Origin of the sequence: Dietzia natronolimnaea (assembly GCF_002289575.1) — a bacterium.
GTDB lineage: Bacteria > Actinomycetota > Actinomycetes > Mycobacteriales > Mycobacteriaceae > Dietzia > Dietzia natronolimnaea_A.
The window spans coordinates 1-45,636 of the sequence record NZ_NTGA01000031.1; the positions used below are offsets into that span (position 1 = coordinate 1).

The window sequence follows — 45,636 nt, forward strand, 5'->3', positions numbered from 1 at the left end:
CACGGCAGATCGCTGCGGTATCGGGTCCGTCAGCGGTGGGTGTCGACTCGTTCGATCCGGCCGCCCAGGGACCGCACCTTCTCGAGAAAGTCGGGGTAGCCGCGGTCGATGTGGAACACCTCGCAGACCTCCGTCACGGCGTCTCCACACATCCCTGCGAGGACCAGGCCCGCGCCGGCGCGGATGTCACTGGCCCACACGGTGGCGGAGTCGAGTCGTTCACGCCCTCGGATCTTGGCGTGGTGACCATCGGTCTCGGCATCCACCCCCATCCGCACCATTTCCTCGACAAAGCGAAAGCGTGCCTCGAAAAGGTTCTCGGTGATCACGGACGCGCCGTCCGCCACTGAGGCCAGCGCGATCGCCATCGGCTGGAGATCGGTGGGGAAACCGGGGAACGGCAGGGTCCGGACATCCCGCGCCCGGGGGCGACCCTCCTGCGTGACCCGCACCCAGTCCGATCCGGTCGAGACCTGTGCCCCCGCACCGCGGAGGTTCTCCAGTACCACGTGGATGAACATGGGATCGATGCCGGTGACGGTCACGTCTCCCCGTGTCATCACGGCCCCCATCGCCCAGGTGGCGGCGACGATCCGGTCCCCGATCACCCGGTGGCTGACCGGGCTCAACGACTCCACGCCCTCGATGGTGATGGTGCTCGTCCCGGCCCCGCTGATCCGGGCACCCATCTTCGACAGCAGGTCACAGATGTCGACGATCTCCGGCTCACGGGCGGCGTTGACCAGGGTCGAGGTCCCCCTCGCCAGGACCGCACCGAACAGGAACGTCTCGGTGGCACCGACGGACGGGAACGCCAGGGTGTACCTGGCCCCCGTGAGTTCGGTGGCCTCGGCGAACAGTCGGCCGTGATCCATCCTCGTGGTGGCGCCCAGCTTCTCGAGCGCCTCGCGGTGCCAGTTGAGCGGCCGATCGCCGATCGCATCACCCCCCGGCATCGCCAGTTCGGCCCGGTGGTAGCGACCGACCAGTGGACCCAGGATGCAGACGGACGCCCTGAGCCTCTGGGCGGCCCGGTCATCGGATACGTGCCCCAGATCCGCAGGTGTGTCGATCGTGACCGTGCCGCCCGAGATCTCGACGGTGCACCCGAGATGGCGCAACACGTCCGCCATCGCGGGCACGTCGGAGATGTCCGGGCAATTGGTCAGCGTGGTGCGCCCCTCAGCCATCAGCGCGACCGCCATCAGCTTGAGCACGCTGTTCTTCGCTCCGGAGACAGAGACCTCACCGGCCAGTCTGGTTCCGCCGGTGACGAGGAAGCTCTCCTCGCGGGACGTGGGGTTGCCGCTCACGGTGTCCACCTTAGGCGAGATCCGGGAGCGATCAGCGCAGCCCGGGTCTGCCCGGGGACGACGCGACCACTCCGGCCGGACCTGGCGACCGTTCAGCCGGGACCGGGAGTCGGCGCGCGAGTAGGTTGGCGTCATGGCTGTGCATCTGACCAAGATCTATACCCGGACCGGCGACGACGGCACCACGGGGCTGTCCGATTTCTCCCGGGTGAGCAAGAACGACGCCCGACTCCACGCCTATGCCGAGTGCGACGAGGCCAATGCCGCCCTCGGGGTAGCCCTGACCTGCGGCGATCTCGACGTCCGGGTCGCGCACGTACTCCGGGTCGTGCAGAACGACCTCTTCGACGCCGGGGCCGATCTCGCCACCCCGGTGGTGGAGGCCCCCGAGTACCCCCCGCTGCGGATCGAGCAGTCCTACATCGACCGACTCGAGGGCTGGATCGACGAGTTCAACGCCGACCTTCCCGACCTGACCTCGTTCATCCTGCCCGGTGGCACCCCCGGCGCCGCGTACTTGCACGTCGCCCGGACGGTGGCAAGGCGCGCCGAGCGAGCGGCCTGGGCCGCTGCGGACGCCCATCCCGAGACCACGTCCGTATTGCCGGCGAGGTACCTCAACCGACTGTCGGACCTGCTGTTCGTGCTGGGAAGGGTGGCCAATCCAGAGGGTGACGTCCTTTGGGTCCCCGGAGGCGAGCGCGGCTGACGGAGCCGAGTTCAGGAGGACGCCGAGTGCAGGAAGTCGCCGAGTTCGAGAACACGCCGGGTCAGACGAGCCGGAGCCCCGGACGGGCACACCGACCGTCGATCAGGGCAGGACGCCCATCCTCCGCGCCGCGTTGACCGCCTCGAACCGGGTGTGCGCGTCGAGCTTGCGCATCACCGAGCGCAGGTAGCTCTTCACTGTCTCCGCGCCGATTCCCATGTCGGCGGCCGTCTCGATGTTGGTCTTCCCCTGCGCGACGCAGGCGAGGACGTCGAGTTCGCGGCGGGACAAACGAGCCGTCGGCATCTCCGGCGGCGGGGAGACCATCTCGGCGCAGATCCGTTCGAGCTCGGCCCGTACGTCCGGATCCTCGGTCCGCGAGGCCAGCATCCTCAGTCGCGCGTGGGTGTCGCGCATCCGCTCGTTGGACAGGACGTCATCCCAGCGCCCCTCCCCCGCACCCGGCCCCATGGGGGAGGCGCCACGGGCGGCGAGCGCGTCGTTGACCGCGATCTCCTGCTCGAGCGCACGCGCTGTGACCGCCATCTGGTTGAGGACCTTCTCGCCGAACCGGACCGAGGAGTGAACGCCGGCGTAGAGGACCGCTCGCACGTCCTTGCCCACCACGACCGGGATGGCCGCCATCGAGCGCAGCCCCTCGGACAGAACCGGGAGGTCGTACTCGTGGGTGATCACCCCGGCCCGCGGGTAGTCGGCCACCCCGACCGGCTTGCCGGTGGCCATGACCCGACCGCCGACGCCGGCGCCGTAGTGGACGGTGAGGTCCTTCATCGCCGAGGTGCGCATTCCGAGGGACTCGGACAGCACGAGGGTGTGGCCTTCGCCGACGACCCCGCCGATCGTCACCGGGATCCCGGTGGCCTCCCGCAGGGCCGAGATCGCGCTGCGCACGGATGCCAGATCGCGCCGTCGACGCTGCGCATCGCCCGCAGCACTCCCGGCTGCACCACGGCCGGCGTTCTCCTCGTCCATGAGGTCTCCTCCCACGTCCGTGACATACCCCCACCGCGAGTAGGGGACGACCCCCCGCAAGTGCCACACATCACCATCGTCAGCGTCACTATACGCACGTGGCCGGGCTGATGCCGACCCCAGGCGGACGCCACCGACCGACAACCCCGGGGGTGCCGTGACCGGCTTCCCAACCGGAGTGCACTCAGGGAGTGAAAGCTGGATCGAATGCCTCGGGATCCTCGGGATCCGCCAGCATCGCGGCCGCTCCTGTGAGTGGTGCGGCACGCTGTTCGTCGTAGATCCACTCCTCGACGTCACTGGAGTCCGGGTCTCCCACCAGGTACGGGTGCAGGCCCAGATCGGCGTCCGCGTCGACCGCCTCCCCCGGGGCGAGCACCGCGTCGCCGAGGAACGCGCCCACCTCGTCGTCGTCGAGATCGACGCCGATCATCACCACGCCCTCGGCGCCCTGTCCGCCCGCCCGGAGCTCGAGTCTGCGCCCCACCAGGGCCACCTCATACCGTCGCTGACCATCGGCGGTGGACAGTGTCACCGTTCCCTTGGCGCGGTAGACGCCGGCCGGCGGCGAGGCGAGCGCGGCGAGGAACCGTCGGGGATGCAGGGGCCCGGCCGGGGTCACGGTGAGGGCCCGGTAGCCGTCGTGGAGGTGCGAGTGGTCGTGGAGATGCGAGTGGTCGTGGGTCCGGGCCCCGCCGTCCACAGGTCCCGTGCCGTCCGCCGACCCCGGGTTCCCCGCCGCCCCGGTGGCGACGGGCCGATCCGGTTCCATCCCCAGAAGCAGACCCGTCGGCACGGCCGCCCGGACCGCGGGCAGCACGGCGACCCGGGGGGCGTGCCGGCGGATCGTCTCGCGGACCCGGTCGAAGTGCCCGCGGTCCACGAGGTCGCACTTGTTGACCACCACGAGATCAGCCTCCGCCAGATGCGCCGCCAACCTCGGGTGCCGTGCCATGGCGTCGTCGAGTCCCTCGGCGTCGACCACCTGGACCATCCCCGCGTGCCGCACGACCTCGCGCGGCACCTCGTGGACCATCCGTGACAGGACCGCCGGCTCGGCCAGACCGCTGGCCTCGATCACCGCCAGGTCGAGCCCGTGGTCGGGTCCGGCCAGCCGGGCCAGAGCGTCGCCCAGTTCGCTCGCGTCGACCTCGCAGCAGACGCACCCGTTGGCCAACGAGATCATGGAGTCCACACGCCCGGCGACCGAGGTGGCGTCGACGTCGATCTCGCCGAAGTCGTTGACGATCGCGGCGATCCGCAGCTCCGGCGCGCCGGACAGCAGGTGGTTGAGCAGCGTGGTCTTGCCGGCACCGAGGTAACCGGTGAGGACCACCACGGGCAGGGGCTCACCGGGGCCGCGGCGCGCGTCCGCGCTCCCGCCACCGACCCCGGCGAGGTGCCCGTGCGTGGGCTGCTCGCTCAGCGACGCCACTCGGGCTTCCGCTTCTCGGCGAACGCCGACATGCCCTCGGTCTGGTCGTCGGTGGCGAAGAGCGCGTAGAAGGCGTTCTGTTCGGCGAGCAGACCCTCCTCGAGCGTGGTCTCGAAGGACCGGTTGACGGCCTGCTTCGCCGCGATGGCGGTGGTCTTGCTCATCGAGGCGATCTTCGCGGCGACCTTCATTGTCTCGTCGAGCAGCTCCGCGGCCGGGACGACGCGGGTGACCAGGCCGGAGCGCTCGGCCTCGTCGGCGTCCATCTGCCGGCCGGTGAGGCACAGGTCCATGGCCTTGGCCTTGCCCACCGCGCGGGTGAGCCGCTGCGAGCCGCCCATTCCGGGGATCACGCCCAGGGTGATCTCCGGCTGACCGAACTTCGCGTTGTCACCCGCGATGATCATGTCGCACATCATGGCCAGCTCGCAGCCTCCACCGAGGGCGAACCCGGACACGGCCGCGATGATCGGCGTGCGAGCGGCGGTGAGTCGCTTCCAGTCGCCGAAGAACCGTTCGAGGTAGATCCCGGGGTAGCTCTTGTCCTTCATTTCCTTGATGTCGGCGCCGGCCGCGAAGGCCTTCTCCGACCCGGTGATGACGATGCAACCGACGCCGGGGTCGGAGTCGAGACGCTCGACGGCCTCGACGACCTCCTTCTCCATGCCACTGCTCAGGGCGTTGAGCGCCTTGGGTCGGTTGAGCGTGATGACCGCCACGCGGTCGTCGCGCTCCACCAGGATGTTCTCGAACTGCTTCTCCGTCACGGTCATCGCGTGCTCCAGTCTGCGTCAGGGGATACTTGGACTTCCTTGTAAAAGCTCCGGGGCCGATGCTAGCCGGTCATCTGGCGAGCGGTCCCCCGTTCCACAGCCCCGACCGTACGGCCTCGCCGTGCTCGACCGTCGCGGTCCTCGCCTCCGGCACCAGCGGCTCGTACCGCACCAGCGAACCCCAGTCCCGCGACCAGTCGTGCTCCAGATAGGTGGGGACGGTCTCGCCGGCCAGGAGCAGCTCGATGAACCCGAGCGGCCCGCCGCCGTCCCAGGCCTGCCAGGTGTTGGTCGAACTCACCGCGAGGTCGCGATCCGGCAACACCCGGTACTCGGGCAGCTCGTGGACGCCGGCGAACTCCTCGAACGGGCGCAGGCAGGGGACGTGGAACGCCACCGCCCAGTCGGGCAGCACCGGTCGCGAGTCCCCGACCAGCTGCTGCATGGTCACCAGTTCCGGCATCCGCGGAGGGGTGACCGCGATCCATCGCGACGGATCCGGGTCGAGGTCGCGCGCCACGAGCCGGATGGCCGTGGCGTCGGAGGGCAGCATGTCGACCGGGACCCGGAGGTTGCGCCAGGACGGCGCCGGGCCGATGTCGATGGGCAGGACGGACCCGGCCGCCACGAACTGCTCGGCGGCGGGGTCGCCGGTGCCGGTGGCGGGGGCGGGTGCGGTGGCGAACTCCACGCGGATCGCGTCCGGCGCGAACGAGCCCGCCACGGCGATCGTGATGAGCGGGTTCTCCTCGTCCCTTTCGGGGTCCCTCGCGGGGAGCCGGTACCAGTCCGTGGTGGTCTCGGCGTTGAACTGCGGGCCGGTCTGGTAGCTGCCGAGCACGGGCACGCGGGCGGGGTCGAGGCCGAAGGGCAGGGCGGCGTGACTGCCGTTGATGCCCTCGCCCGCGCGCACTCCGCCCTCGGTTCCGGCGGTGGTGGCGGTGGCGTCGGAGTCCTCACCGGTGCCCGGGGTGTCGGTGTCGACGGCCTGGGTGGCGGTGAGGTCGGTGGGAATGCCGTCGGGGACGAACTCCACCGGCAGCGCGCCCGCCTCGAGCTGGTCGCGGGGGTCACCGACCGGGACGAGCAGTCCCGCATTGGCGTCGGGCTCGGCCAGCACCATGTCCGCGATGCCGCACGGCTTCCCGGACAGCACCCGGAGGTTCTGGAGGCCGACCGAGTAGGCGGGGTACTGGTTGCGGACCGCCGCGGCCATGGAGGCCACGATGACGACGACGACGAGGGTCGCCGCGAGCCCCAGTGGCGCGTGCGAGACCTCGCGCAGCAGCCGGACCACGGGGCCGCCGACGGCATCGGCCGACCCGGGCCCATCGTGCCGCGCGAACGGCTCCCGGTAGTGCAGGACCAGCGCGATCACGAGCGAGATGAGCATCAAACCGAGGAACACCGAGGAGAACGTGATGCCCGCGATCGACGGCTGGACGCCGCCCCACGGGATCCCGTAGATCGAGATGTACCACCAGCCGTTGGTCGAGGTGAAACTCAACGCCAGGACGAAGAACACCGCGGCCAGGAAGAGCATCCGGTTGCGCAGCGACCGTGTGGCCGCCGGGAGGACGGCCATGGTCACCAGGGCCGCCAGCGCGGCGCCGATCGTGGCGAACGCTCCGAAGTGGTGGGTCCACTTGGTGGGGTTGAGAGCCATGAACGCGATGGACATGGCGGCCAGGCCGACGATCCGTCGGGCCGGCCCCACCGCGACACCGGGGATCCGGCCCTTGCGGAACAGGATCGCGGCGCAGGTGATCAGCGACAGGAACATCGCCAGGACCGCGAACCGTCGGGCCAGTGACCCGTCCGGGGTCGGGTTCATGAGCCACTCGTACCGCCACACCTCCTCGAACCAGCGCCCGGTGGGGCCGACGTCCCCGAGCAACGCCGAGGACTGCAGCGTGGTGACCAGGGGCTGGTCGAGGAAGATCAGGTGGAGCACGCCGAGTCCGGCGGCCAACAGCGGCGCCACAGTCGGGATCCAGCCGTCGCGCCTCGCCCGCCGGATCACCAGTAGCAACAGCGGGCGGGAGGCCGCGATGATCGCCGCGATGCAGAACGTGCCCGTGGGTGCGGCCGAGAGCGTGAGTCCACCGATAATGAAGCCGGTCGCCGCGGGCAGCAGCCTGCCGGTGGCCAGAGCCCGCTCCAGCGAAACCCAGGTGGCCAGGACTCCGAAGGCGACGATCGGCTCCGGGCGCAGACCGTTGTTGTAGGTGAGCCAGAACGCGAGGAACACCGCGGCGGTACTCCACCGGACGGCCGCCGCGCGGCGGGCGGCGATGCCCAGTCGCGGGATCACCTCGCGGGTGAGCAGGACCCAGGACGCGATGCCCAGCAGCAGTGCCGGAAGGCGCAGCCACATGCTGCCCACCGTCAGGGAACTGATCGCCGTGTAAAGGTAGTACGGCATCCCGAACGGGGCGTACGGGGCGCCGTAGTAGCGGAACACCTCCGGCATGTAGCCACTCGAGACCGCGGCACGCGCCTCGGTGAGGATGTACCCGTCATCCGCCGTGTTGGCCCCGATGACGTGCCAGACGAGCAACGTGGCCACGACCACCAGTTCCAGGGGCCGCGGCTTCCACCAGCCGCGCGGGAGCACGCGTCGACCGACACGCCCGTCCCGCAGGTCGAGTCGGTGCAGGGCGACCAGCGCCACGATGATGGCGAGGATCCCCCCCACGATCGCGATCTGCTTGATGACGGTCGCCTGGGTGGTGTAGCGGGAGTCGACGGTGATGTCGACGGACATGCCCTCGGGGGCCGGCCCCTGGAGGTCCGTGAACACCCCGACCACCTGGGGCCGGAGATCCTGGTCTATCCGCCCTCCGGCCTCACGGCCGTCCGACTCGAGACCGACGAACTCCGCGGCGATCGACCCGGAGTCGGCCACGACGCGGATCACCGAGCACGCCCCGGCCGAGGCGACGGCCTCGGTGGGGGCTGACGCGACCAGCACGTTCCGGCTGCGCACCTCGACAGTGGGGCCGGCCACGGTGACCATGAGTGCGCGGGCACCGGCGTTCTCACCCGCCTCCCGCGGCGCGGTGGACACGAGCACCCCGTCCTCACGACCCTGGTCCCGCAACTCCCCGACCGCCGAGCACGGGACCTCGGCCACCAGGTCGAGCGGGTAGTACGCCACGAGCGGCGCCGTCACCGGGTCCAGTGTCCCGGCCTCCGGCCAGCTGATCGTCGAGGTTGTCTGGGTGACCGGGAGCAACGGGACGATGAGAGCGAGGAGGATCCCGAGCAGACCGCTGACCGCGGCGACGATCCCCCACCGGGGTCCTGTGCGGGACCTGTCCGGGGCGTCACGGACCTCGGCGGCAGTCGATGGCATGACGTCCACGCTATAACGAGGAACGGACGTTCCCCGAAACGACGAACGCGCCGGAGGGAAACCCTCCGACGCGCTGTACTCGCTGTGGCCAGAGTCGGGATCGAACCGACGACCTTCCGCTTTTCAGGCGGACGCTCGTACCAACTGAGCTACCTGGCCATAAGACCACCGGCGCATCCGGTGAACACCGAATGCGCCGGTTGTCTCCTGCGACCCTGACGGGACTCGAACCCGCGACCTCCGCCGTGACAGGGCGGCGCGCTAACCAACTGCGCCACAGGGCCGTGCGTTTCGCACGAGACAGAACAGTAATCGACGCTGCCCCCCGGACGCAAATCAGTAGCTCGGCGACGGTCCCGGTGCAGGTCGGCGGGGGGAACTGACCCACGAACGACAGAAGTCCCGGCCACCGACGAACGGTGACCGGGACTTCTCTGCCGAGTACCCCCTACGGGATTCGAACCCGCGCTGCCGGCGTGAAAGGCCGGTGTCCTAGGCCGCTAAACGAAGGGGGCCTGAGCCACGTCCGGGATCGCCGGGCCGCAGCGCAATCGAGTTTAGGGCACGGCCCATCGGACGTCGAAACCAGCCGGGAAAGAGCTGTGCCAGAGCCGCTCCCCGAGGCGCTGCCCAAGGCGCTGCCTGCCGACGCGGACGAGGACGGTATCGTGACCGTCGCCCCTATAGCTCAGTTGGTAGAGCTACGGACTTTTAATCCGCAGGTCGTCGGTTCGAGCCCGACTGGGGGCACCACGAGCCGCCGGCGCGCGATGCAGGACTGACCGCGCCCCCGGCGCTGCATTGGACCTGCCCGCGCCGCACTGGGACACTCGTACCCATGTCCGCACCCACCGCCACCGGCGCGCCCGCCCTGCGCATCGGCCCCCTCGAGCTCGCCTCTCCGGTCGTCCTGGCGCCGATGGCGGGCGTCACCAACGTCGCCTTCCGCACCCTGTGCCGCGAGCTCGAACGTGAGCAGCAGGGCTCGGTGTCCGGGCTCTACGTCTGTGAGATGGTCACGGCCCGGGCGCTCGTCGAACGCCAGCCCGGGACCCTGCACATGGCCACGTTCGCGCCGGACGAGTCCCCCCGCAGCCTGCAGCTCTACACGGTGGACGCCGCGTACACCTACGCCGCCGCCAAGATGATCGTCGACGAGGACCTGGCGGACCACATCGACATCAACTTCGGCTGCCCGGTCCCCAAGGTCACCCGGCGAGGGGGCGGATCGGCGATCCCGTACAAGCGACGGCTGTTCCGCTCCATCGTCGCCGCGGCGGTCCGTGCGACCGAGGGGACCGACATCCCGGTCACGGTGAAGATGCGGGTGGGGATCGACGACGAGCATCACACGCATCTCGACGCCGGCCGCATCGCCGTCGACGAGGGCGCCAGGGCCGTCGCCCTGCACGCGCGCACCGCCGCCCAGCGGTATTCGGGCACGGCGGACTGGTCCCAGATCTCCCGCCTGGTCGAGCACATCGGCGCGGTCTCCGATGTGCCCGTGCTGGGCAACGGCGACATCTTCTCCGCCGATGATGCCGTTCGGATGAGAGAACAGACCGGGTGCGCGGGCGTCGTGATCGGCAGGGGGTGCCTGGGCCGACCGTGGCTGTTCTCGGAACTCGCCGCCACCCTGGACGGAAGGCAGGCCCCGACCCCGCCCACGCTGGGCGAGGTCGCCCGGATCATGTATCGGCACGGCCAACTGCTCGCCGAGCACCACGGCGAGGACAAAGGGATGCGCGACATCCGCAAGCACGTGGCCTGGTACCTGCGGGGGTTCCCGGCCGGCTCCGGCAAGCGGGTCGCCCTGTCGGCCGTCCGCACCCTGGACGATCTCGCGGAGATGCTCGCGGACCTGCCCGCGGACGAGCCGTTCCCCGCCGACGGATACGGCCCCCGGGGTCGACAGGGATCACCCTCCCGTGTCCTGCTACCCGAGGGCTGGCTGGACGATCCGGAGGACGACGCGGTGGCGCTCGCCGGCGCGGACGCCGAGAACTCGGGCGGCTGAACCACACCCCGTCAGACCGGGGCGACGGCGGCGTGCCCGCCTGTTCATATGCCGTTCATCGCCGTGATCGATTGTGCGGTTGACATGCCCGTATGCTGGTTCTCATGCGTCTCGTCTACTCCGAAGAACTCGCGGATCTGGCCACCTCGATGGCCCGGATGTGCTCCCTCGCCACCGACGACATGGAGCTTGCGACCCACGCCCTCCTCCAGGCCGACCTCACGGCCGCCGAGAGGGTTCTCCAGTCCTCGACGGAGATGGCCCGGTTGGCGACCGAGAACGAGGAGCGCGGGTTCGCGCTCCTCGCACTCCAGGCCCCTGTAGCTCGCGATCTCCGGCAGGTGGTCACCTCCATCCAGCTGGTCCAGGACCTCACCCGCATGGGCACGCTGGCGGGTCACGTCGCCAAGATCGTGCGCCGCAGGCACCCGGAGAGCGTCCTCCCCGAGCCCGTCAACGGGTACTTCGCCGAGATGGGCCGGGTCGCGGTCTCCCTCGGCCGGTCGGCCACCGAGGTGCTGCTCAACCGGGACGCGGAGCAGGCGGCGACGCTGGCCCAACAGGATGACGCCGTCGACGACCTCCGCCGCCATCTGTTCACCCTGCTCACCGTCCGGGAGTGGAAGTGGGGGGTGGCGTCGGCGGTCGACGTGACCCTCCTCGGCCGCTACTACGAACGGTTCGCCGACCACGCCGTCGAGGTGGCCCAGCGCGTGATCTTCCTCGCCACCGGTGAGTACGCCACCACGGCGGAAGACGACCCGGAACACTCCCCTGCCTCCAACGAGGAGTTGGTGCGCCGTTTCAACGAAGCCGACCGGTCGTTGACACAGCGCGTCTCAGTGGAGGACGACCGCGACCCCAGCTGACGGCGGTTCCGGCGGCCCCGGCCACCGAGAACCGAGCGCCAACGAGAGGCGCCCCGGCCCCCGCCTCATGGGCGGGCGCCGGGGCGCTCTGCTGTGTGCGGTGACTCAGCCGAAGCGGCCGGACACGTAGTCCTCGGTCTGCTTGTTGTCCGGGTTCGAGAAGATCTTCTCGGTGGAGTTGACCTCGACGAGCTGGCCCGGCATCCCGGTGGCCTCGAGCGAGAAGAACGCGGTCTGATCTGACACGCGCGCCGCCTGCTGCATGTTGTGCGTGACGATCACGATGGTGAACTCGCTCTTGAGCTCGGCGATGAGGTCCTCCACCGCGAGCGTGGAGATCGGGTCGAGCGCCGAACACGGCTCGTCCATCAGTAGGACCTGGGGCTCGATGGCGATCGCGCGCGCGATGCACAGGCGCTGCTGCTGACCGCCCGAGAGCCCGCCGCCCGGCTTGTCCAGACGATCCTTGACCTCGTTCCACAGATTCGCGCCACGCAGCGACTTCTCGGCCACCTCGTCCAGCGTCTTCTTGTTCCTGACGCCCTGGAGCCTGAGGCCGGCGGTGACGTTCTCCTTGATCGACATCGTGGGGAACGGGTTGGGCCGCTGGAACACCATCCCGATGGTCCGGCGGACGGCGACGGGATCCACCTTCTTGTCGTAGATGTCCACGCCGTCGAGCTTGATGGATCCCGTGGCGTACGCGCCCGCGATCTCCTCGTGCATGCGGTTGAGCGAGCGGAGCACGGTGGATTTGCCGCAGCCTGACGGGCCGATGAAGGCGGTCACCGAGCGCGGGGGGACGTGGAGGTCGACGTCCTTCACGGCGTGGAAGTCGCCGTAGAAGATGTCGACGTTCTCGAGGTCGAGTCGCTTGGCCATGACAGGTCCTTACTTGGTCTTCGGCGCGAGCGCCTTGGAAGCGAACGTGGCGAGGACGTTCGCCAGGGCGATGATGATGATCAGGGTGAGGGCTGCGCCCCAGATGCGGTACTGGCCGGCCTCGGTCGGGTTCGACAGCTGGTTGAAGATCAACAGCGGCAGCGAGGCCATGTTCCCCTGGAACAGGTCGTAGTTGAAGCTCGCCGTGTAGCCCACGAGGATCAGCACCGGGGCCGTCTCGCCCATGACGCGGGCGATCGAGAGGAAGACTCCGGAGATCATGCCCGACAGCGCGGTGGGGACCACGATGCTCACGATGGTCTTCCACTTGGGGACGCCGAGTGCGTACGACGCCTCGCGGAGCTCGTCCGGGACGAGCTTGAGCATCTCCTCGGTCGACCGCACGATCAGGGGCAGCATGAGCAGCACCAGCGCGAGGCTCACCGCGAACGCACTGAGCTGGAACCGCAGAACGGAGACCCAGACCCCGAAGATGAAGATGGCCGCGACGACCGAGGGCACGCCGGCGAGCACGTCGACCATGAAGGTGGTCGGCCGTGCGAGCCTCGACTCGGGGTACTCGACCAACATGATGCCCGCGGCCACGCCGAGCGGGATGGAGATGACGGCGGCGATGACCGCCTGGACGAGGCTGCCGTAGATGGCGTGACCCACACCGCCCGCCATCGAGGACGGCGACACGAGGAAGAACGAATTGGTCCACCAGGTGGGGTTGATGACCGCGGGGATTCCCGACTCGATCACCTTATACAGCAGCGCCACCAGCGGGATGACCGCCAGCACGAAGCACAGGGAGAAGACCACCGTCGCCGCCTTGTCCTTCGCCCTGCGGCTGCCGGCGATGGGCAGGAATGTCTCCGAGGGCTTGGCGGGCTTGGCGAGGTCGGACGTTGCCTGGGTCATCAGCCGTTGACCTTTCCACCGGACACGGAGCGTGCGATGAGGTTGACGAAGAAGGTGAGGATGAACAGCACCAGTCCGGCCGCGATGTAGGCGCCGGTGGGCAGCGGGTGGTTGAACTCGGCCGCGCCCGACGCGATCTTCGAGGCGAACGTGAAGCCGCCGTCGAAGAGCGACAGGGTGCCGGGGGCGCTCGCCGCACGGAGGATGATCAGGACCGCGACGGTCTCACCGAGCGCACGCCCGAGCGCGAGCATGGACCCCGCGATCATGCCGGACTTCGCGTAGGGGAAGCACGTCATCCGGATCTTCTCCCACTTGGTCGCACCCAATGCCAGCGCGGCCTCCTGGTGGAGCGAGGGGGTCTGCCGGATGGTCTCGCGCGACATGGAGGTGATGATCGGCAGGATCATGATCGCCAGGACCACTCCGGCGGTGAAGATGGTGCCACCACCGGCGATCGAGACGTTGCCGTCGCCGAAGAGGAAGATCCACCCGAGGTTCTGGTTGAGCCACTCGGACAGGGGGACCAGCCACGGTCCGAGGACGATCAGGCCCCACATGCCGTAGATGATCGACGGGACGGCGGCCAGGAGGTCGATGAGCGCCGACAGCGACCTGGAGAGCCGGGGCGGTGCGTACTGGACGAGGAAGGTCGCGATGCCGATGGACACCGGCACCGCGAGGACCAGCGCGAAGATCGAACTCAGGACGGTCACCCTGAACATGTCGAGGATGCCGAACCTCAGGTCGTCCGGATTGGTCGTGTTCCACTCGGACGAGGTGAAGAAGTTGACGTTGTTCGCCATGAGTGAGGGCGCCGCCTGCATGACCAGGACGATCGCGATCAGCGCGATCAGGGCGACGATGACGCCGCCGGCCGCCACCGTGGCGCTGCGGAAGACCGCGTCCGCGCCCCGGGAGGACCTCCCGGCGAGGAGATCGCTCTTCGCGCTCTTCTCCGGCGAGCTCTCCGACCCCGTGCTGCCGGAGAGCTCGCCGGACTGCCCGGTGCTCCGGTCGGCGTGGCGGTCGACGGATTCGTGAACTGTCATTGGACCTTCAGTCGCTCGGGGGGAGATGGTCGGTCACCGGCCTGCCGAGTTCGGCGGCGGGCCGGTGACCGGTGGATCAGGAGATCTCGGAGATCGCGGTGAGGAGCTGCTCGCGGAAGGCGTCCGGCACGGGGATGTATCCCTCGTCCTCGAGCTGCGCCTGGACGTCCTCCGCCACCGCGATGTTGAGGAACGACCGGACGGCCGCGGCGGTCTCGGGATCCTCGTACGACGAGCAGACGATCTCGTACGTGGGGAGGATGATGGGGTACGCGCCCGCGGACTCGGGGACGTAGAACGACGAGGTGTCGATGACGAGGTCGTTGGTGCCCTCGTTCTCCAGCCGCGCGGAGTCGATGGTCACGCCGGACGTCTCGGCGTTGAGTTCCACACCCTCCGGGTCCGCGGGGGTGATGACCTTGACCATCGACAGGTTCTGGTTCTTGGCGTACGACCACTCGGTGTAGGTGATGGTGCCCGGGGTCTGGCCGATGGCACCGGAGACGCCCTCGTTGCCGCGGGCACCCTCGCCGACCCCACCGGTGAAGGTCTTGCCTGCGCCCTGCGTCCACGCGCCCTCGGAGGCCGCATCGAGGTACTTCTGGAAGTTGTCCGTCGTGCCGGACTCGTCAGACCGGAAGATCACGGTGATGGACTCGTCCGGGAGGTCCACGCCCTCGTTCTCCTCGGCGATCGCCGGATCGTTCCACGTGGTGATCTCGCCGTTGAAGATCTTGGCGAGGGTGGGGCCGGAGAGCTTCAGCTCGACGCCGTCGAGGTTGTACGCCACGGCGATGGGGCCGAACACGGCGGGGATGTTCCACGCCTCGGAGCCGCACCGCTCCTCGGCCGCCGCGTAGTCGGCCTCCTTCAGGGGGGAATCGGATCCACCGAAATCCGTGATCCCGCCGGTGAACTCGCTCACGCCGGCGCCCGAGCCGTTGGAGTTGTAGTTCAGCGTCTGGCCCTCGCAGCTCAGGGCGTAGGAGTTCGCGAAGATCGTCATGGCGTTGTTCTGGGCGGAGGAGCCCGACGCCGTCAGGGTCGGCTTGCCCTCACATTCCGCGCCGGAGACACTCTGCGCCGCGGTGTCGCCGCTTCCGGTGTTGTCATCCGAGCAGGCGGCCAACCCGACGGCGGTGAGGGCGGTGAGGCCGAGAAGAGCACCGGTGCGCTTGAGGTCCACTGAATCTCCTTGTTTCGTCCGGCGGGGAGCCCTCCGGGACACGTCTGTGGTGACTGCAACACAAAGCCGGGCCGATACCGCGACCCGACGAGGACAGAACCTAAGGGCCCGATATGAACGGCCCCGCCGGAGAAGGTGAACTAGAGATGAACTCAGCGGATGCGTCACGAATAGTACGCTTATTCACGTCTCACGCAATGCGACGACCAGGGCATATAGGTGGGCGGCGGGTCGCCTGACCCGACTCCTCACCCCGAGGTGTACGTCACATCGCGGTGCTCGACGGTGAACCCGAGCCTCTCATAGGTCTTGAGGGCAGCCGTGTTGTCGCCCTCCACGTAGAGCACCACCGACTCCGCACCCCGTGGCCCCTCGAGGTGCGCCACCCCGAGCGAGGTGAGCATCCCCCCGAGTCCCCGACCCTGGTCGGCCGGGTCGACCCCGACCACGTAGACCTCACCCTCCACGGGGGAACCGGGCTCGGTGACCGTCTTGGTCCAGTGGAACCCCGCGAGCCGCGGCACCGGTCCCGCGGTGTCGACGGCCAGGAAGATCCCCTCGGGGTCCACCCACTCCACCGCGAGACGCTGGTCGAGCTGCCCGCGGCTCCACCCGCCCTGCTCCGGGTGCCACGAGAAGGCGGCGTTGTTGACGCGGAGGAACTCCTCCCGGACGTCCAATCCGGGCCACCGCGCCCCGCCTTCGGAGACCGCCTCCGCCAGGGTTCCCGTCTCGATCCCCTCGGCGGGGCTCGTCACGGGGAGTGCGGGGCCGTCGGTCGCGCGCCGACGCATCTTGAGGAGCTCTCGGGTGCGCACCAGACCGGCCGATGCGGCGAGCGCTCGCGCGGCCGGCAGGTCGCCGTGCGCCCACACCGCGGCGGCGGGCTCCCACTCGAGCACGGTGCGCACCAGTTCCGAACCGACACCACGTCGACGCTCCCGGGGGGCGACGACCATCTCGGCGGTCGCGTCCCCGCCCTCGCCGGCGAGCTGGGCGTAACCGACGACCCCTCCCCCGTCGCCGCGGATCAGGAGATGGCGGACACCCTGCCCGTCGTCCGACCGGAGGGACCGCATCGGCTGCTCGCCGAGCGGGGGCACCCCGTCCTCGTCGCCGGCCTCACGGGCGACCGCCTCGACCATCGCGGCCGTGGCGTCGTCCACCGAACGCTCGATGGCGGTCATGCGTCTCCCCCGTCCTCCCTGCGGTCGGTCGGCCGGACCGCCTTGTACCCGACGTTACGCACGGTTCCGATGAGGGACTCGTGGTCCGGTCCGAGCTTGGCGCGCAGCCGCCGGACGTGGACGTCGACGGTCCGGGTGCCGCCGAAGAAGTCGTAGCCCCAGACCTCCTGGAGGAGCTGGGCGCGCGAGAACACCCGCCCGGGGTGTTGGCACAGGTGCTTGAGGAGCTCGAACTCCTTGTAGGTCAGATCCAGCGGTCGGCCCTTGACCCGGGCCACGTAGGTCTCCTCGTCGATCACGAGTTCGCCCACCGTGAGCAGTCCTCCGTCGGACTCGCCCTGCGAGGAGTGACGCGCGGCGGACAGTCTGAACCGGGCGTCCACCTCGGCGGGACCGGTGGTCGGCAGGATGATGTCGTCGAGCCCCCAGTCCCCGCTGACCGCGATCAGCCCGCCCTCGGAGACGACCGCGATGACGGAGATCTCCGCGCTCCCCGACAGGAGGCGGCAGAGCGCGCGCGAGGCCGCGAGATCACTCCTCGCATCGACCACGGCGAGCGCGGCACCGGCCAACTCGCCCACGGAGGAGGCGAGGGGCGGGAGCAGCCTGACCGAGTGCGGCAGGAGCGACAGGGCGGGGACCACCGTCTCAGGGTCTGATTCAGCCGTGAGGAGCACTACGTCCATGTGTCGCTTCCTCCTCGTCCGGGCGCCCAGACGATACTAGCGACACGTCCCCCAGTTCCGGCCATCGGAGTAGACCTGAACCCCATGAGAGCTCGTCGCACCGTCGCGGTCGTGGCCGCCACCCTGGCCGTCGCACTGGCCGGCGCCGTCACCGTCGACTCCGTCAACGCCTCCAGGGTGGAGGCTGATGTGTCCACCCGGATCCGTCCCGCCACGCCGGGAGTCCCGGCCCCGTCGGTGATGCTCGGCGGGGGTCCGACCGCACGGTGGACCGGGCCCGGCACGCTGGAGTCGGCGTCGATCCGCGTCGAGGGTGTCACCCGCCCGGGCCTCGGTCCGGTGGCCGTGGAGGCCCTCGTCACCGATCTGCATCTCCCGGCGGACCGGTCCGCCGACATGACCGCGGTCGTGGAGCGCGTGGCCGTCCAGATCACCGGCGATGCGCTCGGCCCCGCCCTGGGGATGCGCGACGTCCTGGTCGGTGGCGCCGACGACCCGAGTCTGGCCGGAGGTGTCGAGCACCGCGCCCGGGTCACCGGGACGCTCGAGGGGACCGACACCCGGGTCTCGGCCGAGGTCGACCTCGTCGTCGACGACCGCGGCGCGCACCTCGTCCCCGTCACCGCCGCGACGGGGCCCTCCGGCCTCCCCGACCAGGACCCCGACCTCGCGCTGCGACGGACCGCGCTCACGCTCTCCCCGGAGCTCCTGCCCCTCGGCGTCGCGGTGGAGACCCTCACCGTCAGGGGCGGGACGATCACCGCCGGCGGCACCGGCGCCCCGGGCACAACGCCACTCGGGGGCCTGGCCCGGCCGGACCACTAGACTCGCCGGCATGAGTCGCGACGACGTACTGGTCAGCACAAGCTGGGCCGAATCGCGCCTCGACGACGACTCGGTGGTCTTCCTCGAGGTCGACGAGGACGTGGCGGCGTACCACACGGACGGTCACATCCCCGGTGCCGTCGCACTGAACTGGCGGACGGAGCTGCAGGAGGAGTACGCGCGGGATCTCGTCGGCCGCGAGCGGTTCGCCGAGCTCCTGTCCGCGCGGGGGATCACCCGCGACCACACCGTGGTGGTCTACGGCGGCAACCACAACTGGTTCGCGGCCTACGCGTATTGGTACCTGCGGTTGTACGGTCACGCCGACGTGCGACTGCTCGACGGGGGCCGTATGCGGTGGGAGCGCGACGGGTTGCCGCTCACGACCGATCTGCCCCGACGGCCCGTGACCGACTACGTCGCCGACCCGCAGGATCTGTCGATCCGCGCGTTCCGCGACGACGTGCTGGCGGGCCTGGGCACCGACGCGCTCGTGGACGTGCGCTCCGTCGACGAGTACACAGGCCGGCTCGCGGCGCCGGCCGGGTTGCCGCAGGAGGGCGGCCGTCAGCGCGGCCACATCCCGGGGGCCGTGAGCATCCCCTGGAACCGCGCGGTGACCCGCGACGGCACCTTCCGGACGGACGCCGACCTGCGGGAGATCTACGCGGACCTGCTCGACCAGCCTGGCCGTCGCGTGGTGACCTACTGCCGGATCGGGGAGCGCTCCAGCCACACGTGGTTCGTCCTCCACGAGCTCCTCGACCAGCCCGCCGTGGTCAACTACGACGGCAGTTGGGTGGAGTACGGCTCGCTCATCGGCGTCCCCGTCGAGAGGTGAGGATTCTCCCCTCCCCGCGCGGACGATCGAGTCGCTAATCTCTGGGTCATGTCACTTCTCTCCAGAGCGCTCGGCATGGCCGCCCGTGCCTCCGTCGTCGCGGTCGGCGCCTCCGTCGCCTCCGCCGCCCTCGTCGGCATCGACCAGCGTCGCGGTGCGGTCCCGCAGGTCCCCGACCACCCCGGCCCGTACTCGCCCGCCGAGCGCGAGGCGGCGGTGCGGATGTACCTCACGGCGCTCACGCTCCCCGCGGCGGCGTTCCGGGTGCCCTTCGCCCCCGACTGCGTCCGTCGCGAGAACGGGCTCAAAACCGGGTTCGGCGCCGACCATCTCAAATGGGACCTGCATCTGCACCTGCAGTACTCGACGATCCGGGAGGTGCGCGACATCGTCATCACCGTCGATCCCCCGGGGCGAGAGGGCGTCGTCCACGCGGACTTCACCCTCGTGACCGTCCTGGGGCTACGCGCGCGGGTCAGCGAGGACTTCGTGGTGCCCTCGGACGACTGCCTCATCCACTCGATCGACGCCCGCATCTCACTCGGCTGACGGCCTCGGGGTTAGGATTGGACCATGGTGCTCTTCTTCGAGATCCTCCTCGTCCTCTGCACGCTGGCCATCACTTGGGTGACCTGCTACATCGTGTACCGCACGGTCACCGACGAGTCGTGACGGACAGCGACCCCACCGGCGCGGTCGACCCCACGCCGTCCACCCCCGAAGGGGGAGACGGCGGTTCGGTCGTGCGCGGATCCGCCAATGCGGCGGTCGATGCCGCGGCGCAGCGTTCCGAGCAGACCGCCGGCCGGAACATCCCGGCCTTCTCCGAGCTCCCGATCCCGGAGGACACGGCCAACCTCCGGTTCGGACCGGACCTGCACCCGGGCCTCCTGGCGCTGCTGCCCCTGGTGGGGGTCTGGGAGGGCGAGGGCGAGGCGGACACCGCCGACCGTGGTGAGCACCGCTTCGGCCAGCAGATCGTCGTGGCGCACGACGGGGAGAACTACCTGAGCTGGAGTTCCCGGGCCTGGACGTTCGACTCGGGCGGGGCGTTGGACGACGCCGCGTACCGGGAGTCGGGGTTCTGGCGGATCTCCGAGGACGACCAGATCGAGTTCCTCGTGGCACACGCCTCCGGTGTGATCGAGATGTACTACGGCACGCCGATCAACCAGGCCGCGTGGGAGATGGCGACCGACGTGGTGCTGGCCTCGCCCACCGGCCCGGAGCGGGGCGGCGCCAAGCGGATCTACGGGATCGTGGAGGGCGGCGACCTGGGGTGGGTCGAGGAGCGCGTGCATCCGGAGAGGGGCCTGGTCCCGCACATGTCGGCGCGCCTGCGCCGCGTCGCGGGCTGACCCACCGCCCGCCTGGCGGTTCACCGCCGGGCCCGGGCGCAGCAGTCAGGCCCGCCCGACGGCGCGGTCGACCATCCCGGCCACGTCGATCCCGGGATCGGCGCCGTCCAGCGTCACGTCATCGATGCGGCGGACCCGTGCGGCGAGGGTGACAGAGGAGAGCAACCACACGGCATCGGCGGTGAGCAGATCCGACAGCAGGAGCCTCTCGCGGTGAACCGGGACCCCGTCGCGCCGCGCCACCTCCGCGAGCGCCCCGAGCGTGGTGCCCTCGAGGATCCCCACCTCGGCCGGCGGGCTGACGAGTCCGCCCGATCGGGCGATGACGACCGTCGACCGTGGGCCCTCGAGGACCTCGGCCTCGGAGGACAGGTACACGACGTCGTCGAACCCGTTCGCGGCCGCGTGGCGCAGTGCCGCCATATTGGCCGCGTAGGACAGGGTCTTGGCGCCGAGCAGCATCCAGGGCGCCGACGCCGCGAAGTCCGCCGGGAACCCCCTACCCAGCACGGTCACCGCGATGCCCTGCGCCCGCGCCCGCACGGCGTGCGGGCCGACGGGTGCGACGGTGATGTACGCCGTCTCCGGGCCCCCTCGTTCCGGGCCGCGGGACAGCACCAGTCGCAGCATCCCCTCGGACTCCGGGCCCCATTCGCGGGCGGCGAGGGCCATCCCCGCCTCCCACTGATCGGCTGTGGGCCCACGGAGGCCGAGCGCCGAGGCCGACCTGGCCAGCCGGGCGAGATGCCGCTCGGGTTTGGCCGGCCGACCACCCACCACGAGCAGGGTCTCGAAACATCCGTCCCCCCGCACGGCCGCGAGGTCATCCGCCAGGAGCAACGGCTCACCGGCCGGGTGCACCCGGGGCCGGGGGCCTTCCGGACCCCCCGCGACCAGGACGACCACCCGCGTGTTCGCCGAGCGGTCCGCCGCCCCGTCGACTCCTTCTGACGCCACAGTGCCCATGGCGGCAACACTACGACGACGCACGTAGGATCGCGATCGTGACCGTCCCAGCAGCGCCCGACCGGACCGACCCCGGCTACCGCAGCCCGATCCTGGACCGTCCCGGGGCCGTGGACGCCCCCGGCCCCGGCCCCGACGCCGGGGTCCCGTTCCACTTCGGGGACCCCTTCGCCGAGCAGCGTGCGGCCACCACGGACGTGGTGGTCGTGGATCGCTCCCACCGTGACGTCCTGACCATCGGGGGCGCGGAACGGCTGTCCTGGCTCGAGGGCTTCGTCTCCCAGCACGTGGCGGACCTCCCTGACCGCTCGGGGGCCGAGACGCTGATCCTCGACGCCAACGGGCGGGTGGAGCACCACATGGTGCTGGCCGACGTCGACGGGACGCTCGTGGTGGACACCGAGCCCGGGCGGGGTGCGGCCCTGCTCGCGTTCCTGACCCGGATGGTCTTCTGGGCCGACGCCACCCCGCAGACGGCCGACCTCGTCGTCGTCACTCTCGCCGGCACCGGACTGCCCGACACGATCACCGCACCGGACGGGACCCCGGTCGAACTCCCCCGCGGGGACTACGCGAGCGCCCCGCTCCCGGGGGGAGGTATCGCCCGCCGGATGCCGTGGCCGGCCGCGGGCTCGATCGACCTCCTCGTCCCCCGGGCCGACCTGACCGCGTGGTTCGACTCGGCCGTCCGATCCGGCGCCCGCCCCGCGGGGTCGTGGGCGCTGGAGGCCATGCGCACGGCCGAGTCGGTCCCGCTGCGGGCACGGCTCGGCGTGGACACCGACGAGAAGACCATCCCCCACGAGGTCCCCGCGTGGATCGGCGAGGTGGCCCAGCGGGGCGCGGTCCATCTGGACAAGGGGTGCTACCGGGGTCAGGAGACGGTCTCCCGCGTCCACAACCTGGGCAAGTCCCCCCGGGTCCTCGTCCGACTGCACCTGGACGGCTCGGGCGGGGACCAGTCCCTGACCTCCGGAGCCGCGGTGACGGCCGGCGGTCGCCCCGTCGGCCGCGTGGGCACCGTCGTCCATCACCACGAGGACGGTCCGGTGGCGCTCGCCCTGATCAAGAGGTCGGTCGCCCCGGGCACCGCCCTCGAGGTGGACGGGGTCTCCGCCGCCCTCGACCCCGACTCCCTCCCGGACGACTCCGGTCCGCAGGCCGGACGCGAGGCGATCCGCAGGCTGCGCGGCCAGGGGTAGGTGTCGCGGGCCGCCCCGCGACACCCGGGCGGACATTCCGGGCCGGGCACGCTATCCTGTGGACAGGCAGATACTCACATTGATGGGCACCCCCGAGGTGGCCCAGCACCGTTTCCGAGGGGGTCAGGTCAATGGGCCGAGGCCGCGCGAAGGCGAAGCAGACCAAGGTCGCTCGCGAACTCAAGTACAACACTCCGCAGACGGACCTAGAACGTCTTCAGGCGGAGTTGGCCGGTGGTGGCGCGCCCACCACCCGGGTCAGCACCGATCGGCCGGGTGCTGACGAGGACGAGGACCCCTACGATTCGTGGTCCGACGGCGGCAGCAGGTTCTGACCGCACTTCCAGCCGCGCACACACGTGGGCCGGGCATCCAGCGGGATGCCCGGCCCACGTGCATGAGGTGGGGTCGTGCGGGGCGGGGTTGTCCGAGGCGGGCGGGGTGTCACCCACCCGGTCAGAACCTGGCGTGCGACCCCTCCAGGACGACGCGGGGAGAGTCCGCGGCGTCCTCTCCGGCCTTGTCCACGTGCCCGATCACCCAGTTGTCGACGTGCCGTGCCGTGAGCACGGCCTGGGCGCGGTCCACGTCCTCGGCCGGGAGGACGGCGATCATCCCGACCCCCATGTTGAACGTCCGTTCCATCTCGGCCTGGTCGACACGGCCGTGGTGGGCGATCGTGCCGAACACGGCGGGCACAGGCCACCGACCCCGGTCGAGCCGGGCGACCAGTCCGCGCGGCATGACCCGCGCGAGGTTCTCCGCCAGGCCTCCACCGGTCACATGGCTGAACACCCGGACGTCGGTCTCCGCGATGAGACTCAGACAATCCAGGGCGTAGATGCGGGTGGGTTCGAGGAGCTCCTCACCGAGGGTCCGCCCGAACTCCTCGACGTGACCCTCCAGTGGCAGGCGCGCGAGGTCCAGCAGCACGTGCCGGGCCAGTGAGTAACCGTTGGAATGCAGACCCGAGGACGCCATACCCACGATCACGTCGCCGGGGCGGACGTTCTCCGCCTTGAGCACCTCGTCGGCTTCGACGATCCCGACCCCGGTGCCCGAGATGTCGTACTCGCCGGGCGCCATGAGCCCGGGGTGCTCGGCGGTCTCCCCGCCCAGCAGGGCACATCCCGCCCGCACGCAGCCCTCGGCGATCCCCTCGACGATGGCGGCGACGTGCTCCGGCACGACCTTGCCGATGGCGATGTAGTCCTGGAGGAACAGCGGCTCGGCGCCGCACACCACGAGATCGTCCACCACCATCGCCACGAGGTCGATACCCACCGTGTCGTGGACATCCATGGCCTGCGCCACCGCGATCTTGGTGCCGACGCCGTCCGTCGACGAGGCCAGGAGCGGTTGACGATACGTGTTCTTCAGGGAGAACAACCCGGCGAAGCCCCCGAGGCCGCCCATCACCTCCGGTCGGGTCGCACGCCTGGCGTGCGGCGCGAACAGTTCGACAGCGCGCTCGCCGGCATCGATGTCGACACCGGCGGCGGCGTACGAGGCGCCGCACGCGGGGTGGTGGTTCTCGGTCATGGTCGATTCTCCTCATCGGCGCCCCTGGGCGGGCGCCCGGTCAGGGTCGGCGGACGGCGTCCGTGGTGTCGTGCAGGACCAGGTGCCGGTCGGGGGTCTCACCGTCGACCTGGGCGGCCAGGGCCAGCACGGCCGCACTCATGGGCGAGTCGTCCGGGAGCGCTATGGGGTAGTGGCCGTCGAAGCACGCGGCGCACAACTCGTCCCGCGGCTGCCCGGTGGCCGAGATCATCCCGTCCACCGAGATGTACCCGAGGGTGTCCGCGCCGATCGCCCTGCGGACCCCTTCGAGCATCCCGTCCGTCACGTCGACGCCGTTGGCGATCAGCTCGGCCGGGCTGGCGAAGTCGATGCCGTAGAAGCACGGCCACCGGACCGGAGGAGAGGCGATGCGGACGTGCACCTCGAGGGCGCCCGCCTCCCGCAGCATCCTGACCAGGGCTCGCTGGGTGTTGCCGCGGACGATCGAGTCGTCCACCACCACCAGCTTCTTCCCCTGGATGACCTCACGCAGCGGGTTGAGTTTGAGCCGGATGCCGAGCTGACGGATCGTCTGACTGGGCTGGATGAACGTGCGGCCCACATAGGCGTTCTTGGTCAGCCCCTGCGCGAAGGGGATCCCGGAGCCCTGGGCGTAACCGACCGCGGCCGGGGTGCCCGACTCCGGCACCGGGATGACCAGGTCGCCCTCGACGGGGTGCTCGAGCGCAAGCTTGCGCCCGATCTCCACGCGAGCGGAGTTGACCAGTCGCTCGTTGATCACCGAGTCGGGACGCGCCAGGTAGACGTACTCGAAGACGCAGGCCTTGGGGGTGGGTTCCGCCAGTCTGCGCGACCGGACGCCGTCGGCGTCGATCGCGATGAGCTCCCCGGGCTCGATGTCGCGGACGAACGACGCTCCGACGATGTCGAGCGCGGAGGTCTCGGACGAGACCACCCAGCCCCGCTCGAGCCGGCCGAGCGCGAGGGGCCGCACCCCGTGCGGGTCACGGGCCGCGTACAGCGTGCTCTCGTCGGAGAACGTCAGGCAGTAGGCACCGCGCAGTCGCGGCAGCAGCCGGGCCGCCGCTTCCTCGAGACCCCCGTCCCCCGCGTCGTGGGCGAGGAGCGTGGAGACGATGTCCGAGTCCGAGTGGGTGCTGTTCTCTGAGTACCCGCGGATACCGATCGACGTGGCGTAGCGCTTGAGTTCCTGCGTGTTGACCAGGTTGCCGTTGTGCCCCAGCACCACGGACCCTCCACCGGGGGTGGGCCGGAACATGGGCTGCGCGTTGTCCCAGGACGCCGCGCCGGTCGTCGAGTACCGGCAGTGGCCCACGCCCACGTGGCCGCTCATCGATTCGAGGGTCTTCTCGTCGAAGACCTGGCTCACCAGACCGAGGTCCTTGTAGACCAGGACCTGCTCACCGTCCGCGACCGCGATCCCGGCGGCCTCCTGGCCCCGGTGTTGCAGCGCGTACAGGCCGTAGTAGGTGAGCTTGGCGACGTCCTCGCCCGGAGCCCACACCCCGAAGACACCGCACTCCTCGACCGGGCCGATGCGCTCGGCGTCGACCGGCAGGCCGGTCGGACCGGGAACGGACGGGTCGGGCAGACCCAGCCCGACGGCGGCCCGGCCCGTGGCGCGGCGGAGTGGTCCGGACGTGCCCGGACGTGACGACGTGCTCTCCACCTGGTGGTGCTCCCTCATGGTTCGGGGCGGTCCGCCCGGACAGACCCCGGCGGTGCTGTTCGAGTGTACGTTCCCGGACCCCCGTGACCCCAGTCCCGTGTCCCCGGTCGCACCACCGGCAGCCCCGACGCGACCTCACCGGCCCTCGTCCCCGACGCGCGGACCAGGCCGGCCGAGACGGCGGACTGCCAGCTGCGGCGACCGGTGGCGAGCTCGAGCCAGGTCCTGGCGTCGGTCTCGACCACATTGGGCGGGGTCCCCCGCGTGTGGCGCGGCCCCTCGATGCACTGCACGGCCGCGAAGGGCGGCACCCGCACCTCGACCGCACGGCCGGGGAGCTCGGCCGCCAGCACGGCAGCGGTGGCGCGGACCGCCGCCGCGAGTGCGGACCGGCCGGGGGCGTCCACCTCGTCGTCGTCGAGCCAGGGCGCCACCTCCTCGACCGCCGCGCGAACCGTCGCGCCGTCGGGGGCCCGCCTCATGTGCGATCACCCGCGTCCGGGAGAACCGTAGCGGACCCCGGCGCCGGCGGGCGCGCCCGGCGGGCCCGCCGCGCCCGCCGCCGTTCCTGGGCGGTCCTGCGGCTCCACGTCCGCGTGGCCTGGCTGGTGAGCAACAACAGGATCAGGACGTTGATCGCCAGGGCCAGGTAGCCGCCGAGAACGGTCCCCAGTTCTGCGTCCGTGGTGACCCGGCCGGACTCCGTCGAGATGATGCTCACCACCGTGAGGGTGAGAAGCCACACCCTCGGGCGGGCGAATCCCAGGTAGGTGAGCAGGGCCAGGACGCCCATCGCCCCGTAGACGCCGCCGATGAACACCGCGAGCGCGATGATCGCCGGCACCACCTCGGACTGGTCGAGACCGGCGAAGTCCTCCATCCCCTGGTCCCCGAAGATGTCGCGGAGCGCGAGGACGAGCAACACGAGCACCGTCCCCACGACGAGTCCGCAGCCGGCGGTGAGCGCGGCCGGACGGGGCAGGTGGCCGGGGTCGGGGGCCACGTCGTCGGCCGGGCGATCAGCGTCACCCGACGCCACCCCGCCCTCGGCCTGGGGGTCGTCGTACCCGCGGGCGGCCCGCACCACCCCGACGGGCAGGTCGGCCGCCGCGACCTCGGGGACCGGAACGGCGCGGAGGTCCACCACCGGCAGGTCACCGTCGGTGCGGATCGCGTCGCCCCCGCCGTTCCGGGAGTGATAGCCGGCCGAGAAGTTCTCGAGCACGCGGACCCCTGCGGCGGGGACGTGGTAGCGGATCGAGGCCACGATGTAGTCGCGCTCCACGTCGATGTCCGCGTCGATCTTGTGGGTCACCTGGAGGGTGAACAGCGAGAGCCCCACCGCCCTGTCGTAGGTCCCCGCCCCGAGCCACTGCACGCGATGGCCGCCGGGCAGCAGCCACCCGTCGGGGCAGCGCCAGAACCGGACGTGGTGCCGCTGCGCCGCGTTGCCCTCCACCTCCTGTTGGTAAGCCAGGCACTGCCTCCGGCCGAAGAGCCGTAGGGGGCTCACCGGCGCGGACGGGTAGGACCGCCGCAGCACCGAGGACAGGATGATGCCCCAGGACGAGCGGACCGTGACGTCGTCGGCCAGCACCCAGCCACACGCCGTCATGGCCTCGTGGATCTGCCGGGCCGTGCCGTCGACGGCCAGGTTGACCGGGTCCCCCAGCAACCCGTCCGACGTCCGGGTGCGGGCGATGAAGTACCCGGGCACGTAGACCGACGTGATCATGGTCTGCAGTCGGGGCAGGACCAGATAGGCCACGAGCGCCCAGAACGGGATCAGCAGGAACAGGTGCCACCACGTGTGGCGCCACACCTCGTCCAGCAGCCGCCAGCCAAGCCATCCGGCCGCGAGGGTGGCCAGGGCGAAGAACACCGTGTCGACGACCTGACCGGGTAGCGCCGGCCGCACATCCTCGTCACGCACCTTGGACGGCAGGTGGGCGTAGACCGGGGGCCCGGCCGGCCCGGCGTGGGTGTCCGGCCCGGCCTGCCCGGCAGGGTCGTCCGACTCCGCGCCGGGCGACGTGACCGGTCGCTCACTGGTGGGCATGGCTCGACGATAGTCGGCGGTACGGTCCGCGTGGAGCACGATGACTGCCAGAATATCCCCCGTGCCCACGACAGATCCGACGCCGGCCAGCAGCCTCGGCGCCCACGAGGATCACCTGCGGGACCTCGGACTGCCGATGATGATCGTCCCGTCCACGCGGGCCCGGGAGGTCCTCGTCCGTTCGGCCGGGGTCAGTGCGGGCCTCGCGGTGGCCACCTCGGGCCTCTCCGCGCTGGACCGCTCGAACGACTTCGCGGTGGCGCTGCTCGACCGGGTCGGCGAGGACTCCCCCGAATGGGAGGAGATGGGGGTGAGCGACCCGATCATCCTCCTACTCCTGTTGGCGCTCGGACTGTTCATCGCGGCGCCGATCATCGGCTGGCTCGTGGCCCGCGTGGTCCGTCGCGTGGGCCCGCTGCCAGGGTCCGTCATCGGGCTCGCGTCGGCGGTCGCGCTCGTCGTGGCGGCCCCGCTGTCCTTCGAACCCCATGACGGCCCCGGCCCGGGCACCACGGTCCTGCTCACCGCGGGGGTCCTGGTGGGCACCTACGTCGGCGCGGGCTCGCTCGTGCGCTGGTCGGCACGGCGGGTCCGGCGCGAGCTGGGGACCATGGGCCACATGGTGGCCCGGGTCCTGCCGGTCCTCATGCTGGCCGTGCTCTTCCTGTTCTTCAGCGCGGAGATCTGGCAGGTGATGGTGGCCCTGTCCTGGTCGCGAACTCTCGCCGTGGTGGGCGTCATGGGCCTGCTCACGGTCCTGCTGGTGGCCATCACCACCCGGGACGACCTCCACGACGAGTTGGAGGCCCGGGCGCCGGGCCGGGAACTGCGGATGGCCGAACGGGTCAACATCCTGCTGGTCCCGGTGATCGCCACCCTGATCCAGGCCGCGCTGTTCGCCTGCCTGGTCTTCCTGTTCTTCGTGTTCCTGGGGCGGATAGCGATCCCCGAGGCCACCGAGACCCGGTGGACCCTTCGCACTATGGAGGATCTCGGCGGCCTGTTGGCCGGCGTCCCGGTCAGCGTGACCCTGGTGCGGGTCTCGCTCACCCTCGCCGCGTTCTCCGCCCTCAACCTGGCCGCCGCGGCGGCCTCCGACTCCGCGCACCGCGCGCGGTTCGTCCGCCCCATGATCGACGAGGTGGTCCACGGCCTCGCCGCGCGCGAGGCCTACCTGCGGGCACGACGACGAGGCTGACCCAGGCCCTCTGGTCCTGGTCTCGGACCCCTTACTCAGGCCCCTCGGCGCTCCCGCCCGCGCACCCACACGGTCACGAGCAGGGCGCCGGCCACGACCGCCGCCGCGATACCCAGCGCGGCCACGCCGAGAACGATCTGCAGTACCGCGCCCGCCACGCCGCCCAACGCGAGCGCCGCCCAGAGCGAGACCTGCTGACGATAGGGCGCCCACGATCCCCCCGCCAGCGCGTCCACCAGGCGATGCGCGGACTTGACCACCGCGCCGGTCATGTAGGTGACCCCCAGCGAGACCTCGCCCCGCGAGTGGAACACCGAGTTCATGGCCCCCATCGAGGCCGCGACGACCGTCATCGACGCCGGCGTCCCGACGACCGTGGCCGCGGTGAGCTGGTGCACCGCGAGCGACAACAGCAGCAGGGAGGCGACCAGGGCCAGGACGGCCGGGCGGTCGTCCCCGGGACGCAGCCGGGTCACCACCGCTCCCGCGACCGCTCCGAGGAAGAACGAGACCAGGACGACGGCCGCGATGCCCGCGCCCCCGAGGTCCCCCTCCACCAGATCGACGGCCAGCCGCGTGGAGTTGCCGCTCATGAAGGAAACGAAGTAGCCGCCCACCACGAGAAAGCCGACCGCGTCGACGAAACCCGCCGTGCCGGCCAGGACCACCGCGAGCACCCGCTCGCGCGTGCGGAGGTCACGCATCGGATCGCCTCCGAACGAGCGGTCTCACACGGGGTCGACGCCGAACAACGTCGGCAGCGTCCCCTCGTGGGCCGCGCGCAGTTCGGCGGTGGTCAGGGTGAACTGCCCCTGGACCTCGAAGGTCTCCGAGTCCGGGTCCGTGACGGCGATCCGGGTGTGGGGGATGTCCTGTGCTGTGAGCATCTGCTGGAATCGGATCTCCTCGCCCCGGGGAACCGACACGATCACGCGGCCGGCCGATTCGGAGAACAGCCACACGAACGGGTCCGCGTCGGCGGGCAACACCACTCTGAGGCCGCACTCCCCGGCGAGGGCCGACTCCACGAGCGCCTGGGCGAGCCCGCCCTCCGACAGGTCGTGTGCACCGGTGATCAGGCCGTCCTTGGAGCAGGTGGCGAGGATCCGGGCGAGCGTGGCCTCCCATGGCAGGTCGACCGACGGGGGCATGCCTCCCAGATGCCCGTGGGCGACCTGCGCCCAGATGGACCCGTCGAGCTCGTCCCGGGTCTCACCGAGCAGGTAGACGCTCTCACCCGGGGTGTCGCCGAAGGCGGTCGGGGTACGACGCGCGACGTCGTCGATCACCCCGAGCACCCCCACGACGGGGGTGGGCAGGATGGGAGTGGACCCGGTCTGGTTGTAGAAGGACACATTTCCCCCGGTCACGGGGATACCGAGCTCGGCGCAGCCATCCGCCAGGCCGTGGACGGCCTCGCGGAACTGCCACATGACGCCGGGGTCCTCGGGTGAGCCGAAGTTGAGGCAGTTGGTCACGGCGACCGGGAGCGCGCCGGTGACGGCCACGTTCCGGTACGCCTCGGCCAACGCGAGACGGGCGCCGGTGTACGGGTCCAGCCGGGTGTAGCGCCCCGAGGCGTCGGTCGACAAGGCGATGCCGCGGCCCGACTCCTCGTCGATCCGCAGGACGCCGCCGTCCGCGTTCTCCGCCAGGACCGTGTTGCCGCGCACGTAGCGGTCGTACTGCTCGGTGATGAACTTTCGGGAACACAGTGCGGGGCTGGCCACCATGTCGAGCAGCGTGCGACGCAGTTCATCGCCGGTGGTCGGCCGTGCCAACGAGGCGGTGGTGTCCGCCTGCAGGGCGTCCTGGTCCGCCGGGCGCTCCAGGGGGCGGTCGTAGACCGGGCCGTCGTGGGCCACGGTGCGCGGGGGGACGTCCACCACGGTCTCGCCGCGGAACTCGATGGTGAGCCGGTCACCGTCGGTGACCTCCCCGATGTCGGTGGCCAACACGTCCCACCGGCGGCACACCGCCAGGAAGGCGTCCACGTTCTCCGGCGCCACCACGGCGCACATCCGCTCCTGGGACTCGCTGGACAGGATCTCGGCCGCGGACATCCCCTCGGCGCGCAGCGGCACGTTGTCCAGCACGACGTGCATGCCGCCGTCGCCCGCCGCGGCGAGCTCGGAGGTGGCACAGGCCAGACCCGCTCCCCCGAGGTCCTGGATCCCGACCACGAGCTCCTCGCGGTAGAGCTCGAGACAGCACTCGATGAGCACCTTCTCGGCGAACGGGTCCCCCACCTGGACGCTGGGGAGCTTGCGGGGCTTGACGGGCGCGCCGTGCTCGTCCTCCTCGAAGGTCTCGGAGGCGAGGACGGACACCCCGCCGATCCCGTCGAGACCGGTGCGGGCACCGAACAGGATGATCCGGTTGCCGGTGCCGGAGGCGAACGCCAGGTGCAGGTCCTCCACCCTCATCACGCCGGCACACAGGGCGTTGACCAGCGGGTTGGCCGAGTAGGACTCGTCGAAGACGGTCTCCCCGCCGAGGTTGGGCAGACCGAGGCAGTTTCCGTAGCCGCCGACACCCGCGACGACGCCCGGGAGCACGCGGTGGGTGTCGTCCGCGTCGGCCGGGCCGAACCGCAGCTGGTCCATGACCGCCACCGGGCGCGCGCCCATCGCCATGATGTCGCGGACGATCCCGCCGACACCGGTCGCGGCGCCCTGGTACGGCTCGATGTAGGAGGGATGGTTGTGTGACTCGACCTTGAACGTCACGGCCCACCCGTCTCCGATGTCGACCACACCGGCGTTCTCGCCGATTCCCGCGAGCATGGTGGATCGCATCTCATCCGTGGTCGTCTCGCCGAAGTAGCGCAGATGCACCTTGGAGGACTTGTACGAGCAGTGCTCCGACCACATGACCGAGTACATGGCCAGCTCGGCGTCCGTGGGTCGACGGCCGAGGATCTCGCGTATCCGGGCGTACTCGTCCTCCTTCAGCCCGAGTTCGGCCCACGGCTGGGCGAGCTCGGGGGTGGCGGAGGCGTGCGAGATGGAATCCACGTGAGTCGTCACGGGGGCGAGTCTAGTCGGCCCGCGGCAGCCCGCGAATCCGCTCCCGGCCGGGGCTAGGTGTGGTGTCCAGCTAGGTGGACAGCACCTCGAAGGTCAGACCCCCGCGCTCGACACGTTCCAGGAGCGCGTCCCCCATCGCCTGGGCGGTGGTGAGCTGACCCGCGAGAGCGGGGAGCTCGTCGAAGGCCAGGCACAGGGCCGACTCCGCGATCATCATGGAGGTCTCGGTGTATCCGGGGTCACCGCCGCAGACCCGGGTCACCACCCGACGCCCACCCGCCAGTGCCACAAAGGTCACGTCGAACGACGACCGGGCGCGGCGGGACTCGCTCGGCCCGGCGCCACGATCGATCCTCTTGAGGAGCTGCGACCTGATGGGGCCGATCTGCGCACCCACGGCCAGCGCCCCGACCCCGGCCATGCCCGCCGTCGCGGTCAGCGGGGACTTGACCGACGCGTAGTGCGCGTAGGAGAAGTCGGGGCCGTAGCTCTCCAGCGCGGCCGCCGAGCGCAGGACGATCTGCGGGTCGATCGTGGGCAGGGGGACCAACCAGCGACCGAGGACGCTGTCGTGGTGCGGCTTGCCCGCCACCGACTTGATCCGCCGACCCTCGACCCTGCCCTCCTTCGTGCGCCGTGCCTTCGCGGTGCGGGCGGCCTGGCGGAGCCTGGCGAACTGGCCGATGGCCGAGTGATAGGTGCCGCCGGAGAACTGGGCGTCGGCGTGGACCGCGCCGTACACGGCCACCGGCACCCCCTCGGGGACCTGCTTCATGGTGTAGAAGACGCCCAGGTCGTGGGGGATGGAGTCGAAACCGCACGCGTGGATGATCCGCGCGCCGGAGGCCACGGCCTTGTCGTGGTACTCGAGGTACATCCGGTCGGCGAACTCGGGCTCGCCCGTGAGGTCGACGTAGTCGGTACCGGCCTCGGCACACGCGGCGACCAGGGGTTCGCCGTACTCGAGGTACGGGCCCACGGTGGTGAGCACGACACGGGCGGCCCCGGCCATGTCCGCCAGCGACTCCGGGTTCTCGGTGTCCGCCACCACGACCCCCGGGGCCGGTACGTCGGGCATCTCGGCGCTGAGCCTCGCCACGAGTGCATCGAGCTTCACCCGCGACCGGCCCGCCACCGCCCATGCGCCCCCCTCGGGGAGGTTCCGCATCAGGTAGTCGGCGACCAGACCACCGGTGAAGCCGGTGGCACCGTAGACGACGATGTCGAACGGCCGGTGGGACCTGTCGGACGCGGACTCGGGCTGGGTGGTGGATTCGCTCACCCCACGGTTCTACCGCATTCCACGCCTGTCGCCGTCCACGGGTTCGGCGACCGCGGCCGTCCCGGAGGATAGAACGCCCGCGGCCTGAGGACCCGCAAGAGGGGCGATGCCTCGGGCCCCGACCTGCCCGCGCCCACTCGCCGGGCAAGATCTCAGCAAACCTTAATGTGGCTAACTGGACGGAATGGCGTTCACGTGTCCAACTCCGGGTGCAGAATTTCCTTCAACGTGCGACCACCCGGGTCGCCGTTACCCGCCCCGAGTCCGCTCGGGGCGGCTACCTAAAGGAGACCATATGGACATCACCGGTTCCATCGCCACCGCCACCGCCCCCCTGAGCGCCGAGTTCGGCAGCCTGATGGAAGAGCCGACCGGGTCGTCCTTCATCGACACCCTGCTGCAGGCCGCGTTCATCCTGCCGCCCTTCCTCCTGAACCTCCTCACCGGAATGGGCGCGGACCTCGGCAGCACCCCCGGGATGGGCTGAGAAGGTCCGAGACAGGCAACTGGGCCCGCCGGGAGAATTCCCGGCGGGCCCAGTTGCGTCAACGGCGGAGCTGAGTTCAGACCCCGACCACGGAGTCCAGCGCGGAGAGGAACAATCCCAGCCCGTCGTCGGACGGGCCGGTCAGCGGGTCGATCGCGTGCTCGGGGTGGGGCATGAGACCCACGACCCGGCCGTTCTCGGAGCAGATGCCGGCGATGCCATTGGTCGAGCCGTTGGGCGCCTCGCCGGCGAAGCGGAACACCACCCGCCCCTCGCCCTCAAGCTGATCGATCGTCTCCGCGGTGGCCATGAAACGACCCTCGCCGGATTTCAGGGGGATGAGGATCTCCGCCCCCTGATCGAACCGGCCGGTCCACGCCGTGTCGGTGTTCTCCACGCGCAGCCATTCGTCGCGGCACACGAAGTGCATGTCGCGGTTGCGCCCGAGGGCACCGGGCAGCAGGCCCGCCTCACACAGGATCTGGAAGCCGTTGCAGATGCCCAGCACCGGCATGCCGCCCCGCGCGGCCGCGATGACCTCGCCCATGACGGGTGCCATCGAGGCGATCGCGCCGCAGCGCAGGTAGTCGCCGTAGGAGAATCCGCCGGGCACCACCACGGCGTCGACCCCCCTGAGGTCGGCGTCGTCGTGCCACAACGAGACTGCCTCGGCGCCGGACCTGGTCACGGCCCGTGAAGCGTCGACGTCGTCGAGCGTGCCGGGGAAGGTGATGACGCCGACCCGTGCGCTCACGAGGCCACCTCCGCGGTGTCCACGCGCACGACCGTCCAGTCCTCGATGACCGTGTTGGCCAGGAGCGAGGAGGCGATCTCCTCGAGTTCGGCGTCGGACACGTCGTCGCCCACCTCGAGCTCGAAGCGCTTGCCCTGACGGACGTCGGTCACGCCCGCGTGGCCGAGACGGCCCAGGGCCCGGTGGATGGCCTGACCCTGCGGATCGAGGATCTCGGCCTTGGGCATGACTTCGACGACGACTCGGGCCACGGTGGATCTCCTCGGTCAGTGGTAACGCGGGGGCGGACCCGGACCGGCCGGGACTCGGTTGCCGATCCTACTAGGAGTCGGCGGGGCCACCGAATGGCTCAGGCCGCGGGGGACCGGGTCCTCACTCAGGCCGCAGGGGCCAGTGCGACCGCCGGCCACTCGTACCGGCCGGCGACGGCTCCGTGCTCCCCGGTCACCCGGTCCACCGCGTCCACCAACGCCGACCGCGGCGCGCGACGCGAGAGCTGGGTGGCGGAGACGTTGACGCGCACCAGCCCTCCGGACGCAGCAGTCCGACAGGCTGCGGTGACAAGGGCCCGGCACCACCAGGCATCGGCGATGAACCCCTCCCCGATCGACAGCGCCCGGCCGCGCTCCGTGGTCCCCCGCACCACGTCATGGACGCCGACGAGGGAGGCACAGAGACGGAAGCCCGCCCCGGGCAACGCCTCGAGGCACCCCGGCGAGGCGTTCCACCGAGGAGGCGCGAACAGCCGCGTCCTCAGTCCCATGTCGGCCATCATCCGGTCCGCAGCGGCGAGACGGACCGCCGCCTCCGCAGGGCCGATCGCGGCGAACTCGGGCCGACGCGGGCGGGTCGCGGCCTCGTCGTATCCACCCAGGACGATCGAGTCCCCCCGCTCGCGACGGTGCCGGAGCCACCCCTGCGTGGCCCGGTCCTCGGTCATCCGGTACTCGCGCCCCCGCCTCGGCGCGACGAGCAACGAGACGGGCACGGACCGCCGTTCGAGGTCGCCGACCAGGTCCACCGCTCCCTCGAGGGTGGAATCTCGCAGGCCGGAGACGGAGACGATGAGGCGGGCGGTGGCCGGGCGCGATGTCATGGAGGCCATGGTCGCAGCCCTGTGTGACGGAGCGACGACGACGAGGTGTAAGTCCGGTGGCCCGGGCACACGTTGGCACCCGGCCCCTCGGGTCAGACCGGGAGAACGTCCTCGATCGCCTCGGTGAGCTCGGGGGCGCCGGGCTCCACCTTGGGCCGGAAGCGACCCACGACCTCACCCGAGGGGGAGAGCAGGAACTTCTCGAAGTTCCACTGGACGTCACCGGCCTCACCGTCGGCGTCCGCGACCGCGGTCAGCTCGGCGTACAGCGGGTGGCGATCCGGGCCGTTGACGTCGACCTTGGCCGCCAGCGGGAAGGAGATCCCGTACTTCTCGCTGGTGAACTTCTTGATCGCGTCCTCGTCACCGGGCTCCTGCCCCATGAACTGGTTGCACGGGAACCCCAGGACGAAGAACCCGCGATCCCGGTAGTCGTCCGCCAGTTCCTGCAGGCCCTCGTACTGCGGGGTGAGTCCGCACTCGCTGGCCACGTTGACCACCAGGACGGCGTGCCCCGCGTAGTCACCGAGTCGGGCCTGTTCGCCGTCGATGGTCGTGAAGGTGATGTCGTGGAGGCTGCTCATGTGAGCCAGACTACGCCGTTGCCAGGCTTGACAGATCGTTGGGTTTTTACAACACTGCATTGCATGAGCCCAGTGCGACGGGGAGAAAAGCTCCCCATCTACAACCGGATCGCCGTCCTGCGGGCCGAGCACCGACTCAGCCGGGTCTCGCTCGCCGAACGGATCGAGGTCAACCCCCAGACCGTGGGGGCACTCGAGAGGGGCGACCACTACCCCAGCCTGGATCTGGCCTTCCGCATCTGCGCGGTGTTCGACCTGCCCGTCGAGGCCGTGTTCTCCCGGGACGAGTTCCAGCCGATGTCCACCGAGATCTACCGCCGCACACCACAGAGCACACCATGAGCAGAGGACACACCATGAACTCGATCGCCGAGGACACCCTGACCGCCGCCGAGCGCCGCTACGAGACGACCGTGGCCCGACTCTCCGGCAGCCTGCCCACCTGGCGCACCCCGGAACGCCGCCGACTGCTGGTCCGGTTGAACTGGGCGTGCGTAGCGGTCATGGCACTGATCGCCCTGGCCGGATTCTTCTGGTTCCCGATCGTGATCGCCTGGGTGCCGATGGCGGTGGCGATCTGCGCGGTGTGGACGATGCTGCGCACCGTCATCGACGTCAAGGACACCGACCCGCCTCGCTATCTCGACGAGTTCGAGACGCAGACACTCCTGCGCGCCAGGTCCACCGCGTTGTCGGTGCTCGTGGGATTCTGTTTCGTGATCGGGATCGTGCTGGTCTTCGGATCCTCGATGGAACTCGGGGACGGCCATCGCCTCGCCTATGCGATGGGCGGAGTCGCGATCCTGGGTGTCTTCGTCGGCGGGATCATCCCGGCCGCCGCGATGGCCGGAACGTTCGACCCCGCCGACGACCCCGCCGACAGCCTGGACGACGCCGACGACCGCTGACCCCCACTGTCGGGCACAACAGTCGAGGGCAGCCGCGCTCGAACCCTATCCGGCGCCGGCCGTGCGGACCGTCCAGGCGTACTCGAACGCGGTCTGGCGCCAGCGCTCGTACCGCCCGGAGACGCCACCGTGACCGGCACTCATCTCGCAGCGCAGCAGGACCGGGCGCTCGGCGGAATCAGCCGAGGTCGACACCGCCCGGAGACGGGCCACCCACTTGGCGGGCTCCACGTAGAGCACCCGGGTGTCGTTGAGCGAGGTGACCGCCAGGATCGCCGGGTAGTCCTTGGCCTCGATGTTCTCGTACGGCGCATAGGACGCCATGTAGTCGTAGACCTCCTGCGAGTGCAGGGGATCCCCCCACTCGTCCCACTCGATCACCGTGAGCGGCAGTTCGGGCATGAGAATCGAGGTGAGCGGATCGACGAACGGCACCACGGCCTGGATTCCCACGAACAGGTCCGGCGCCAGGTTGGCCACGGCGCCCATGAGCAGTCCACCCGCGCTCCCGCCCTCGGCCACCAGACGATCCGGAGCGGTGAGCCCGGTGTCGACCAGGTGCCGGGCGCAGTCGACGAAGTCGGTGAAGGTGTTCCGCTTGGTCAGGGTCTTGCCCTGCTCGTACCAGAGGCGCCCCATCTCGCCGCCACCCCGCACGTGCGCGACCGCGTAGGCCATTCCCCGGTCGAGCAACGAGAGCCTGGCCACCGAGAACGCGGGGTCGATGCTCGTCTCGTACGAGCCGTAGCCGTACAGCAGGGTCGGGACCTTCTCTCCCGCATCAATCCGCGCCGCCGTGTCCACCGCCATCACCAGGGAGATCGGCACCAGGGTGCCGTCCCCGGCGGTGGCCCAGTCCCGGCGCTGCACATACCCGGCCGGGTCGTAGCCACCGAGCACCTCCTGCTCGCGCAACAGGGTGCGCTCCCCCGTGGCCAGCGCCAGGGAGTAGATCCGGCCCGGGGTGACGAACGAGCCGAACCCGAACCTCAGCACCGGCGCGTCCCACTCCGGGTTCGACCCCGGGCCCGAGGTGAACAGCTCCTCGTCGAACTCCACGGGGGTGAACACCGAATACGCCTCCACACCCGCGGTGGAGGCGGGATCCAGCGGCATCAGGGAGAACCGGGGCAGCGCCTGCTCCCGGTACCCGAGCACCAGCACGCGGGCGAACGCGTCGACCCCCTCCACCCGCACGTCGTCGCGGTGCGGCACGAGCGGGTCCAGTTCGCGGAAGTCACGGTCGACCGGTCCGGCGGGCGCCTCGACCACGGCGAAGTTGGGCGACCCCGCGTTGTGGGTGATGAGGAAGCGATCCAAGCCGCCGACGACCGCGTGCTCGACGTCGTACTCGACGCCCTCCTCGCGAGGTCGTACGCACCAGAACTCGCCCGCCGGGTCGGCGGAGTCCAGGCACCACACCTCGGTGGTGATCTTGGACCCCGCGGCGATCTGCAGGTACTTCTCGCTGCGCGTCTCGCCGACCCCGATCCAGTAGGACTCGTCGGGCTCGTGGAACACCTCGTCGTCGTCGTCCCGGGTCGTCCCCAGGCGGTGACGCCACACGGTGTCGGGGCGCCACGCCTCGTCGACCGTCACATAGAAGACGTACTGGCCGTCGCGGGACCAGGTCACGCCGGCCGCGATGCCCGAGATCTCCTCGTCAGGCGCCGTGTAGTCGGGATCCAGGGATCGGAAACGCAGGGTGTAGCGCTCGTCGCCCTCGGTGTCGGTGGCCCAGGCGAGGACGCGGCCGTCGTGGCTGACCGAGAACGCGCCGAGCGCGAAGTACTCGTGCCCCTCGGCCTCGGCGTTGCCGTCCAGCAACATCTGCTCCCCGGGGAGCTCGACACCGGGCGAGACCTCAGGCGGGACCCACCCGGCCGGGTCGCCGGGATCCGCCACGAACTCGCGAGGCACGGGGACGCGGCAGTGCCGCGCGTAGGACAGACCCTCCGATGTGCGGGAGAAGTACCACCAGCCGGCGGCCCGCACGGGAACCGACATGTCGGTCTCCTTGACGCGGGAACGGATCTCCTCGTAGACCTCGTCCTCGAGCGGCTTCTGCCCGGCCGTCATCGCGTCCGTGTACGCGTTCTCCGCCTCCAGGTACTCGCGGGTCGCCGGGGCGTCCTTGTCGCGCAGCCACTCGTAGTCGTCCACGAAGACGCGGCCGTGGTGCTCACGGCGGTGGGGGCGGCGCTCGGCCCGGGGGGCCGCCGGTACGCGCGGAGCCCCGGTCACGTCGCTGCCTGTCGCTGTGATCCCGGTTCCCGCGGAGCCGGCCCCGCTGCCCGTGGCGTCGACGGCGCTCACGCGGTCTCACCACCGAGCCAGTCGGAGAACCGCAGGCCGGAGATCCGCTCGTACGCCTCGATGTACCGCGCCCGGGTCGCCTCGACCACCTCCGGCGGGAGCGGGGGAGGCGGAGAATCCGAGGCCCGGTCCCAGCCCGAGCCCGGGCCGGTCAGCCAGTCGCGCACGAACTGCTTGTCGAAGCTCGGCTGGACGCGGCCGGGCTCGTACCCGTCCGCCGGCCAGTACCGGGAGGAGTCCGGGGTGAGCACCTCGTCGGCCAGGATCAACTCACCCCCGGACACGCCGAACTCGAACTTGGTGTCCGCCAACAGCACCCCACGGTCGGCGGCCATCTCGGCGGCCCGCGCGTACACCTCCAGGGTGGCGGTCCGGAGCCGGCCGGCCAGCTCGTCCCCGACGATCGCCGAGAGCTGCTCGAACGAGATGTTCTCGTCGTGGTCGCCCACCGCCGCCTTGGTGGCCGGGGTGAAGATCGGCTCCGGCAGGCGACTGGCCTCCACGAGCCCCCCGGGCAGCTCAACGCCGCACACCGACCCGGATTCGACGTACTCGGCCATCCCGGACCCGGTCAGGTACCCGCGGGCCACGCACTCGGCCGGAACCATGTCGAGACGGCGCACGACCATCGCGCGGCCGAGCACCTCGGCGGGGATCCGCTCGTCGTCGCAAGGCCCCGCCAGGTGGTTCGGCACGTCGAGGGCGTCGAAGAAGTAGGCGCTCATGGCCGTGAGCACCCGGCCCTTGTCGGGGATCGGCGTGCTCAGCACGTGGTCGTACGCCGAGATCCTGTCCGTGGCCACCAGGAGCAACGTCTCGGCGTCGACCTCGTATAACTCGCGGACCTTCCCGGCGGCGAGATGGCGGTAGGTGGAGAGCTCGGGTCGCATGGGGGCCAGCGTAGTCGGAGGGTGTCGGGACGCCCGATCCGCCGATCGGTATCGGCACCCGGTGCGCCCCGGGTCATCAATCGACTCACCCCAGCCGCGCGTCCAGCCACTCCCCCAGCGCCGCGTAGGCCTCGTCCGCGCACACATCGTTGAACAATTCGTGGAGGCCGTCCTCGAACTCCCGGTAGGTGACCTCCGGCCGCGGGTCGTGATCCGATCCCGCGACCTGGGCGAACCGCCGGGCTCCCTTCGGTGAGGTGATGGAGTCCGCCGACCCGTTGATCACCAGAGTCGGAAGCCGCAGGGAGCTCGAGCGCTCCAGGAACCTCTGCCCGCCCGCGAGCAGCGTCCCGGCGGCCAGGGCCGGCACCCCCTTGTGGTGCACGAGCGGGTCCGAGGTGTAGTCGGCGACGTACTCGGCGACGCGGGAGATATCGTTCGGATCCAGCTTCTCCACCGGCAGGAACGGCAGGAGACGGGCGATCACCGGGGCCGCGGCCTTCAGGGGCGCGGGGGTGCCCTCACCCACCACGATCCCCGGAGAGGACAGGATCAGCCCTGCGAGGTCCCAGGGACGTCGGAGGGCGGACTCCCCCGCGATCAGCCCACCCATCGAGTGCCCCATCAGCAGCCGTGGCAGGGATCCCGTGCCGTCGCCGGCGGGGGTGCGGGTCCACTCCAGGACCGCGTCGCGGACGGCCAGGTTGTCCCGGATGTGGGTCTCCACCGCGACCCTGGCCCGCGGTCCGGGCGCGGTGCCGTGACCCCGGAGGTCGTAGGTGACCACGCAGACGCCGTGATCGGTCAGGAACCGCACGGTCCGCCCGTACCGGCCGGAGTGCTCACCGAAGCCGTGGACCAGCTGGAGCAGGGCCCGGGGCGTCTCGGCGTGGTGCAGGGTCGCCTGCAGACCGGAGGTACCGGGGACGGGGATGACGGTCTCGCGCATGCGCCGAGACTAGCGCCCTCGGGCCGCCGTCCTCCCCCAAAGGTGCCAACCGGATCTCCACCTCGGGCGTCAAGACGGGCGCCCGCACGCCGACGAGCATGGAACGGGTCCGAGAGATCCGTCCGGAGACGGTCCGGACGCCCATGACACAGGAGGTCCCCGTGGTCCCCACCACCCCCGCGACGTCGCCGGAACCCACATCCGGCCGGAGTCGCACCCGACGTCGGATCAGGCATCGCACCCGACATGTCGATCGCCGCTCCACCCGACGCACCCACCGCTCGACCGGAGGCGTGGTCGCGGCGGCGGCCGGAGCGCTGGTGCTCACGACTCTCGGCGCGTGCGGCCCCGCGGAGCCTCCACCCACTCCGCTCCCCTCCCCGCCGGCCGTCGCCACCGACCTGACCGGGTCCGGCCTGACCCGGGCAGACGTGGACGCGTGGCTCGACGGGACGATCCCGTCGGCGCTCGAGTCCGGGCGGATCGCCGGGGCGTCGGTCGCGGTGGTCCACGACGGCGAGCTCCTCACCGCCCGCGGGTTCGGGGAGGCCGATGTCTCCACCGGCACCGCCGTCGACCCGGCAAGGACCCTGTTCCGGGTCGGGTCGGTCTCGAAGACGGTGACCGCGACCGCCGTGATGCAGCTCGTCGACCGCGGCGAGGTCGACCTGGACACCGACGTCGATCACTACACCGGCCTGGACCTCCCTCACGACCACCCGGTGACTCTGCGCCATCTGCTCTCACACACCCCCGGCTACGAGGAGCGTGCCGCGGGACTCTTCCTGCCTCCGGGTCAGGCCGTGGACCTGCGCCGCTCCCTGGCGCAGGATCCGCCCGCCCAGGTGTACGAACCGGGCACCACACCCGCGTACTCCAACTACGGCATGGCGCTCGCCGGGTACGTCGTGGAGGCGGTGAGCGGCATGCCGTTCGAGGACTACGTCGGGCAGAACATCCTCACCCCGCTCGGGATGACGTCCTCGTCCTTCGCCCAACCGCTGCCGGACCACCTGGCGCAGGAGGTCTCCCAGGGATATCCGACCTCGGACGAGGCGACGATCGACTTCGAGGTGGTGGGCGTGCCTCCCGCGGGCTCGATGAGCGCCACGGCCACGGACATGGCGCGGTTCATGCTCGCCCATCTCGGCCACCCCGTCGGTGGCAGCGCGGGTACGGGCGGAGATACAGCCATCCTCAGTGACGAGGCCCTGCAGCTCATGCGGGAGCCCGCCCTCGACGCCGCCTCCCTCGGGGCCCTGGCCTCCGGTCCGAGGATGGGGCTGGGCTGGTTCGACGAGTCCCGCAACGGCCGGGCCGTCGTCGGACACGGTGGCGACACCCTCGCGTTCCACTCCCACCTGCAACTGTGGCCCGACGACGACACGGGCGTCTTCCTCTCCGTCAACAGCACGGGGGCCGACGCCGCCGCTCTGGCCCTGCGTGAGGACCTGCTCGACGGGTTCGCCGACCGGTACTTCCCCGCCGACGATGCGACGCCCGTCGCCGTCGACCCCGCGGCCCGGGCGGACCACGCCCGCGCCCTCGCCGGCACGTACGAGAGCACTCGGGGATTCCACACCACGTTCCTCACGCTGGTCGGCCCTCTCCAACCGATCCGGGCGACGGTCGTCGACGGCGACCGGGTGCGCTTCTCCCCCGGCGTGGGGATCCGGTCCACCGTCTACGAGGAGGTCGAGCCGTGGGTGTACCAGGAGGTCGACGGCCACCGGGTCCTCGCGGTGCGGACGGACGACGACGGCGGGGTCCAGCTCATCGGCCACGACTCGGCGATGTCGCTGACGCCGGTCACTCCGGCACGCGCCGTGGCGCTGCCGGGCCTCGTCGGCGGTGGCGTGGTGCTCCTGCTCACGGTCCTGGCGTGGCCGGCGGGGGCCCTCGTCCGACTGGTGCGCGCCCGGCGGGTGCGCGTTCGCCGCGACGTTCGTCCTGCCGACGGCGCGCCCGTGGGTCCTGCCCGGGTCCCGCGCCTCGTGACCCGCCTCGCGGCCCTGGCCGCGGTGTCGGGATCGGCCACGTGGGCCTACGTCCTCGTCGCCGCTCTGGGCATGGACCCGGTGCCGACCGCGGTGATCCGGACCGCGCAGACGCTCACCGCCCTCGGAGTACTGGGGCTGCCGTTCTCGGTGTGGTGGACGATCGCCGTGTTCCGCGTCCGCTCGGGTCGGCTCCGTCTGGCCGCCGCGGTCATGGTCGTCCTGGGGTTCGCGGCGTTCACCTTCGGCGCGGTCGAGTTGCTGCTCCTGTCCCCTGACATCAGCTACTGACGGCCCGGTAGGAGAAGATGTCCGTCATGCGCACCGACCAGCTCACCGCCCCCGGGGCCTGGTGGGACGCGCGCTTGACCAGGCTGGGATTCCGGCGGCCGGTGGCCCGCGACGCCCTGCTCGCGGTGACGGTCGCGGTGGTCATGGCCGCGGCGGTCCTCTCGGCCATGCGGTACGCGCCGGCCGACCTCGCCCCGGCCGAGGGGACGGTGACGTGGTTCGTCGCGATCGTCGTGGTCCAGTCCCTGGCACTCACTCTGCGGCGGGTACGGCTGGGGTGGTGCGCGGTACTCGTGATCGCCACCCAGGTCGGTCTGGTGGCGCTCGACCCGGAGGTCTCGGTGCGGGGGATCGCGGGGGTCGTCGTGGCCGTGACCCTCGGGACGATGTTCCCCGCCGGGCGGGCCCTACGGATGGCCGCCGCCGCGACCGGGGCGGAGTCCGTGGCGGTCGCGGCGGTCGCCCTCGCCCGCGGCGCGGGGATCGGCGTCACCGTCGAGCACGTGCTCTCCACGGTGGCGGTGTGGATCCCCTCGGTGCTGCTCGGGGTGTACCTCGCGACGAGACGGGACCACCTGCGGCTCGTGCAGGAGCGGGCGGACCGGCTCGAGCGGGACCGGGATGCCCGGGTGAGGTCGGCCGTCGTCGAGGAGCGGGCCCGTCTGGCCCGCGAGCTGCACGACGTCGCCGCGCACCACCTGTCGGCGATGGTGGTGCAGGCGGCGGCCGTGGAACGACTCGTCGACCGCGACCCCGACGCCGCGCGGGCCGGGGCGGTGTGGCTGCGGAACCAGGGGCGCGAGACCCTCGACAACCTGCGGCAGATGGTCGGACTCCTGCGCGAGGACCCCGAGTACGCCGGGGAGGCCGGGGGCCGCGACAGACTGGCCCCGGTGCCGGGCGTGGCGGCGCTGGACCACCTGGCCCGGACGGCGCGGGCCCTCGGCGACCGGGTCACCGTCGAGCACGTCGGCGATCCGATCCCCCTGCCCACCCTCGTCGATGTCTCGGTGTTCCGGGTGGCCCAGCAGGCTGTGACGAACGCCCGGCAGCACGCGCGCGGCACGGACGTGACCATCCGGGTCATCCACGAGGTCGACGGGGTGGTGCTCGAGGTACACAACGGCCCCGCCCGCACGCCTGCGGAGCCGGAGCGGGCCACGCGCGGCGGCGCCGGCCTGGCGGTCATGCGCGAGCGCGCCGGTCTCGTCGGGGGGACCCTCGAGGCGGGCGCGACCGACGACGGTGGATGGCGGGTGTGGCTCCGGGTCCCCCTCGCCACCCATGACGGGAGGCGGGAATGATCCGGGTGGCCCTGGTCGACGATCAGGCGGTGGTCCGCGCCGGATTCCGGGTGCTGTTGGAGGAGGCCGCGGACCTCGAGGTGGTCGGCGAGGCGGCCAGCGGGCCCGAGGCCGTCGCCATGGTGCGTCGCGCCCGGCCCGACGTCGTCTGCATGGACGTGCGGATGCCCGGCGGGGACGGGCTGACCGCGACCCGGCAGATCGTCGCCGACCGCGACGGCGATCTGCCCGCCGTGCTCGTGGTGACGACCTTCGATCTGGACGACTACGTCTTCGGGGCTCTCGAGGCCGGGGCCAGCGGGTTCCTCCTCAAGGACTGCGATCCCGCCGACCTCGCCCACGCCATCCGGCGCCTCGCCCGCGGGGAGGGGATGGTCGACCAGGCCGTCACCCGGCGCGTGATCGCCGAATTCGCCCGCCGACGCCCCGCCCCGGACCCCGCGCAGGCCGCCGGTCCCCTCACCCCCCGGGAACGTGACATCGTCCGGCTGCTCGCCGAGGGCATGTCGAACTCCGAGATCGCCGCCGCTCTTCACGTGGAGCAGTCCACCGTGAAGTCCCACCTCGGGCGGGCGATGACCAAACTCGGCACGAGGGACCGGTTGCAGACCGTGGTGTGGGCCTACCGGACGGGGGTCGCGGGCGGGACGTGACCGCGCGGACCTGTCCCGCGTGGACAGAGCACCTAGGAGACTGCTGAAC

General features: G+C 70.9%; 42 protein-coding genes and 4 tRNA genes. 17 read left to right on the top strand and 29 right to left on the bottom strand.

The features are described 5' to 3' along the window. Nucleotides 1–29: 29 nt before the first annotated feature. Nucleotides 30–1,313 carry a UDP-N-acetylglucosamine 1-carboxyvinyltransferase gene (gene murA, locus CEY15_RS15325; RefSeq protein WP_031264392.1) on the bottom strand — a complete coding sequence of 428 codons (1,284 nt, stop codon included), beginning with the start codon at nucleotides 1,311–1,313 and terminating at the stop codon, nucleotides 30–32. Nucleotides 1,314–1,446: 133 nt separating this feature from the next. On the opposite strand from murA, the gene CEY15_RS15330 reads away from it, so the two are divergent. Then, on the top strand, nucleotides 1,447–2,022 hold the full coding sequence (locus CEY15_RS15330) for a cob(I)yrinic acid a,c-diamide adenosyltransferase (protein ID WP_095719164.1): 576 nt from the start codon (nucleotides 1,447–1,449) through the stop codon (nucleotides 2,020–2,022). 102 nt (nucleotides 2,023–2,124) lie between these two features. Here CEY15_RS15330 and CEY15_RS15335 read toward each other — a convergent pair whose 3' ends face one another. The 7 genes from CEY15_RS15335 to CEY15_RS15365 all read right to left on the bottom strand — a co-directional run bounded on the left by CEY15_RS15335 (nucleotide 2,125) and on the right by CEY15_RS15365 (nucleotide 9,096). Continuing rightward, nucleotides 2,125–3,015 carry a LuxR C-terminal-related transcriptional regulator gene (locus CEY15_RS15335; protein WP_017835259.1) on the bottom strand — a complete coding sequence of 297 codons (891 nt, stop codon included), beginning with the start codon at nucleotides 3,013–3,015 and terminating at the stop codon, nucleotides 2,125–2,127. A 184-nt stretch (nucleotides 3,016–3,199) separates the two neighbouring features. Beyond that, a complete protein-coding gene (locus CEY15_RS15340; RefSeq protein WP_095719165.1) occupies nucleotides 3,200–4,450 on the bottom strand; it encodes a CobW family GTP-binding protein in 1,251 nt (416 codons plus the stop codon). Continuing rightward, nucleotides 4,438–5,223: an enoyl-CoA hydratase gene (locus CEY15_RS15345; protein WP_017835261.1), complete on the bottom strand. Its 786-nt coding sequence runs from the start codon at nucleotides 5,221–5,223 to the stop codon at nucleotides 4,438–4,440. The genes CEY15_RS15340 and CEY15_RS15345 overlap by 13 nt, the downstream gene beginning before the upstream one ends. Nucleotides 5,224–5,293: 70 nt before the next feature. Next, entirely contained in the window at nucleotides 5,294–8,581 is a 3,288-nt protein-coding gene (locus tag CEY15_RS15350) for an arabinosyltransferase domain-containing protein (protein ID WP_095719193.1), read from the bottom strand. Between the two features lie 85 nt (nucleotides 8,582–8,666). After that, a tRNA-Phe gene (locus CEY15_RS15355) sits at nucleotides 8,667–8,740 on the bottom strand. Nucleotides 8,741–8,791: 51 nt separating this feature from the next. Then, nucleotides 8,792–8,865, bottom strand: a tRNA-Asp gene (locus tag CEY15_RS15360). Nucleotides 8,866–9,023: 158 nt separating this feature from the next. Further along, a tRNA-Glu gene (locus tag CEY15_RS15365) sits at nucleotides 9,024–9,096 on the bottom strand. Between the two features lie 162 nt (nucleotides 9,097–9,258). Here CEY15_RS15365 and CEY15_RS15370 point away from each other — a divergent pair. The 3 genes from CEY15_RS15370 (at nucleotide 9,259) to phoU (ending at nucleotide 11,467) form a co-directional block, all read left to right on the top strand. Then, nucleotides 9,259–9,334: transfer RNA gene (locus CEY15_RS15370), tRNA-Lys, on the top strand. Nucleotides 9,335–9,419: 85 nt separating this feature from the next. After that, on the top strand, nucleotides 9,420–10,598 hold the full coding sequence (dusB, locus tag CEY15_RS15375) for a tRNA dihydrouridine synthase DusB (RefSeq protein ID WP_017835263.1): 1,179 nt from the start codon (nucleotides 9,420–9,422) through the stop codon (nucleotides 10,596–10,598). 104 nt (nucleotides 10,599–10,702) lie between these two features. Beyond that, nucleotides 10,703–11,467 (top strand): phosphate signaling complex protein PhoU, encoded by a 765-nt coding sequence (gene phoU, locus CEY15_RS15380; RefSeq protein ID WP_095719194.1) that lies wholly within the window; start codon nucleotides 10,703–10,705, stop codon nucleotides 11,465–11,467. A 105-nt stretch (nucleotides 11,468–11,572) separates the two neighbouring features. Here phoU and pstB read toward each other — a convergent pair whose 3' ends face one another. From pstB to CEY15_RS15410, 6 genes are all read right to left on the bottom strand, one after another. Then, a complete protein-coding gene (gene pstB / locus CEY15_RS15385; protein ID WP_095719166.1) occupies nucleotides 11,573–12,349 on the bottom strand; it encodes a phosphate ABC transporter ATP-binding protein PstB in 777 nt (258 codons plus the stop codon). Nucleotides 12,350–12,358: 9 nt separating this feature from the next. Continuing rightward, the gene (gene pstA / locus CEY15_RS15390) at nucleotides 12,359–13,273 is read right to left on the bottom strand and encodes a phosphate ABC transporter permease PstA (protein WP_017835266.1); all 915 of its coding nucleotides are present in this window, start codon (nucleotides 13,271–13,273) and stop codon (nucleotides 12,359–12,361) included. Next, entirely contained in the window at nucleotides 13,273–14,325 is a 1,053-nt protein-coding gene (gene pstC, locus CEY15_RS15395) for a phosphate ABC transporter permease subunit PstC (protein WP_095719167.1), read from the bottom strand. Before pstC ends, pstA begins: the two co-directional genes overlap by 1 nt. A 76-nt stretch (nucleotides 14,326–14,401) precedes the next feature. Beyond that, entirely contained in the window at nucleotides 14,402–15,511 is a 1,110-nt protein-coding gene (gene pstS, locus CEY15_RS15400) for a phosphate ABC transporter substrate-binding protein PstS (protein ID WP_095719168.1), read from the bottom strand. Between the two features lie 248 nt (nucleotides 15,512–15,759). Beyond that, entirely contained in the window at nucleotides 15,760–16,698 is a 939-nt protein-coding gene (mshD, locus tag CEY15_RS15405; RefSeq protein WP_095719169.1) for a mycothiol synthase, read from the bottom strand. Then, nucleotides 16,695–17,384, bottom strand: a complete 690-nt coding sequence (locus tag CEY15_RS15410; protein ID WP_017835270.1) for a winged helix-turn-helix domain-containing protein — start codon at nucleotides 17,382–17,384, stop codon at nucleotides 16,695–16,697. Before CEY15_RS15410 ends, mshD begins: the two co-directional genes overlap by 4 nt. Before the next feature lie 84 nt (nucleotides 17,385–17,468). Here CEY15_RS15410 and CEY15_RS15415 point away from each other — a divergent pair, with 84 nt between their 5' ends. The 4 genes from CEY15_RS15415 to CEY15_RS15430 all read left to right on the top strand — a co-directional run bounded on the left by CEY15_RS15415 (nucleotide 17,469) and on the right by CEY15_RS15430 (nucleotide 20,408). Then, a complete protein-coding gene (locus CEY15_RS15415) occupies nucleotides 17,469–18,209 on the top strand; it encodes an LmeA family phospholipid-binding protein (protein ID WP_095719170.1) in 741 nt (246 codons plus the stop codon). A gap of 10 nt (nucleotides 18,210–18,219) precedes the next feature. Beyond that, nucleotides 18,220–19,050 (top strand): sulfurtransferase, encoded by an 831-nt coding sequence (locus CEY15_RS15420; RefSeq protein ID WP_095719171.1) that lies wholly within the window; start codon nucleotides 18,220–18,222, stop codon nucleotides 19,048–19,050. 48 nt (nucleotides 19,051–19,098) lie between these two features. After that, nucleotides 19,099–19,599 carry a hypothetical protein gene (locus CEY15_RS15425; RefSeq protein ID WP_095719172.1) on the top strand — a complete coding sequence of 167 codons (501 nt, stop codon included), beginning with the start codon at nucleotides 19,099–19,101 and terminating at the stop codon, nucleotides 19,597–19,599. Between the two features lie 119 nt (nucleotides 19,600–19,718). Next, entirely contained in the window at nucleotides 19,719–20,408 is a 690-nt protein-coding gene (locus tag CEY15_RS15430; RefSeq protein WP_095719173.1) for an FABP family protein, read from the top strand. 45 nt (nucleotides 20,409–20,453) lie between these two features. On the opposite strand, the gene CEY15_RS15435 is transcribed toward CEY15_RS15430, so the two are convergent. Continuing rightward, complete coding sequence (locus CEY15_RS15435; protein ID WP_245847655.1) at nucleotides 20,454–21,374, bottom strand: aminodeoxychorismate lyase; 921 nt, start codon at nucleotides 21,372–21,374, stop codon at nucleotides 20,454–20,456. 38 nt (nucleotides 21,375–21,412) lie between these two features. Between CEY15_RS15435 and CEY15_RS15440 the strand changes: the two genes are divergently transcribed. Both CEY15_RS15440 and CEY15_RS15445 read left to right on the top strand, forming a co-directional pair. Then, nucleotides 21,413–22,576 (top strand): YgfZ/GcvT domain-containing protein, encoded by a 1,164-nt coding sequence (locus tag CEY15_RS15440; protein WP_095719175.1) that lies wholly within the window; start codon nucleotides 21,413–21,415, stop codon nucleotides 22,574–22,576. Nucleotides 22,577–22,707: 131 nt separating this feature from the next. Further along, nucleotides 22,708–22,911 (top strand): DUF3073 domain-containing protein, encoded by a 204-nt coding sequence (locus tag CEY15_RS15445; RefSeq protein ID WP_017835278.1) that lies wholly within the window; start codon nucleotides 22,708–22,710, stop codon nucleotides 22,909–22,911. Between the two features lie 121 nt (nucleotides 22,912–23,032). Here the strand turns inward: CEY15_RS15445 and purM are convergent, their stop codons facing one another. The 4 genes from purM to CEY15_RS19020 are packed head-to-tail and all read right to left on the bottom strand — an operon-like array spanning nucleotide 23,033 to nucleotide 27,849. Beyond that, nucleotides 23,033–24,118, bottom strand: a complete 1,086-nt coding sequence (gene purM / locus CEY15_RS15450) for a phosphoribosylformylglycinamidine cyclo-ligase (RefSeq protein ID WP_095719176.1) — start codon at nucleotides 24,116–24,118, stop codon at nucleotides 23,033–23,035. A 40-nt stretch (nucleotides 24,119–24,158) separates the two neighbouring features. Then, nucleotides 24,159–25,808, bottom strand: a complete 1,650-nt coding sequence (gene purF, locus CEY15_RS15455) for an amidophosphoribosyltransferase (RefSeq protein WP_017835280.1) — start codon at nucleotides 25,806–25,808, stop codon at nucleotides 24,159–24,161. Beyond that, on the bottom strand, nucleotides 25,805–26,272 hold the full coding sequence (locus CEY15_RS15460; protein WP_017835281.1) for a sterol carrier family protein: 468 nt from the start codon (nucleotides 26,270–26,272) through the stop codon (nucleotides 25,805–25,807). Before CEY15_RS15460 ends, purF begins: the two co-directional genes overlap by 4 nt. Next, a complete protein-coding gene (locus CEY15_RS19020) occupies nucleotides 26,269–27,849 on the bottom strand; it encodes an LssY C-terminal domain-containing protein (protein ID WP_281254073.1) in 1,581 nt (526 codons plus the stop codon). The genes CEY15_RS15460 and CEY15_RS19020 overlap by 4 nt, the downstream gene beginning before the upstream one ends. A gap of 61 nt (nucleotides 27,850–27,910) precedes the next feature. On the opposite strand from CEY15_RS19020, the gene CEY15_RS15470 reads away from it, so the two are divergent. After that, a complete protein-coding gene (locus CEY15_RS15470; protein WP_095719178.1) occupies nucleotides 27,911–29,047 on the top strand; it encodes a hypothetical protein in 1,137 nt (378 codons plus the stop codon). 35 nt (nucleotides 29,048–29,082) lie between these two features. On the opposite strand, the gene CEY15_RS15475 is transcribed toward CEY15_RS15470, so the two are convergent. The 3 genes from CEY15_RS15475 to CEY15_RS15485 all read right to left on the bottom strand — a co-directional run bounded on the left by CEY15_RS15475 (nucleotide 29,083) and on the right by CEY15_RS15485 (nucleotide 33,358). After that, nucleotides 29,083–29,751: a YoaK family protein gene (locus CEY15_RS15475; RefSeq protein ID WP_095719179.1), complete on the bottom strand. Its 669-nt coding sequence runs from the start codon at nucleotides 29,749–29,751 to the stop codon at nucleotides 29,083–29,085. 24 nt (nucleotides 29,752–29,775) lie between these two features. Further along, nucleotides 29,776–32,076, bottom strand: coding sequence for a phosphoribosylformylglycinamidine synthase subunit PurL (purL, locus tag CEY15_RS15480; protein WP_095719180.1), 2,301 nt, complete (start codon nucleotides 32,074–32,076; stop codon nucleotides 29,776–29,778). 70 nt (nucleotides 32,077–32,146) lie between these two features. Next, the gene (locus tag CEY15_RS15485; RefSeq protein WP_095719181.1) at nucleotides 32,147–33,358 is read right to left on the bottom strand and encodes a saccharopine dehydrogenase family protein; all 1,212 of its coding nucleotides are present in this window, start codon (nucleotides 33,356–33,358) and stop codon (nucleotides 32,147–32,149) included. Between the two features lie 295 nt (nucleotides 33,359–33,653). Between CEY15_RS15485 and CEY15_RS15490 the strand changes: the two genes are divergently transcribed. Further along, nucleotides 33,654–33,845, top strand: coding sequence for a hypothetical protein (locus CEY15_RS15490; RefSeq protein ID WP_095719182.1), 192 nt, complete (start codon nucleotides 33,654–33,656; stop codon nucleotides 33,843–33,845). Between the two features lie 76 nt (nucleotides 33,846–33,921). Here CEY15_RS15490 and purQ read toward each other — a convergent pair whose 3' ends face one another. The 4 genes from purQ to CEY15_RS15510 all read right to left on the bottom strand — a co-directional run bounded on the left by purQ (nucleotide 33,922) and on the right by CEY15_RS15510 (nucleotide 36,279). Then, nucleotides 33,922–34,599, bottom strand: a complete 678-nt coding sequence (gene purQ, locus CEY15_RS15495) for a phosphoribosylformylglycinamidine synthase subunit PurQ (RefSeq protein WP_095719183.1) — start codon at nucleotides 34,597–34,599, stop codon at nucleotides 33,922–33,924. After that, nucleotides 34,596–34,850: a phosphoribosylformylglycinamidine synthase subunit PurS gene (purS, locus tag CEY15_RS15500; protein WP_095719184.1), complete on the bottom strand. Its 255-nt coding sequence runs from the start codon at nucleotides 34,848–34,850 to the stop codon at nucleotides 34,596–34,598. Before purS ends, purQ begins: the two co-directional genes overlap by 4 nt. Nucleotides 34,851–34,975: 125 nt before the next feature. After that, nucleotides 34,976–35,695, bottom strand: coding sequence for a DUF2334 domain-containing protein (locus CEY15_RS15505; protein ID WP_095719195.1), 720 nt, complete (start codon nucleotides 35,693–35,695; stop codon nucleotides 34,976–34,978). A 92-nt stretch (nucleotides 35,696–35,787) separates the two neighbouring features. Beyond that, nucleotides 35,788–36,279, bottom strand: coding sequence for a glutathione peroxidase (locus CEY15_RS15510; RefSeq protein ID WP_095719185.1), 492 nt, complete (start codon nucleotides 36,277–36,279; stop codon nucleotides 35,788–35,790). A gap of 63 nt (nucleotides 36,280–36,342) precedes the next feature. Between CEY15_RS15510 and CEY15_RS15515 the strand changes: the two genes are divergently transcribed. After that, nucleotides 36,343–36,621, top strand: coding sequence for a helix-turn-helix transcriptional regulator (locus CEY15_RS15515; RefSeq protein ID WP_095719186.1), 279 nt, complete (start codon nucleotides 36,343–36,345; stop codon nucleotides 36,619–36,621). After that, nucleotides 36,618–37,187, top strand: coding sequence for a hypothetical protein (locus CEY15_RS15520; protein ID WP_245847656.1), 570 nt, complete (start codon nucleotides 36,618–36,620; stop codon nucleotides 37,185–37,187). Before CEY15_RS15515 ends, CEY15_RS15520 begins: the two co-directional genes overlap by 4 nt. A gap of 45 nt (nucleotides 37,188–37,232) precedes the next feature. On the opposite strand, the gene CEY15_RS15525 is transcribed toward CEY15_RS15520, so the two are convergent. From CEY15_RS15525 to CEY15_RS15535, 3 genes are all read right to left on the bottom strand, one after another. Beyond that, nucleotides 37,233–39,431 carry a S9 family peptidase gene (locus tag CEY15_RS15525; RefSeq protein WP_095719196.1) on the bottom strand — a complete coding sequence of 733 codons (2,199 nt, stop codon included), beginning with the start codon at nucleotides 39,429–39,431 and terminating at the stop codon, nucleotides 37,233–37,235. Nucleotides 39,432–39,499: 68 nt separating this feature from the next. Further along, the gene (locus tag CEY15_RS15530; protein WP_095719188.1) at nucleotides 39,500–40,393 is read right to left on the bottom strand and encodes a phosphoribosylaminoimidazolesuccinocarboxamide synthase; all 894 of its coding nucleotides are present in this window, start codon (nucleotides 40,391–40,393) and stop codon (nucleotides 39,500–39,502) included. An 85-nt stretch (nucleotides 40,394–40,478) separates the two neighbouring features. Continuing rightward, nucleotides 40,479–41,342: an alpha/beta hydrolase gene (locus tag CEY15_RS15535; protein ID WP_095719189.1), complete on the bottom strand. Its 864-nt coding sequence runs from the start codon at nucleotides 41,340–41,342 to the stop codon at nucleotides 40,479–40,481. Nucleotides 41,343–41,485: 143 nt separating this feature from the next. Here CEY15_RS15535 and CEY15_RS15540 point away from each other — a divergent pair, with 143 nt between their 5' ends. The 3 genes from CEY15_RS15540 to CEY15_RS15550 are packed head-to-tail and all read left to right on the top strand — an operon-like array spanning nucleotide 41,486 to nucleotide 45,587. After that, a complete protein-coding gene (locus tag CEY15_RS15540; protein WP_176475146.1) occupies nucleotides 41,486–43,630 on the top strand; it encodes a serine hydrolase domain-containing protein in 2,145 nt (714 codons plus the stop codon). Nucleotides 43,631–43,647: 17 nt separating this feature from the next. Continuing rightward, nucleotides 43,648–44,934, top strand: coding sequence for a sensor histidine kinase (locus CEY15_RS19025; RefSeq protein ID WP_095719191.1), 1,287 nt, complete (start codon nucleotides 43,648–43,650; stop codon nucleotides 44,932–44,934). Continuing rightward, on the top strand, nucleotides 44,931–45,587 hold the full coding sequence (locus CEY15_RS15550; RefSeq protein WP_095719192.1) for a response regulator: 657 nt from the start codon (nucleotides 44,931–44,933) through the stop codon (nucleotides 45,585–45,587). The genes CEY15_RS19025 and CEY15_RS15550 overlap by 4 nt, the downstream gene beginning before the upstream one ends. Nucleotides 45,588–45,636 lie beyond the last annotated feature (49 nt).

Coding starts and splice junctions, on each gene's coding strand:
- pstA (WP_017835266.1), bottom strand. CDS start 13,273: ATGACCCAGGCAACGTCCGACCTCGCCAAGCCCGCCAAGCCCTCGGAG.
- CEY15_RS15510 (WP_095719185.1), bottom strand. CDS start 36,279: ATGAGCAGCCTCCACGACATCACCTTCACGACCATCGACGGCGAACAG.
- phoU (WP_095719194.1), top strand. CDS start 10,703: ATGCGTCTCGTCTACTCCGAAGAACTCGCGGATCTGGCCACCTCGATG.
- CEY15_RS15535 (WP_095719189.1), bottom strand. CDS start 41,342: ATGCGCGAGACCGTCATCCCCGTCCCCGGTACCTCCGGTCTGCAGGCG.
- CEY15_RS15415 (WP_095719170.1), top strand. CDS start 17,469: ATGAGAGCTCGTCGCACCGTCGCGGTCGTGGCCGCCACCCTGGCCGTC.
- CEY15_RS15435 (WP_245847655.1), bottom strand. CDS start 21,374: ATGGGCACTGTGGCGTCAGAAGGAGTCGACGGGGCGGCGGACCGCTCG.
- CEY15_RS15345 (WP_017835261.1), bottom strand. CDS start 5,223: ATGACCGTGACGGAGAAGCAGTTCGAGAACATCCTGGTGGAGCGCGAC.
- CEY15_RS15540 (WP_176475146.1), top strand. CDS start 41,486: ATGACACAGGAGGTCCCCGTGGTCCCCACCACCCCCGCGACGTCGCCG.
- CEY15_RS15505 (WP_095719195.1), bottom strand. CDS start 35,695: ATGACATCGCGCCCGGCCACCGCCCGCCTCATCGTCTCCGTCTCCGGC.
- CEY15_RS15475 (WP_095719179.1), bottom strand. CDS start 29,751: ATGCGTGACCTCCGCACGCGCGAGCGGGTGCTCGCGGTGGTCCTGGCC.
- CEY15_RS15530 (WP_095719188.1), bottom strand. CDS start 40,393: ATGCGACCCGAGCTCTCCACCTACCGCCATCTCGCCGCCGGGAAGGTC.
- CEY15_RS15520 (WP_245847656.1), top strand. CDS start 36,618: ATGAGCAGAGGACACACCATGAACTCGATCGCCGAGGACACCCTGACC.
- CEY15_RS15350 (WP_095719193.1), bottom strand. CDS start 8,581: ATGCCATCGACTGCCGCCGAGGTCCGTGACGCCCCGGACAGGTCCCGC.
- pstB (WP_095719166.1), bottom strand. CDS start 12,349: ATGGCCAAGCGACTCGACCTCGAGAACGTCGACATCTTCTACGGCGAC.
- purM (WP_095719176.1), bottom strand. CDS start 24,118: ATGACCGAGAACCACCACCCCGCGTGCGGCGCCTCGTACGCCGCCGCC.
- CEY15_RS15335 (WP_017835259.1), bottom strand. CDS start 3,015: ATGGACGAGGAGAACGCCGGCCGTGGTGCAGCCGGGAGTGCTGCGGGC.
- CEY15_RS15515 (WP_095719186.1), top strand. CDS start 36,343: ATGAGCCCAGTGCGACGGGGAGAAAAGCTCCCCATCTACAACCGGATC.
- CEY15_RS15445 (WP_017835278.1), top strand. CDS start 22,708: ATGGGCCGAGGCCGCGCGAAGGCGAAGCAGACCAAGGTCGCTCGCGAA.
- pstC (WP_095719167.1), bottom strand. CDS start 14,325: ATGACAGTTCACGAATCCGTCGACCGCCACGCCGACCGGAGCACCGGG.
- dusB (WP_017835263.1), top strand. CDS start 9,420: ATGTCCGCACCCACCGCCACCGGCGCGCCCGCCCTGCGCATCGGCCCC.
- CEY15_RS15550 (WP_095719192.1), top strand. CDS start 44,931: ATGATCCGGGTGGCCCTGGTCGACGATCAGGCGGTGGTCCGCGCCGGA.
- CEY15_RS15490 (WP_095719182.1), top strand. CDS start 33,654: ATGGACATCACCGGTTCCATCGCCACCGCCACCGCCCCCCTGAGCGCC.
- CEY15_RS15460 (WP_017835281.1), bottom strand. CDS start 26,272: ATGAGGCGGGCCCCCGACGGCGCGACGGTTCGCGCGGCGGTCGAGGAG.
- CEY15_RS15330 (WP_095719164.1), top strand. CDS start 1,447: ATGGCTGTGCATCTGACCAAGATCTATACCCGGACCGGCGACGACGGC.
- CEY15_RS19020 (WP_281254073.1), bottom strand. CDS start 27,849: ATGCCCACCAGTGAGCGACCGGTCACGTCGCCCGGCGCGGAGTCGGAC.
- CEY15_RS15420 (WP_095719171.1), top strand. CDS start 18,220: ATGAGTCGCGACGACGTACTGGTCAGCACAAGCTGGGCCGAATCGCGC.
- CEY15_RS15425 (WP_095719172.1), top strand. CDS start 19,099: ATGTCACTTCTCTCCAGAGCGCTCGGCATGGCCGCCCGTGCCTCCGTC.
- CEY15_RS15410 (WP_017835270.1), bottom strand. CDS start 17,384: ATGGACGTAGTGCTCCTCACGGCTGAATCAGACCCTGAGACGGTGGTC.
- CEY15_RS19025 (WP_095719191.1), top strand. CDS start 43,648: ATGTCCGTCATGCGCACCGACCAGCTCACCGCCCCCGGGGCCTGGTGG.
- mshD (WP_095719169.1), bottom strand. CDS start 16,698: ATGACCGCCATCGAGCGTTCGGTGGACGACGCCACGGCCGCGATGGTC.
- purF (WP_017835280.1), bottom strand. CDS start 25,808: ATGAGGGAGCACCACCAGGTGGAGAGCACGTCGTCACGTCCGGGCACG.